This window comes from Streptomyces sp. NPDC006207 (genome assembly GCF_040613835.1).
GTDB lineage: Bacteria > Actinomycetota > Actinomycetes > Streptomycetales > Streptomycetaceae > Actinacidiphila.
Map to the genome: position 1 here is coordinate 1 of NZ_JBEXSX010000064.1, position 53,300 is coordinate 53,300.

At 70.9% G+C, this 53,300-nt stretch carries 60 protein-coding genes, 1 tRNA gene and 1 pseudogene (1 of these 62 running past the window's edge); 31 read left to right on the top strand and 31 right to left on the bottom strand.

All coding sequences use genetic code 11. The features are described 5' to 3' along the window. Positions 1–89: 89 nt before the first annotated feature. The 9 genes from ABZ312_RS35765 to ABZ312_RS35805 all read right to left on the bottom strand — a co-directional run bounded on the left by ABZ312_RS35765 (position 90) and on the right by ABZ312_RS35805 (position 6,863). Positions 90–797, bottom strand: a complete 708-nt coding sequence (locus tag ABZ312_RS35765) for a sigma-70 family RNA polymerase sigma factor (protein ID WP_500439514.1) — start codon at positions 795–797, stop codon at positions 90–92. 76 nt (positions 798–873) lie between these two features. Beyond that, entirely contained in the window at positions 874–2,091 is a 1,218-nt protein-coding gene (locus tag ABZ312_RS35770) for an ABC transporter permease (protein ID WP_500439516.1), read from the bottom strand. Between the two features lie 131 nt (positions 2,092–2,222). Beyond that, complete coding sequence (locus tag ABZ312_RS35775; protein ID WP_500329149.1) at positions 2,223–2,456, bottom strand: hypothetical protein; 234 nt, start codon at positions 2,454–2,456, stop codon at positions 2,223–2,225. Next, positions 2,453–2,770, bottom strand: coding sequence for a hypothetical protein (locus tag ABZ312_RS35780; protein ID WP_500439517.1), 318 nt, complete (start codon positions 2,768–2,770; stop codon positions 2,453–2,455). The genes ABZ312_RS35775 and ABZ312_RS35780 overlap by 4 nt, the downstream gene beginning before the upstream one ends. 282 nt (positions 2,771–3,052) lie before the next feature. Continuing rightward, on the bottom strand, positions 3,053–3,889 hold the full coding sequence (locus ABZ312_RS35785) for a phosphatase PAP2 family protein (protein WP_500329147.1): 837 nt from the start codon (positions 3,887–3,889) through the stop codon (positions 3,053–3,055). 9 nt (positions 3,890–3,898) lie between these two features. Further along, positions 3,899–4,840 carry a patatin-like phospholipase family protein gene (locus ABZ312_RS35790; protein ID WP_500329146.1) on the bottom strand — a complete coding sequence of 314 codons (942 nt, stop codon included), beginning with the start codon at positions 4,838–4,840 and terminating at the stop codon, positions 3,899–3,901. Positions 4,841–4,952: 112 nt separating this feature from the next. Beyond that, complete coding sequence (locus ABZ312_RS35795) at positions 4,953–5,150, bottom strand: winged helix DNA-binding protein (protein ID WP_500329145.1); 198 nt, start codon at positions 5,148–5,150, stop codon at positions 4,953–4,955. A gap of 114 nt (positions 5,151–5,264) precedes the next feature. Beyond that, positions 5,265–6,008, bottom strand: coding sequence for an isochorismatase family protein (locus ABZ312_RS35800; RefSeq protein ID WP_500329144.1), 744 nt, complete (start codon positions 6,006–6,008; stop codon positions 5,265–5,267). Between the two features lie 135 nt (positions 6,009–6,143). Beyond that, complete coding sequence (locus ABZ312_RS35805; RefSeq protein ID WP_500439518.1) at positions 6,144–6,863, bottom strand: alpha/beta fold hydrolase; 720 nt, start codon at positions 6,861–6,863, stop codon at positions 6,144–6,146. A 533-nt stretch (positions 6,864–7,396) separates the two neighbouring features. Between ABZ312_RS35805 and ABZ312_RS35810 the strand changes: the two genes are divergently transcribed. Together ABZ312_RS35810 and ABZ312_RS35815 are read left to right on the top strand one after the other, a co-directional pair. Next, a complete protein-coding gene (locus tag ABZ312_RS35810) occupies positions 7,397–7,690 on the top strand; it encodes an iron chaperone (protein WP_500439520.1) in 294 nt (97 codons plus the stop codon). 136 nt (positions 7,691–7,826) lie between these two features. Next, positions 7,827–8,420, top strand: a complete 594-nt coding sequence (locus ABZ312_RS35815) for a hypothetical protein (RefSeq protein WP_500329141.1) — start codon at positions 7,827–7,829, stop codon at positions 8,418–8,420. Positions 8,421–8,516: 96 nt separating this feature from the next. Here the strand turns inward: ABZ312_RS35815 and ABZ312_RS35820 are convergent, their stop codons facing one another. Both ABZ312_RS35820 and ABZ312_RS35825 read right to left on the bottom strand, forming a co-directional pair. After that, positions 8,517–9,026, bottom strand: coding sequence for an SMI1/KNR4 family protein (locus tag ABZ312_RS35820; protein ID WP_500329140.1), 510 nt, complete (start codon positions 9,024–9,026; stop codon positions 8,517–8,519). A gap of 75 nt (positions 9,027–9,101) precedes the next feature. Then, positions 9,102–10,133, bottom strand: coding sequence for a saccharopine dehydrogenase family protein (locus ABZ312_RS35825; RefSeq protein WP_500329139.1), 1,032 nt, complete (start codon positions 10,131–10,133; stop codon positions 9,102–9,104). A gap of 112 nt (positions 10,134–10,245) precedes the next feature. On the opposite strand from ABZ312_RS35825, the gene ABZ312_RS35830 reads away from it, so the two are divergent. Beyond that, the gene (locus ABZ312_RS35830) at positions 10,246–11,208 is read left to right on the top strand and encodes a helix-turn-helix domain-containing protein (RefSeq protein ID WP_500439522.1); all 963 of its coding nucleotides are present in this window, start codon (positions 10,246–10,248) and stop codon (positions 11,206–11,208) included. 57 nt (positions 11,209–11,265) lie between these two features. On the opposite strand, the gene ABZ312_RS35835 is transcribed toward ABZ312_RS35830, so the two are convergent. From ABZ312_RS35835 to ABZ312_RS35845, 3 genes are all read right to left on the bottom strand, one after another. Next, the gene (locus tag ABZ312_RS35835) at positions 11,266–11,916 is read right to left on the bottom strand and encodes a cysteine hydrolase family protein (RefSeq protein WP_500329137.1); all 651 of its coding nucleotides are present in this window, start codon (positions 11,914–11,916) and stop codon (positions 11,266–11,268) included. Positions 11,917–12,344: 428 nt separating this feature from the next. Then, positions 12,345–13,889, bottom strand: coding sequence for a SpoIIE family protein phosphatase (locus tag ABZ312_RS35840; protein ID WP_500356271.1), 1,545 nt, complete (start codon positions 13,887–13,889; stop codon positions 12,345–12,347). Between the two features lie 97 nt (positions 13,890–13,986). Then, on the bottom strand, positions 13,987–14,688 hold the full coding sequence (locus ABZ312_RS35845) for an SDR family oxidoreductase (protein ID WP_500329135.1): 702 nt from the start codon (positions 14,686–14,688) through the stop codon (positions 13,987–13,989). Between the two features lie 106 nt (positions 14,689–14,794). Here ABZ312_RS35845 and ABZ312_RS35850 point away from each other — a divergent pair, with 106 nt between their 5' ends. Next, positions 14,795–15,421, top strand: a complete 627-nt coding sequence (locus ABZ312_RS35850) for a TetR/AcrR family transcriptional regulator (protein WP_500329134.1) — start codon at positions 14,795–14,797, stop codon at positions 15,419–15,421. A gap of 53 nt (positions 15,422–15,474) precedes the next feature. Here ABZ312_RS35850 and ABZ312_RS35855 read toward each other — a convergent pair whose 3' ends face one another. Beyond that, positions 15,475–16,083, bottom strand: coding sequence for a type 1 glutamine amidotransferase family protein (locus ABZ312_RS35855; RefSeq protein WP_500329133.1), 609 nt, complete (start codon positions 16,081–16,083; stop codon positions 15,475–15,477). 400 nt (positions 16,084–16,483) lie between these two features. Here ABZ312_RS35855 and ABZ312_RS35860 point away from each other — a divergent pair, with 400 nt between their 5' ends. The 3 genes and pseudogenes from ABZ312_RS35860 (at position 16,484) to ABZ312_RS35870 (ending at position 18,198) form a co-directional block, all read left to right on the top strand. Then, a complete protein-coding gene (locus ABZ312_RS35860) occupies positions 16,484–16,879 on the top strand; it encodes a hypothetical protein (protein WP_500329219.1) in 396 nt (131 codons plus the stop codon). Positions 16,880–17,025: 146 nt separating this feature from the next. Then, positions 17,026–17,784: pseudogene (locus ABZ312_RS35865) on the top strand (acyl-CoA dehydrogenase C-terminal domain-containing protein); the annotation flags it as partial. 213 nt (positions 17,785–17,997) lie between these two features. Further along, positions 17,998–18,198: a cold-shock protein gene (locus tag ABZ312_RS35870; protein ID WP_499509724.1), complete on the top strand. Its 201-nt coding sequence runs from the start codon at positions 17,998–18,000 to the stop codon at positions 18,196–18,198. An 88-nt stretch (positions 18,199–18,286) separates the two neighbouring features. On the opposite strand, the gene ABZ312_RS35875 is transcribed toward ABZ312_RS35870, so the two are convergent. After that, positions 18,287–21,688, bottom strand: coding sequence for a S8 family serine peptidase (locus ABZ312_RS35875; protein ID WP_500329132.1), 3,402 nt, complete (start codon positions 21,686–21,688; stop codon positions 18,287–18,289). 689 nt (positions 21,689–22,377) lie between these two features. After that, positions 22,378–22,545 carry a DUF5670 family protein gene (locus ABZ312_RS35880; RefSeq protein ID WP_018561957.1) on the bottom strand — a complete coding sequence of 56 codons (168 nt, stop codon included), beginning with the start codon at positions 22,543–22,545 and terminating at the stop codon, positions 22,378–22,380. A gap of 165 nt (positions 22,546–22,710) precedes the next feature. Between ABZ312_RS35880 and ABZ312_RS35885 the strand changes: the two genes are divergently transcribed. The 3 genes from ABZ312_RS35885 to ABZ312_RS35895 all read left to right on the top strand — a co-directional run bounded on the left by ABZ312_RS35885 (position 22,711) and on the right by ABZ312_RS35895 (position 24,336). Then, positions 22,711–22,893: a hypothetical protein gene (locus tag ABZ312_RS35885; RefSeq protein WP_500329131.1), complete on the top strand. Its 183-nt coding sequence runs from the start codon at positions 22,711–22,713 to the stop codon at positions 22,891–22,893. Positions 22,894–23,045: 152 nt separating this feature from the next. Then, positions 23,046–23,744 (top strand): hypothetical protein, encoded by a 699-nt coding sequence (locus tag ABZ312_RS35890; protein ID WP_500329130.1) that lies wholly within the window; start codon positions 23,046–23,048, stop codon positions 23,742–23,744. After that, positions 23,731–24,336, top strand: a complete 606-nt coding sequence (locus ABZ312_RS35895; protein WP_500329129.1) for a Fic family protein — start codon at positions 23,731–23,733, stop codon at positions 24,334–24,336. Before ABZ312_RS35890 ends, ABZ312_RS35895 begins: the two co-directional genes overlap by 14 nt. 331 nt (positions 24,337–24,667) lie before the next feature. Here ABZ312_RS35895 and ABZ312_RS35900 read toward each other — a convergent pair whose 3' ends face one another. Next, entirely contained in the window at positions 24,668–25,627 is a 960-nt protein-coding gene (locus tag ABZ312_RS35900; protein ID WP_500329218.1) for an SDR family NAD(P)-dependent oxidoreductase, read from the bottom strand. Positions 25,628–25,789: 162 nt separating this feature from the next. Here ABZ312_RS35900 and ABZ312_RS35905 point away from each other — a divergent pair, with 162 nt between their 5' ends. Then, entirely contained in the window at positions 25,790–26,383 is a 594-nt protein-coding gene (locus ABZ312_RS35905; protein ID WP_500439523.1) for a TetR/AcrR family transcriptional regulator, read from the top strand. 104 nt (positions 26,384–26,487) lie between these two features. Here the strand turns inward: ABZ312_RS35905 and ABZ312_RS35910 are convergent, their stop codons facing one another. The 3 genes from ABZ312_RS35910 to ABZ312_RS35920 all read right to left on the bottom strand — a co-directional run bounded on the left by ABZ312_RS35910 (position 26,488) and on the right by ABZ312_RS35920 (position 29,950). After that, entirely contained in the window at positions 26,488–27,363 is an 876-nt protein-coding gene (locus ABZ312_RS35910; protein ID WP_500439524.1) for an NmrA family NAD(P)-binding protein, read from the bottom strand. 117 nt (positions 27,364–27,480) lie between these two features. Continuing rightward, positions 27,481–28,071: a hypothetical protein gene (locus tag ABZ312_RS35915; protein ID WP_500439525.1), complete on the bottom strand. Its 591-nt coding sequence runs from the start codon at positions 28,069–28,071 to the stop codon at positions 27,481–27,483. A 184-nt stretch (positions 28,072–28,255) separates the two neighbouring features. Beyond that, entirely contained in the window at positions 28,256–29,950 is a 1,695-nt protein-coding gene (locus tag ABZ312_RS35920; protein WP_500329124.1) for a SpoIIE family protein phosphatase, read from the bottom strand. 310 nt (positions 29,951–30,260) lie between these two features. On the opposite strand from ABZ312_RS35920, the gene ABZ312_RS35925 reads away from it, so the two are divergent. From ABZ312_RS35925 to ABZ312_RS35940, 4 genes are all read left to right on the top strand, one after another. Further along, a complete protein-coding gene (locus ABZ312_RS35925; protein ID WP_500439527.1) occupies positions 30,261–30,875 on the top strand; it encodes a hypothetical protein in 615 nt (204 codons plus the stop codon). A gap of 7 nt (positions 30,876–30,882) precedes the next feature. Further along, the gene (locus ABZ312_RS35930) at positions 30,883–31,440 is read left to right on the top strand and encodes a DUF1990 domain-containing protein (protein ID WP_500329122.1); all 558 of its coding nucleotides are present in this window, start codon (positions 30,883–30,885) and stop codon (positions 31,438–31,440) included. Between the two features lie 210 nt (positions 31,441–31,650). Then, positions 31,651–31,725 (top strand) — tRNA-Trp (locus tag ABZ312_RS35935). Between the two features lie 117 nt (positions 31,726–31,842). Beyond that, a complete protein-coding gene (locus ABZ312_RS35940; protein WP_500356266.1) occupies positions 31,843–32,274 on the top strand; it encodes a DUF7144 family membrane protein in 432 nt (143 codons plus the stop codon). A 91-nt stretch (positions 32,275–32,365) separates the two neighbouring features. Here ABZ312_RS35940 and ABZ312_RS35945 read toward each other — a convergent pair whose 3' ends face one another. Then, a complete protein-coding gene (locus ABZ312_RS35945) occupies positions 32,366–33,367 on the bottom strand; it encodes an alpha/beta fold hydrolase (protein WP_500329120.1) in 1,002 nt (333 codons plus the stop codon). Between the two features lie 132 nt (positions 33,368–33,499). On the opposite strand from ABZ312_RS35945, the gene ABZ312_RS35950 reads away from it, so the two are divergent. From ABZ312_RS35950 to ABZ312_RS35960, 3 genes are all read left to right on the top strand, one after another. Beyond that, positions 33,500–34,105, top strand: coding sequence for a helix-turn-helix domain-containing protein (locus ABZ312_RS35950; protein ID WP_500439528.1), 606 nt, complete (start codon positions 33,500–33,502; stop codon positions 34,103–34,105). A 207-nt stretch (positions 34,106–34,312) separates the two neighbouring features. Further along, positions 34,313–35,239 carry a right-handed parallel beta-helix repeat-containing protein gene (locus tag ABZ312_RS35955; RefSeq protein ID WP_500439530.1) on the top strand — a complete coding sequence of 309 codons (927 nt, stop codon included), beginning with the start codon at positions 34,313–34,315 and terminating at the stop codon, positions 35,237–35,239. Between the two features lie 137 nt (positions 35,240–35,376). Next, a complete protein-coding gene (locus tag ABZ312_RS35960) occupies positions 35,377–35,781 on the top strand; it encodes a hypothetical protein (protein ID WP_500329117.1) in 405 nt (134 codons plus the stop codon). A 69-nt stretch (positions 35,782–35,850) separates the two neighbouring features. On the opposite strand, the gene ABZ312_RS35965 is transcribed toward ABZ312_RS35960, so the two are convergent. Then, positions 35,851–36,390 carry a 2'-5' RNA ligase family protein gene (locus ABZ312_RS35965; protein WP_500329116.1) on the bottom strand — a complete coding sequence of 180 codons (540 nt, stop codon included), beginning with the start codon at positions 36,388–36,390 and terminating at the stop codon, positions 35,851–35,853. Positions 36,391–36,625: 235 nt separating this feature from the next. On the opposite strand from ABZ312_RS35965, the gene ABZ312_RS35970 reads away from it, so the two are divergent. Both ABZ312_RS35970 and ABZ312_RS35975 read left to right on the top strand, forming a co-directional pair. Then, on the top strand, positions 36,626–37,003 hold the full coding sequence (locus ABZ312_RS35970) for a winged helix-turn-helix transcriptional regulator (RefSeq protein ID WP_500439531.1): 378 nt from the start codon (positions 36,626–36,628) through the stop codon (positions 37,001–37,003). 129 nt (positions 37,004–37,132) lie between these two features. Next, positions 37,133–37,348, top strand: a complete 216-nt coding sequence (locus tag ABZ312_RS35975) for a hypothetical protein (RefSeq protein ID WP_500329114.1) — start codon at positions 37,133–37,135, stop codon at positions 37,346–37,348. Between the two features lie 39 nt (positions 37,349–37,387). On the opposite strand, the gene ABZ312_RS35980 is transcribed toward ABZ312_RS35975, so the two are convergent. Both ABZ312_RS35980 and ABZ312_RS35985 read right to left on the bottom strand, forming a co-directional pair. Continuing rightward, complete coding sequence (locus tag ABZ312_RS35980; protein ID WP_500329113.1) at positions 37,388–37,591, bottom strand: hypothetical protein; 204 nt, start codon at positions 37,589–37,591, stop codon at positions 37,388–37,390. Positions 37,592–37,718: 127 nt separating this feature from the next. Next, on the bottom strand, positions 37,719–38,219 hold the full coding sequence (locus ABZ312_RS35985; RefSeq protein ID WP_500439532.1) for a DUF2000 domain-containing protein: 501 nt from the start codon (positions 38,217–38,219) through the stop codon (positions 37,719–37,721). Positions 38,220–38,327: 108 nt separating this feature from the next. On the opposite strand from ABZ312_RS35985, the gene ABZ312_RS35990 reads away from it, so the two are divergent. Next, positions 38,328–38,801 carry an Lrp/AsnC family transcriptional regulator gene (locus tag ABZ312_RS35990; RefSeq protein ID WP_500329111.1) on the top strand — a complete coding sequence of 158 codons (474 nt, stop codon included), beginning with the start codon at positions 38,328–38,330 and terminating at the stop codon, positions 38,799–38,801. Between the two features lie 25 nt (positions 38,802–38,826). On the opposite strand, the gene ABZ312_RS35995 is transcribed toward ABZ312_RS35990, so the two are convergent. Next, positions 38,827–39,882, bottom strand: coding sequence for an NAD(P)-dependent alcohol dehydrogenase (locus ABZ312_RS35995; RefSeq protein WP_500329110.1), 1,056 nt, complete (start codon positions 39,880–39,882; stop codon positions 38,827–38,829). 162 nt (positions 39,883–40,044) lie between these two features. Between ABZ312_RS35995 and ABZ312_RS36000 the strand changes: the two genes are divergently transcribed. Next, positions 40,045–40,914, top strand: a complete 870-nt coding sequence (locus ABZ312_RS36000) for a helix-turn-helix domain-containing protein (protein WP_500329109.1) — start codon at positions 40,045–40,047, stop codon at positions 40,912–40,914. A gap of 81 nt (positions 40,915–40,995) precedes the next feature. Here ABZ312_RS36000 and ABZ312_RS36005 read toward each other — a convergent pair whose 3' ends face one another. The 3 genes from ABZ312_RS36005 to ABZ312_RS36015 form a co-directional block, all read right to left on the bottom strand. Beyond that, positions 40,996–41,892 carry a metal ABC transporter permease gene (locus ABZ312_RS36005; protein ID WP_500329108.1) on the bottom strand — a complete coding sequence of 299 codons (897 nt, stop codon included), beginning with the start codon at positions 41,890–41,892 and terminating at the stop codon, positions 40,996–40,998. Continuing rightward, complete coding sequence (locus ABZ312_RS36010; protein ID WP_500439533.1) at positions 41,889–42,701, bottom strand: metal ABC transporter ATP-binding protein; 813 nt, start codon at positions 42,699–42,701, stop codon at positions 41,889–41,891. The genes ABZ312_RS36005 and ABZ312_RS36010 overlap by 4 nt, the downstream gene beginning before the upstream one ends. Before the next feature lie 80 nt (positions 42,702–42,781). Next, the gene (locus ABZ312_RS36015; protein ID WP_500329106.1) at positions 42,782–43,711 is read right to left on the bottom strand and encodes a metal ABC transporter solute-binding protein, Zn/Mn family; all 930 of its coding nucleotides are present in this window, start codon (positions 43,709–43,711) and stop codon (positions 42,782–42,784) included. Positions 43,712–43,967: 256 nt separating this feature from the next. Here ABZ312_RS36015 and ABZ312_RS36020 point away from each other — a divergent pair, with 256 nt between their 5' ends. Next, complete coding sequence (locus ABZ312_RS36020) at positions 43,968–44,270, top strand: hypothetical protein (protein ID WP_500329105.1); 303 nt, start codon at positions 43,968–43,970, stop codon at positions 44,268–44,270. Positions 44,271–44,372: 102 nt separating this feature from the next. Here ABZ312_RS36020 and ABZ312_RS36025 read toward each other — a convergent pair whose 3' ends face one another. Then, entirely contained in the window at positions 44,373–45,368 is a 996-nt protein-coding gene (locus tag ABZ312_RS36025; RefSeq protein WP_500439534.1) for a phosphotransferase family protein, read from the bottom strand. A gap of 185 nt (positions 45,369–45,553) precedes the next feature. On the opposite strand from ABZ312_RS36025, the gene ABZ312_RS36030 reads away from it, so the two are divergent. The 3 genes from ABZ312_RS36030 to ABZ312_RS36040 all read left to right on the top strand — a co-directional run bounded on the left by ABZ312_RS36030 (position 45,554) and on the right by ABZ312_RS36040 (position 48,556). Continuing rightward, a complete protein-coding gene (locus tag ABZ312_RS36030; protein ID WP_500439535.1) occupies positions 45,554–46,129 on the top strand; it encodes an RNA polymerase sigma factor in 576 nt (191 codons plus the stop codon). Beyond that, positions 46,122–47,129, top strand: coding sequence for a CU044_5270 family protein (locus ABZ312_RS36035; RefSeq protein WP_500439537.1), 1,008 nt, complete (start codon positions 46,122–46,124; stop codon positions 47,127–47,129). The genes ABZ312_RS36030 and ABZ312_RS36035 overlap by 8 nt, the downstream gene beginning before the upstream one ends. Before the next feature lie 65 nt (positions 47,130–47,194). Continuing rightward, the gene (locus ABZ312_RS36040; protein ID WP_500439538.1) at positions 47,195–48,556 is read left to right on the top strand and encodes a hypothetical protein; all 1,362 of its coding nucleotides are present in this window, start codon (positions 47,195–47,197) and stop codon (positions 48,554–48,556) included. A 113-nt stretch (positions 48,557–48,669) separates the two neighbouring features. Here ABZ312_RS36040 and ABZ312_RS36045 read toward each other — a convergent pair whose 3' ends face one another. Next, the gene (locus ABZ312_RS36045) at positions 48,670–49,293 is read right to left on the bottom strand and encodes a TetR/AcrR family transcriptional regulator (protein ID WP_500329100.1); all 624 of its coding nucleotides are present in this window, start codon (positions 49,291–49,293) and stop codon (positions 48,670–48,672) included. Between the two features lie 72 nt (positions 49,294–49,365). Between ABZ312_RS36045 and ABZ312_RS36050 the strand changes: the two genes are divergently transcribed. The 5 genes from ABZ312_RS36050 to ABZ312_RS36070 all read left to right on the top strand — a co-directional run. Beyond that, positions 49,366–50,010: a hemerythrin domain-containing protein gene (locus tag ABZ312_RS36050; RefSeq protein ID WP_500329099.1), complete on the top strand. Its 645-nt coding sequence runs from the start codon at positions 49,366–49,368 to the stop codon at positions 50,008–50,010. A 299-nt stretch (positions 50,011–50,309) separates the two neighbouring features. Continuing rightward, a complete protein-coding gene (locus tag ABZ312_RS36055) occupies positions 50,310–50,576 on the top strand; it encodes a hypothetical protein (protein ID WP_500329098.1) in 267 nt (88 codons plus the stop codon). Positions 50,577–50,613: 37 nt separating this feature from the next. Then, a complete protein-coding gene (locus ABZ312_RS36060) occupies positions 50,614–51,528 on the top strand; it encodes an ABC transporter ATP-binding protein (RefSeq protein ID WP_500329097.1) in 915 nt (304 codons plus the stop codon). After that, entirely contained in the window at positions 51,525–52,532 is a 1,008-nt protein-coding gene (locus ABZ312_RS36065; protein ID WP_500439539.1) for an ABC-2 membrane transporter-related protein, read from the top strand. Before ABZ312_RS36060 ends, ABZ312_RS36065 begins: the two co-directional genes overlap by 4 nt. A 369-nt stretch (positions 52,533–52,901) precedes the next feature. Then, positions 52,902–53,300, top strand: partial view of an MmyB family transcriptional regulator gene (locus ABZ312_RS36070; protein WP_500439541.1) — the 5' portion only. It continues 72 nt past the right edge of the window; only the first 399 of its 471 coding nucleotides appear in the window; its start codon is at positions 52,902–52,904; its stop codon lies off the right edge, out of view.

Consider the following 53,300-nt stretch of genomic DNA (forward strand, 5'->3'; position numbering starts at 1 on the left):
CCACCTGGGGGGAGGCGGGGACCATGGTGACGACCACGTCGGCGTCCTTCACGTGTCATCGGAGCCAGGGGACTGCCCACCCCGTATGGTCACGCGGATGCGGGACGCCTCGTCAAAAGACCCATTCGCAGGCGTGGTTGCCCCTCCGCCCGCACCACCCCTCCGCCTGGGCAGGCGACGTCCTCCGCGAACAGCCTTTCGAGTGGGGCGACGTTCCCCGCCCGGGCCGCCACCAGGAAGGTGACGAGGAACCGTTGGTGGTCGGCGGCCGAGACGCTGGCCCGTTTCTGCGCGGCCAGTCGCTTGCGGGCGCGGCTCACCAGTTGGCGCACGTTGACCTGGGACTGCCCGATGACCTCTGCGATCTGCCCGTAGGGGTACTCGAACGCCTCGCGGAGCACGTACGCCGCCCGTTCCGCGGGCGTGAGCCTCTCCATGAGCATCAGCACCGCGACCTTCAGCGCTTCCGCCTTCTCGGTGCCCAGTGCGGGATCGCTCATGGGGTCGATCGACTCCGGCGGCCGGTGGCCGACGTAGTTCTCCCGGCGGACCCTCGCGGATTGCAGCACGTTGATCGTCAGCCTGGTCACCATCGTGGTGAGGAAGGCATCGGGGTTCTGCACCTTGGAGCGGTCGTAGGTCTGCCAGCGGATCCAGGCTTCCTGGAGGACGTCTTCGGCGTCGCCGATGTTGCCGAGCATCCGGTAGGCGATCCCGAACGTGATGTTGCGGACGTCGTGGAACGTCGTTTGTGCGTCCATCAGGTCCTCGGCGCGCTCCGCGGACTTCGACGACATGGTTCTTTTCCTTGCGTTCGGTGCGTTGGCCGGCTGTCGCCGTCTCCCGCGCGGAGGCGAGGACGAGCCGCCTTCCTCATCCGTGGGCGGCGTGCCGGGCGTGCGAGTGCGTGCGGAACACCGGTGCGGGCGTCACGGTCGTCGTGGTTCCGGCCGTGTCCGGGGCGACCGCACTCGTGTCGTCGGCACCGAGCCGGTCGTCCCCCAAGGTGCCGTTCGCGACCGCGGAGCGTCGTCGGCCCCCGAGGAGGGCTGCGGCCAGGCCCAGGGTGCTCCACAGGGCGAGGACGACGATGTGTCCCGCGGATGCGTTCCCGTCGAAGTACGCCGTGCTGCGCAGAAGGCCCGCGCCGGCACCCGGCGGGAGCCACTGGCCGATTTCGTCCACGGCCTTGGGCAGCAGTTCCGGTGCGGACGTGCTGCCGGAGAAGGGGTTCCCCACGAAGACCATGAGTGCGACGCTGAGTCCGAGCCCGGGGGGACCGATGAGGGTGACCAGGCCGAAGCTGGTCGCGCTGATGGCGAGCAGGGTGAGGGACAGGGCCGCCCAGGTGGCCACGGGCTGGTGCGGCAGGGCACCGAGAAGGCCTTGGGCGATGAGGTAGGCGGCGAGTCCCGTCACGGCGCACGCGGCGACCAGGTCGACCAGCCTGCGGCGTACCGAGACGTGACCGGGTGTCAGCGCGACGAGCGCCGCGATCATGATGCTGCACACGGTGAGCGGGAGAAGGGCCGAAACGAAGACGACGCCGCGCGGGTCGCTCGCGGAGATCGGGACGATGTCGACCGTCTTCACCTTCACCTTGGTGATCTTCTTCGCGGCGGCCTTCTTCGCGGCGGCCTTCTTCGGGGCGGTGGACCGGACGGACGCGCCGCCCGGTGGCGTCGGGTCCTTCGCCGCCGCCTTCGCCGCCTCGTCCGCCAGATGCTGACCGGACGTGGTCAGCAGCTGGGCGACGGGCATGCTCGCGGCGGTGGCCTCCAGCACGGTGACGTGGCCCGGAGTGACGACGAAGGCGCCGTAGATCTCCCGGTGCTTGATCGCTGAGCGCGCCGATGCCTGGTCCGCGTAGAGGTGGAAGTCGAATCCGCCCGGCTTGCCGTGCGTCAGTCCCTCGACCGCCTTCTGGCTGGCCGCGCTGGTGCCGACGACCCCTACGGGTAGATCGCGGGGCGCGATCCGCGACGCGGGCCACGCGAACGCCATCACGGCCAGAGAGATCACCAAGGGCAACGCCAAGGTCGCGATGACGGTCCGGTGCCATGACTGCAGCCCCGTCGATGGCTTTTTCACGCCATGCCTCCACAAAGACGAATGATCATTTTATTTACTGTCCCAGTGTGGGGTTGTCGCGGGAAAACGTCAAGCCGAACATTCGTTTTCTTTTTGTCGCAAAGGTGCCGCACCGGGCGGGACCTGCTCGGCTACGTCTTCCGGACCGTCGTGGTGTCTCCGGCGGGTATCCCGCCGTCGTGGAGGGTGAGGACCAGGTCCCCGTCCGCGCCCAGCAACACCGCGATGGCGCCCACGATCAGCGCGGCACGTCGCCGCAGGCGCGGTAGCGCGGTGAGCGTGCCGCACAGGTGGTGGGCGTGGCCCGCCCGGTCGCCCGGCCCCGTCGCCGGGTCGTCGGCCTCGGTCCCGTCCTCCTCGCTCATCGCCCCGGCCAGTCGGGCAGCAGCCGGGCCGAGCCCTCCAGGTGCACGCGGCACTTCGTGCGGGCCGGGATCGGCAGATCCCACAGACCCGCGAAGAAGTGCACGTCGACGCCGACGGCCACGGCACGGCCCGAGTCCGCGTCGGCGACGTGCGGGAGCGTGTGCGCGATGTCGAACCGTACGAGGGGGACGACGTCGGTGATGCCGTTGAGCGTGAGTACGGCTATGAGTGCCTGCGGGGCGGTGGTCCCGTCGTGGCCGTGGTTCCGGACCAGCCGGAGCTCCCCCGTGGACCCGGCGAGGTGGCGCCCCACGTCCGTCCGGGGCCACCACGAGCGTCGCGGCCGACCCTCCTCGACGGCGTCCGATATCCGAAACCGCACCAGGCCCCCGGTCGGTCCCTCGGCGTCTTCGCCGACGAGGAAGACTTCCCCCAAGTGCAACGTGAGGTGTGAGGCGGTCCGACCCGGGCGCCGGCTGCGCAGCCAGCCACCGGCCTTCCCGGTGCCATGTCCGCTGTCGGGCGTCGTGCGCGCGACGCCCGGGCGTTCTCCGTCGCCCGGAGGCGAGGGTAGGGGGGAGTGGGGCATGTCGGACTACCTTGGGGGGAGTTGCGAGTGGGGATCCGGGTGGCCCGCCCGGACACGGCGTGCGCCGCTCCGCGCGGAACGTTCGGCGGACACGAGAGCGGTCAACGAGCCGAAGAGCACGATGAGGAGTGCGCCCGCGACGGCGTCGGCGAGATAGTGGTTGCCCGTCGCGACGACCACGAGACTGGTCAGCACGGGGTAGGCGAGGCCGCAGCCCCGCAGCGTCTTCCGGCGGGAATGCCGGAAGAGGAGCCACCCCGACCACACCGCCCAGCCGACGTGGAGCGACGGCATGGCCGCGTACTCGTTCACGAGGCTGCCGAGCCCCTGCGGCGCGCTGGTCTCGCCGCCCCACCACCCCCAATGCTCGACGTCGGCCACGATGTCGTGGATGCCGCCGTCGCTCAGCAGGCGGGGCGGCGTGGTCGGGAACCGCCAGTACGCGACGAGTGCGGCCAGTGTCACCGTGGCGAGCCAGGTGCGTGCGCCGCGGTAGTGCGTGGGGTGCCTGCGGTGGAGCCATATGAGGACGGCAGGCGTGACGACGTAGTGCAGCGTGGCGTAGCAGTACGCGGCGGCGACGGCCAGGACCGGCAACTGGTGCAGCACCTGATTGAGGGACTGCTCCGGGGCCATGTGCACGGCGTTCTCCCAGCGCTGGATGGTCCGGCCGTTGTTGTCCGCGGTGGCGTCCCAGCCCCGCTGCCGCCCGCGGGTGGTTTCGTAGACCGCGTACAGCACCCCGACCAGCAGCAGTTCCGCCCACCACCGCGGTGCGCGGCTGTTCCGTGGACGCGAGGCGCGGGGAAGCAACCGCCTGACGAAGCGGGCCGTGTTGGCCATCGGACGTCCTCAGGCCATCGCCGCGGGCTGCCGGGCGAGCCAGTCCCGGGTGAGCGAGTAGCCCGCCTGGAGCAGCCGCGGGGTCTCGTGGAAGTCGATGAGGCTGACCACGGGCGTGGTGGCGGCCGGCAGCCGTAGAACCGACCCGCGCACCGCCGCCACGTCCCGGCGTTCCCGCTCCTCCAGCATCTTTCCCACCGCCTGGTAGGCGGCGAGCAGGGCCGTCCGTGCCCGGCGGCCGGTCTGTTCGGAAACGGCGGCGGGCAGGAGGTAGATGGTCGTCGCACCCAGTGCCTCTGCCTGGAGGACGGGGGTGTCCGCCGATACTGCGCCGTCGATGAGGTGACGCTGCCCGACGCGCACAGGGGGGTACAGGCCCGGGACGGCCGCTGAGGCCAGCAGGGCCGATACGGCGTCGCCCCGGGAGAGGACCACCGCAGCGCCGCTCTCCACGTCGGTCGCCACGACGTGCACCGGCACGGCGACGTCTTCGAGGCGGTCGACGCCGTCCCCGGACCTCAGTACCCGCCGCAGCGCGTTGCTCGACACCGCGGCCTCGGCGTGACCCAGCGCGGCCCGGATCACGGTCCATGGCGAAATCGGCGCCACATGCCGCCGCTTGATGGTGAGCCACAGCGTTTCCAGCCGGTCGACGCCCTCGGCGGTCGGGTCGGCCGCGAAAGCGGCGCCGTTGAGCGCGCCGGCCGAGGACCCGACTATGAGATCGGGCGTGATGCCCGCCTGTGTGAGCGCCCGCAAGGCACCGACCTGCGAAGCACAGGGGCTGCCACCGCCCTGGAGCACGAAGGCCACGGTGCCGGGCGGGGTGGGTCCGGTTGGCAAAGGTGAGGCGGGAGCCCCGCCATCCCGCGCAACCCGGCATGCGGTCAGTGCCGACCCCAAGGTGTGCACGGTTTCCACGGCACCTCCACCCTTTCCGAGAACAACCATTCCGTTTTGCGGTGCCCATCCTGTGGCACAAGTGGTCTCACGTCAAGCCGAACATTCGTTTTTTTTACTGAGGTGAGGGAAGTGCGCACACCTGCAAGGCGATCCGGCGTGCTTACGTCGCGCCGCTCGTGGGCCGGGCGACGCGCATGGGCAGATCGCCGAACGGCGCGCGCTCGCCCGGGCTCAGTTCGGTGACCATGCACCCGGCCGGTTGCTCGACGGCCGCATGCACCGCGTCGGCAACCCCGGCTCCTTGCGGCGTGACCTCCACGGCCCGCACCCGACGGTCACCACGGATGGGCCTGCGCACGGCCGGTCCTCTGCGTACCCGGCGCGTGCACGATGTACGCGCGCCGGTGCGTCCGGCGCAGCAGTAAGGCGACGGCCAAGGGCGGCCGCTCCGACCCGTGGCCGGCGGACCCGGTCAGTCGCCACGCTCCGCGGTGCCGACCGCCGCAGTGCGGCCGGTCGGCTCGGACCGGCCCGTCACGAACCACTCCGGAGGCGTCATCCGGCCGGTCCCGTAGGCCATGTCGGTGTCCAGGAGGTATCCCCAGCTGGGCAGGTGGTCGTGGACCGCACCCACGGCGAGCGGCCAGCCCTTCGCCTCGTCGCGGCGCCAGTCGGCGATGAGTTCGGCGACCACGCCGAACCACGACTTGATGTGCACTCCGGCCCGCGAGAGGTTCGCCACGACCGCGTCGCGGACGATCTCGCCGGGTGCCTCGGCGCCGGAGGCGTCGATGACGGCATGCACCTCGTAGCCGTCCAGGACCATGTCCAAAGCGGGGAACGACAGGCAGGTGGCGTCGGTGACCCCCGCGATGATGACCTTCTTCCGGCCGGTGGCCTCCAGTGCTTCGCGGAAGGCGGGCCACCGGTAGGCATTGATCACGCCGGGTCGGCGGATGACCTCCGCGTCGGGGAACAGCGAGGCCAGCTCGGGCAGCAGGGCCCCGTTCGGACCCCAGTCGCGGCTGGTGGTGAGGATGACGGGCAGGCCCAGGGTCTTCGCTGCCCGGGCGAGCCCGACGACGTTGTTCTTCGCCGTCTCCGGGGACATGTCGTCGATGAGCTGCATCAGGCCGATCTGGTGGTCGATCAGCAGGACGATCGCGTTGTCCGGGGTGAGACTGTCGTAGGGGCCGGCGTTGGGGGTGTACGGCACGGGAGTTCTTCCTCTTCGTCGATGACGGGTGGGGCCAGGATGGACGTGCGGTTGGCGATGGCGATGGCGATGGCGATGGCTCGTGCGGCGACGAGAGGGGAGTCACGTCAGCGCCCCGCCCGTGGAGCCGCTCGCTCAGCGGACCGAGCGCGCCGCCCGCTCGATGATGTCGGCGACGTCACCCGGGTGGGACACGCTCGGGGCGTGGGACGAGTGGATCACGACCATGTGGGACTCGGCGCGCCTGGCCATGAACATCTGGGCCTCACGCGGGATGTTGAGGTCCTCGCCGGCCACCAGCGTCCAGGAGGGGATCGTCTTCCACGCGGGTTCGCCCGAAGGCTCCTCGAGCGCGGCGACGGTCACGGGGCGCTGGGTGGCCGCCATGAGGTTCGTGGTGTACGGGTGGACGTCCGCGGCGAATTGATGGTGGAACTTGTCCTGGTCGATGTAGAGGTCGACACCCGGGGAGCCGTCGGGCAGGGTGCACGGGACGGGACGCAGCGCGTCGGCGAGCGAGCTGCCCGGGAACCTCCTCGCCAGGTCGTCGGCGCTCTCGTCCTCGTCCGGGATGAAGGCGGCGATGTACACCAGCGCCTTGACCTGGTCGCAGCCGTGGGCGGCATTGGTGATGACGGCACCGCCGTAGGAATGGCCGACGAGGACCACGGGACCGGCGATGCTCGCCAAGAGGCTCCTGGTGTGGGCGGCGTCACCGGCCAGTCCGCGCAGCGGATTGGCCGCGGCCACCACCGGGTAGCCGTGTCGCCTCAGCTGCTTGATCACGTCGTTCCAGCTCGAGGAGTCGGCGAATGCGCCGTGGACGAGGACGACCGTCGGCTTGCCGTCCTGCATCGAACCACCCTCCTTTTCCTTCACGGCTTCCGCGGGATCCACGGCCACCGAGAGGAGACCGGCGGTAGCGGACACCGCGGCCATGGGGGAGAGGGGGGTCCTGACGTTCCGGTACTGAGAGGGACGGTTCACAGAAGGCCTTTCATGGCGACGAGCAGATGATCACGGTGTCCTCGCGCGAGGACCGCTCGACGCCCGGGGGCAGGTGTGGGCGGTTTGGCCTCATGCGTTCCTCCAAGCGGGGACTGTCCACAAAGACGACAAGACCGCTTTCCCGCCTGTGACAGCGATTTTGCGCGAGGGCCGCTCAGCAGCCGCGCCGCGGCCGGGAGCCTCGAAAGCCTTCCGGCGACGGGATCCGGACCCTGCCGGAGAGAAGGAGCGGTGCGGCGCCCTCGTCCGTCCACCCGCAGTGGCGGGGACCAGCCGGGCGCGCCGCCTGCCAGACTGATGTCATGAGCAGGCCCCAGACGATCGACGAGTACATCGAGGGCTTCGGCGGCCAGGCCCGCGAGCTGCTGGAGTAGCTGCATGTGCTGGCGCGTGAGACGGTGCCGGAGGCGAACGAGGCGGTCAAATGGGGCCACCCTGCGTGGGTGCACCCGTCGGGAACGATCCTGTTCGTGATCAGCGGCCACGCGAAGCACGCGAACTTCGCGTTCACCCCCAGTACCCGCGAAGCCTTCGACGCCGAACTCACGGATTTCGGAACCGGCAAGGGCACTGTCAGGCTCCCGTACGGGAGCCCGGTGCCGACCGACCTCCTCCGCCGCATGATCGCTCACCGCGTCCGTGAGCACGAGGACGACGGCGTGCTGTGGATGTGACCCCAACGCCGTCTTCGGTGAGCCGACCCGGCAGTGCGTCGGCTCCGCCCTCACGTCCAGGAGGCCGCCACCGGCCGGGACCACTTGAGGCGGAGGTGCGTAGCCCGGGCTGCGAGCGGGCGGCCAGAATCTAGGCATGGACGTCCCCGAGATGCTGGAAGCCGCTTCACTGCTGGTACCTAAAGAGATCGCCACCGAAAACGACATCACGGTGGATGACGTCTGGGACTACCTCATCCACGATGAGTGGGAAATGGCCCTTCACCTACTGGAAGAGCTTGGTGACGTGGGCCCCCTTCCGCTCAGCTTCTGGGAGACCTTGGCGAGTGCTGCCGAACAGATGCACCTGGAGAGGAGCACTGCCTGGTGCCATTGGCGCTGCTATGAAACGAGCAACGGGATCATCCGCGCTGACCTCACCCTCCGACCGGCCAGTGAGGCACGCCGGCAGACGTCCTTCTCCGGAGCCGGGGTCCTGAAACCGATGTGGGACGTCGGCAATCGAAGCCCCTCCGGCCAACCAGCCCTCAATATCGCGGCCATATGGGTGGAGTTCGCCCCCTCGCTGGGGCCAGGGGGGCGAGCCACGATCCGGCTCGCCCCTCTCGACCCGTCGCAGTGGCAACGCGTTCAGCCCGGGCAAGTGCTCACCATGCACGAGGACCGAACAGTGGCCGGGACAGCGGTCCTACTGGAGGTTCAGCGCCCCACGGCAGGCCTCGCCCCCTAGGGCGCGTATCCAGGCATGGACGTCCCAGCTGCTGGAGGCCGCTTCAACGGCCGGCTCGTCCGACGCGGTGGCGCTCACGGCCAACGCGGCAGCGCATCAGTCCTCCTCGCCGAACTCGGCGGCGTCAGGAAAGACGTGGGTGCTGATGCGGCCCGACAGCCATCCGACCAGGAACTCGACCGCACCCACGGGGTGGGCGTCGTAATACCAGCCTCGCGGATTCCAGCAGACGACCGTCCACTCGTCCGGCTTCCCGTCGGTGAGCCAGCACACGCGGTCCCCGTTGTCGGTTCCTGCCCACGGCAGGAGTCCGCCCGGCTCGGGGTAGAAGGGGTAGGGGCAGTCTTCGGGGTGGCTGTCCCGGAAGTTGCGTTCCTGGTCCAGCAGCCGCTTCGCCGGGCCGACGAGCAGGTCCCGCCCGCCGAAGGGCGTCAGCGGCGTCAAGAAGTCGGCGAAGTGGTAGGCCCCGTAGGCTTCGACCAACTGCTGGAAGTCCGAGGGGAGCTCCCTGCCGAGTGCTGCCTCCACCTCATTCCAGTCTCCGTTCGCCCACAGCGGTTGCGACGGCGGAGGGACGAGGCGGGTGAGGTCGTCGAACGCGGTCATGGGGTCGAGCTTAGGGGTGCACGTCACGCCCCCCCCGAACGGGGGCGCAGCGCAGGGAGCCACCGGTTCAGACCGCTACGCGTCCAGGTCCACGGACATGTACCGGGACAGCGCGCGGAGGAAGTCGGGCGCGTCGAAGATCGCTCCGGCGGAGGCGACACCGACCGTCGTGGTCCGTCCCGAGAGGATGCGGTCGACCGCTTCCACGACCAGCGGCGCGGTGACGGCGTAGATGTCCTGGCCCTTGGCCGTGGCGCGCCGTTCGCCGTCCTTGGAGCGTACGACGACGTCGACGAGGAAGGTCTGCGCGGACCGCCCGCGCTCGTCGACGGGGGCCGGCGACGGTGTGTCCGGGGAGGCCAGGTCCGTGGCCGCCTCGGTCGTCATGTAGGTGCGCACTTCGGGGATGGACAGGTGGCTGGGAACGGTGACGACGTCAGCCATGGTGAACTCCCCGATGACGGTGCGGGGGCCCATCGGCTCGGGGAAGGGCCACGTCAGGGTCGGCGGGGCGTCGTCGCGGTACTCCAGCTGCCCGTTCGTGAAGCGGACGCGTCGCCCGCCCCGCCGCTGCCGGGAGACCGCGCCCGCGGCACGCGTGCCGGCGGTGGGGTGCCAGCTGTCCAGCCCGTAGGCGACGTGCGCCTCGTCCGCCGTCGTCCAGTCGCCCATGGCGGCGGTCGTCAGCAGGTCGCCGAGGCCGCCGTAGAAGGCCATGGCGGGGACGATCACAGTCCCCGCCGCGCGGGCGCGGTCGTTGAAGTGCGCGAACGTATCGGCGTTGGCCTCGATCTCGGCGGCCACGTCCACGTACGGGATTCCGGCGCGCAGTGCCGCCTCTATCACGGGGGCGGCCGTCGTCGCGAAGGGCCCGGCGCAGTTGACCACGGCAGCCGTACCGGCAAGTGCGCGGTCGAGGGAAGCCGGGTCGTCGACCGACGCCTGGTGGGAGTCCAGCCCGGGTCCGGATGTCGCGAGCTCCTTCAACTTGTCGGCGTCGCGCCCGGAAAGCACCGGGACGAACCCGCGATCCCGCAGATGCGCCACCACGAAGCGCCCGGTGTGTCCGTACGCGCCGAACACCGCCACCTCGAGCCCTGAACCCATGGGTTCCTCCCCCGTATTGGATGATCCGTTGCGATAGGCCGAGGAACATCCTGTCCGGGGCGGGCACCGGAACGTGAGTGTCCGGAACGCCATGCCTCGTACAATTCCGGACATGGGCACTGTGGCGCTGGCCGTTACCGACGGGATGCTGCACTTCGAACTCTCCCTCGCGTACGAGGTCTTCGGCTCCGCCCCGGACGGCCTGGCAGGTCCTTGGTACGACCTGGTCGTCTGCGGGCCGGGCGCCGTGCGGGCCGGCCGGTTCGCGCTGGAGCCGGATCACGGCCTCGACCGGCTCCCGGGCGCCGACACCGTGATCGTCCCGGGTTGGGCCGACGTCGACGAGGACCCGCCCGCCGACCTGGTCGACGCGGTGCGCGCGGCCCACGAGGCGGGCGCGCGTGTGGCCTCCCTGTGCACCGGCGCGTTCGTACTGGCGGCCGCGGGCCTGCTCGACGGGAGACGCGCGACCACTCACTGGGCGCACACCGAGGTCATGGCCGCCCGCTACCCGAAAGTGACGGTGGACCCGGACGTCCTCTACGTGGACAACGGCAGCGTGCTCACCTCCGCGGGCAAGGCCGCCGCCATGGACCTGTGCCTGCACATCGTCCGCCTGGACCACGGTTCGTCGGTCACCAACGCCGTCGCCCGCCGCCTGGTCGTGCCACCGCACCGGGACGGCGGACAGGCCCAGTTCGTCACGGCCCCGGCGCCCGCCCCGGACAACCACCCGCTCGCCGAACTGTTCCCCTGGGTGATCGAACGGCTCGACCAGCCCCTGACCGTGGAGGACCTGGCCCGCCGGGCACGGATGAGCCCACGGAACCTGGGACGCCATTTCCGGTCGGTGACCGGCACCACGCCACTGCAGTGGCTGCTCACCCAGCGGATCCGGCACGCCCAGGTGCTGCTGGAGACCACCGACGACAGCGTCGACTCCATCGCGGCGGCCACCGGCATGGGGACCGCCACGACGCTGCGCCGGCACTTCCACCGCACGGTCGGCGTACCTCCCGACACCTACCGCCGCACCTTCCGTCTGCGCAGCCGTCCTGCTCCGAACGGCAGTTGACCGCCGTTGTGCGCAGGCAGGCCCGTGGCGGTCGCCCGGTCTGTCTCCCCAGCGAGGTCACATGGCCATCGCCTGGGGCTGCTTGCCCACGATCGTCAGGAATTCGTCGGTCGTGAGGATGGCGTGCGCGTACGCGGGACCGTTGATGTCGAACGTCGCCTTCATCTCGTCCCAGTTGAAGGCTCCTATGGCGTCGCGGATGAGCGTGACGTGGTAGCCGAGTTCCTGGCCGAAGCGCGCGGTGGTGTCGACGCAGGTGTTGGCCTTCATGCCGATGAAGATGACCTTCTGGATGCGGTGTTGCTTGAGCAGCATGTCCAGGTCGGTGTTGGCGAAGCCGCTCGAGGCCCAGTGCTGGCGCATGACCAGCTCGTCCTCGCGCGGCACGAAGTCGGGGTGCCACTCCGCTCCCCAGCTGCCGGCGGCGAAGGTCTGCCCCTCCACGACGCGCTGCTGGGTGGGGGAGAGGTGGTCCCACGTGCGGTAGTCGTCGGGCGTCGTCTGGTGGTGAGGCACGATGAAGACGTGGAAGCCCAGGTCACGTGCCGCACCGAGCATGGCGCGCATGTTGTCGAGCAGGCCGATGCCTTCCGCCACCTCTTTGGCGGCCGGCCACAGCTTCCCGCCCTCGGACAGGAAGTCGTTGTACGGGTCGATGATCAGCAGGGCTGTCTCGTCCGGCGCGTAGGTGTTCGCTTGGACGTCCATCGTTTCCTCGCTCCTGTCTCGTCGCAGATGCCGGCACCTGCGCACCAATGTGACCGATGAGGTTGAAGTGCACTCCCTTGCCTGGGGACGGGGCTCTTCGCTTGGTGCGTCGCGATGGAATGGGCACAGCGCGAGCGTGGTGGCACGGCGCACCCGGCTTGCGACCCGAATACGCGACGTGGGAAACGCCGTGACGCCCGAGATCACAGTCTAAAACGGCGCCGATGAACCCGCTCTGCGCCGGTTGCACGGGTGATCATGCGCTCCTCGCTCCTAGCCCCTCGCCCCTCGCGGCTCGCCGCGAGATGGCGGGGATCGCAGCGCCGAACGCGCCTGACGACGGCCCGGAAGTGTCGGCGCGACCGTGCTGACGTCGGCGATCTCGGCGAACTCGACGAGGCCGCCCGGGAGCTCATCGCCGAACCGCTTCACGTCCGAGCCGCGCGGCCTGCGAGCGCCTGTTCGGCCCAGATGGTCTTGCCCTGGCCGGTGTACCGCACCCCCCAGCACCGCGAGCATTCGGCCACGAGGAACAGGCCGCGCCCTCCCTCGTCGCTGGTGTTCGCCCGGCGGATGTGCGGGGAGGTGCTGCTGCCGTCGGACACCTCGCAGATCAGGGTCCGGTCGTGGATCAGCCGCAGCCGGATCGGCTCACGGCCGTAGCGGATGGCGTTGGTGACCAGTTCGCTCGCGATCAGCTCCGTGGTGAAGCCGAGGTCACCGATGCCCCACTGGTCGAGTTGCCGCACCACCAGAGAGCGGGCGCCCGCGACACCGGCAGGGTCGCGCGGCAGCTCCCAGGTGACGACGTGGTCGACGCTGAGTCCGTGCGTGCGGACCACGAGGAGCGACAGGTCGTCCTCGGCCGCCAGGAGCGGCGCCGCGATGTCCGCGGTGGCCCGGCAGACGTCCTCGACCGACCGGCCGCTGCGCCGCATGGCGGTCCGCAGCAGCCGGGGGACAGCGTCGTCGCTGCCGCACGCGCGCACCAGGCTGCCCGTGTGGAAGAGCAGGGTGCTGCCTTCGGCGAGCTTCAGGTCCAGGGGTTCGAAGACCGGCTCGCCCATGCCCAAGGGCCGGTTGCCCGGCAGTTCGAGGACGTGGACGGATGCGCCCGGACCGGCCACGGCGGGCGGGGGATGGCCCGCGCTGGCCAGGACGCAGCGGCGCCCGACCGGGTCCCACACCGCGTAGAGGAACGTCGCGCCGACCAGTCGTTCCACGAACCACGTGGACCACCGGTCGGGCTCGCCCGTGGCATAGCGCGACACGATGTCGTCCAGCCGGGCGAGGACTTCCTCGGGTGCGAGATCGAGTTCCGACAGGGCCCGGGCCGCGGCGCCGATCAACCCGATGCAGACGGTGGCCTGTACCCCGGAGACCAGGACGTCACCGACGCTGAAGGCGACCCGCATGCCGGACAACGGGACGGCGTCGCTCCACGAGCCGCTCACCCCCGTGCCACTGCGGGCGGGCACGTACGAGCGGGTGATCTCGGCCGCGCTGTGGTCCGGCGCGTGAGCGGCCTCCATGCGCCTTCTCAGGCCGACCGCCGCAAGGTGTTCGTGCTGGTCGAGCAGGCTGCGCGCCGCATCGTCCTCCGAGATCTGGGGCAGCGGACCGGCGGTCGCCAGGATCACCGTTCGCTCGCTGCCCGGAAGGGCGGAGGTCACGGAACAGGCCATGAGCGCGACGGGCACAGCACGGCCGAGCCGGTGCATGAGGACGACCGGGAGCCAGGGGGTACTGCTGGCCTCCGCGGCCGGCACCAGCCGGCGGAGGGAGCCCCACGGAAGCACCGGGCACAGCTCGCCGACCGGTCTGCCCACGACCTCGGGAGTCTCGTACCCCAGAAGACGCTCGGCCGCCGGACTCCATCCGCACACCAGGCCCGCCGCGTCCACCACGAAGGCCGCCGGGCCTCCGTCGAGGGCCGGGGTGCGGGCGGGGAACGCCCCATCCAAGGTGTCCATCTCACCGACCTCGTTCGGTGAGGAAGCTCCTACACGTTGACGATACGACGCCGCCGGGGCCGACGCCTTTCCGCTGGTCGGCCGCCGGGGCGTTCGCTCAGGAAGCGAGTTGCGGGTACAGGGCGGCGGGGCCGGCCGCCAGGCCCGCCTTGACCTGGTGGGACAGCTCGTCGGCCAGCACTTCGTAGGCGTCGGATTCGATGCCGTCCAGCGCCTGCTCGGCGACGCTCTCCGGCGACGACTTCGGGGCGTCGATGTGCGCCGCCAGGTCGGTGTCGACGTAACCGACGTGCAGCCCGGTCACGTTGACACCGCGTGGCTTCAGCTCCAGACGCAGCGAGTCGGTCTGGGACCACAGCGCTGCCTTGGAGGCGCTGTAGGAACCGGCGAGAGCGACCCACGACAGGACGGAGTGCACGTTGAGCAGATGGCCGCCACCGTTGGCCTCGATGATCGGGACGAAGGCCCGGGTCATCTCCAGGGGGCCGTAGAAGTTCGTCTCGAACTCGCGGCGGACGTCGTCCACCGGGGAGGTCAGGAAGGACGCCGCGACGGCCGCCGCGGCGTTGTTGACCAGGATGGTGACGTCCTGTGCCTGTGCCGCCACGGCGGCGACCGACGCGGGATCGGTGACCTCCAGGGGCAGCGCGACCGCGCCGGGATGGGTGACGCTGCGGGGGTCGCGGGCGGTGGCGTAGACCTTCTTGGCGCCCCGGGCGTACAGGGACTCGACCAGGGCCTTGCCGATGCCCCGGCTGCCCCCGGTGACGAGGACGGTCGAACCTGCGATTGCGGTCATGAGCTGCTCCCAGTTGCGTTGCGGCCGATGGCGGAAACCGATCGGTTTTCTGTACCGTAAACCGATCGGTTTCCTCCTGGCAAGCAGCGGGCGTAGCCTGTGGCGTATGACTTCGACCGCATCGGCCTCGTCCGAGTCCGCGACGGCGGCTGCGACCGCAGGTACGACTGCGACTGCGACGAGCCCGAGCCGTGAGCGGCTCCTCGACGCCGCAGCCGCGCTCTTCTACCGGGAGGGCGTGAACATCGGTGTCGAGGCGCTATGCCGGGCGGCCGGAGTCTCCAAGCGGTCGATGTACCAGCTCTTCACGAGCAAGGACGACGTCCTCGCGGCCAGCCTGGAGCGGGCGGGGTCCGGCTACCTGGCCCAGCTGCTGCCCGCTCCCGGGGCCGAACTGCCACCGCGCGACCGCATCATGCACGTCTTCGAACGGCTCGAGTCGCTGTCCGCGTCCCCGGAGTACCTGGGCTGCCCCTTCCTGGCGACCGCGTTCGAACTCAAGGACCCCGTCCACCCCGCCAGGGTGGTGGCGCGACGCTACAAGGACGCGCTCACCGACTTCTTCCGTGAGGAGGCGAGCCGCGGTGACGCGCACGATCCGGATGTGCTGGCCCGCCAGCTCACCATCGCCTTCGACGGATCAAGCTCCCGCGCCGTAGCGCAGGCCCAAGGTCTGGGCGGGCTGGCCGTCGCCACCGCCGCGGCCATGCTGGACGCGGCGGGCATGGCCTGAGCGGCCGCGCGCCCTCGGGCCCTCAGGCGTGAAGCCCGCGGACCCGTGGGGTGTCAGTGCAGTGCGACCTCGCCTGCGCGGACCGCCCGCATGGCGCGCTCGACGGTCTCCTGGTTCTCACCGACCGGAGCCACGTAGTCGATGACGCCGCGCGCCGCGTCCTCCCCGAGCGTCCGGGTCATCACCCATGCGGCGAGGTACTGGGACGCCAGGCAGCCGCCTGCCGTGGCGATGTTCCCCTCGGCGTGGAACGGCGCGTCCAGCACGGTGACGCCGCAGGCCTCGACGAAAGGCCGGCTCTTGTTGTCGGTGCACGCCGGCATGTCACCCAGCAACCCGAGGCGCGCCAGCACCAGCGCGCCGGAGCACTGCGAACCGATCAGCTGTCGCGAAGGGTCGAGCGGCAGCATCGAGGGCAACCGGTCGTCGGCGACCACGTCGCGCGTCCTCACGCCGCTTCCGATGAGTACGACGTCGGCCTCGCGCACGAATTCCATCGGGCGCTGCCCGGTCACCTCGACGCCGTTCATCGAGGTGACCACCGGCGTCGGTGTCGTGATGAAGGCCTCCAGGCCGTCCTTGCGGCACCTGTTGATCAACGAGGCGGCGATGAAGCTGTCGAGCTCGTTGAACCCGTCGAACGTGACGACGGCCACCTGCATCGCAACTCCTCCGAAAATGGCGTCGGACCTCTTGTGCCGTCTGTGGAGTGTCCGCGGGCGTCCCGACGATCCGGGGCAGGGCTGGACAGCCGTTTCCCGTGCCGGATGCGGTCCCGCCGCAGTCGGCGCCCGCCAGGTGCCAGCGTGGTTTTGACCGGCTCCCAGTCTATGGGGTGGCGGTGGACCGTTGCGTACGGCGGTTGCCACACGGCCGAGCGGCCCCGCCAGGCTTCTGCGCGCCGCTGTCACGCGAACTGCATGGGGGGAGGGCATGGCGACACCGCCCTGCGGGTGAGGCGAGGGATACATCTGCCCTCTCGCGTGGCATACGGCAGGGGTGAGCAAACAACCAGAGGTGGAGCGGGAGCCGCAGGACGCGGCGCACCGGCGTCCGACGGGGATGAGCGACCTCACGGTCGAGGCCCTCGGGTCCTTGTCGAAGGCGTTGGAGACCACCGAGCGCGCCCGCGGTCACCTGTACGGCTTCCATCAATTGACCGGCACTGCGGACCTTGAACTGGACCGTGCTGTCCGTTTGCTGCGAGAGGCCGGTCATGAGGCGCAAGCCGACGCCGTCGAGCGCGAGCTCCTGGGACGCGATGTCCTCCCCGGGCATTGGACCTTCGAGATCATCGAGGCCTACAACCGCACCTACTACCGACCCTTCGCAGATCTGGAACGCCGCCTGGTCGACGACCTCGCCGAGGGGCGCGACCATCTCTACGAGGCCCAGATGAAAGAGGCCCGCCGTACATCCCGCCACCCCGACCGCACCACCAGTGGTCGCTCTCGCTGATCGGCACCGTCGTGGAAGGAGCGGGTGGTTCGGCACGGGGCCGAAGCGGGAAGCTCGCACCTCCCGGCCCCTCACCCGACTGGGCCTCCCGCCTGGCAGCCGTGGCCGGCAGGGACAAGGATCGTCTCGTGCATGAGGGTCCGTCGACCTCCCCCAGACGTCCCCTCGGCCGAGAGCCGGGCCCCCGCCGCTGTGAAGCGCCGGGGGCCTGTCTCTTGGGCCTCTACGTCAAGGGCATGCGCGCGCTGGTCCTCCACACCGCCACCGTGCAGGACGGGATCGAGGTCGAGGAAGCGGCCGGCGAGGACGCCTCGGCCCTGCACAGCGTCAACGACCTGCTGCTGCCGATCGTCAAGGGCTACGGCTCCGAGAAGGGCTACGAGCAGCCGCCAAGATCGACACCCTCTACGAGGGCACCACGGCGATCCAGGGCCAGCACTACTTCTTCCGGAAGATCGTCCGTAACCAGGGCGCCGCGCTGACCACCCTCACCGAGGAGATCAAGCGGTTCCTGGCGGCCGGGACCGGCGGTGACGAGCTGGCCGCCGCTCCGCGAGCAGCTCGCCCAGTCCGCGGCCGATCTGGAGGCCATCGTCGGCGTCATGCTGACCGACCTCGCCGCCACCGAGCAGGACGTGAAGTCCATCTACAAGGTGGGCCTGAACACCACCCGCCTGCTGATGGCGTCCGGTGACGTGCTCGTCGGCTACCTGCTGCTCCGTGGCGCGGCCGTGGCGCAGGCGAGACTGGCGCACGCGTCCGCCGAGGACAAGACGTTCTACACCGGCAAGATCGCGGCCGCGGAGTTCTTCGCGGCCGACATCATGCCCGGGGTCACCGCCGCGCGCCGCAGCGCCGAATCCGTCGACGCCTCGCTGATGGAACTGGCCGAAGCGGCTCTCTGACCCGCGCCCCGATCATCCCGATTGCGCACCACCCGGGACGGTACGTTCCCGGTGCGCGGTGGCAGGCCACTCGAGCGACCACTTGGTCCTGCATCGGCGTATTCGGTAGCGCTGTGGCAGGGACATGCGGTAATTAGTGCCCTGGTGGCCCGACTACGGGGGTCCGCCGGCGCACCAAGGGCGCGCCTCAGCAGCATGAAAAGGACGAACTCAGTGGCATCTGGCGTTGTGAAGTGGTTCAACTCGGAGAAGGGCTTCGGCTTCATCGCACAGGACGGTGGGCCGGACGTGTTCGCCCATTACTCCAACATCCAGAGCACCGGATACCGCGAGCTCGTGGAGGGTGAGCGTGTCACGTTCGACGTGACGCAGGGGCAGAAGGGCCCGCAGGCGGAGAACATCGTCCGCGGCTGACCTTGGTGCTGCCGAAGCAGCACGGACACGAAGCGGCCTCGCCCACGGTTTCCGGCCGTCGGCGAGGCCGCCTCGTGCGGGAGTCCCCCTACCGTCGGGGGGCTATCCGGAAGGAACGGATGACCGTCTGGTCGACGGCGTCGCCCGCCGCGTCCTTGGCGGTGAGGCGGATCGAGGCGTAACCGCCGGCCGAGGGCGTGGTCAGCTTCACGAAGCCGCGGTCGCCTGCGCGCCAGACCTTGAGGGCCTTCCAGCTCCTGCCGTCGTCGAAGGAGACCCGCAGGCCCAGCGAGGTGGTGACGGCCTTGCTGCCGCGCTCGGCGGCGACGGTGAAGAGGTACGTGTGGCCGCCCGTGACGGTGCCGGAGGTGTTCAGCGGGCCGCCCAGCCGGACGTTCATCAGCGGCAGCTCGGCCGGTTCCGGGCCCGTCGGGCGTCCGGAGGTGAAGGTCCAGGTGGCGGAGGCCTTGCTGCCCAGACTCGACCAGCCGACCTTGCGGGTGCCGGACGACGTCAGGGTGTAGGTCGCCTTCTCGTAGGGAACCGCCGCCTGCAGCCGGCCCAGGGAGTCCAGGGACGCGATCTTCACGCCGTCGCGGTACAAGGTCGACGAGCCCGTGGTGTCCCGGGCCTCGCCCGAGTGCGTCGCGGTGTTCTCGGCGGCCGTGGAGAACAGGCCGGGGGTGAGGTACAGCCCGTCCTCGAGCCGCAGGGCCTCCACCGACCGGGCGCGCAGCGGTCCCTGGTTCCACCCTCGGGTGTAGGCCTTGCCCGGGGTGAACCGTGTGGTGCCCGCGAACTGGATCTCGTCGTAGCCCGCGGTACCCTGGGCGCGCATGCCGAGGGTGCGGTCCCAGACGATCGCGGAGTCGTCGGTGTAGTAGCGGGTCTGCCTGCCGGGGACCGGGACCTGGTTGCCGTCCACGAACGTGATGGCGCCGTAGGTCGGGACCGGGGTGTCGATCCGGACCCCGAGCGGCTTGCCGCCCTGGTCGGCGTAGGTTTCCTCGACCCGGGCGAGGGACCTGTCGTGCATCGGGCGGGTGAGGGTGGCCGGGATGCCGCCCTTGGTGTTGACGGCCAGGTTGTAGGCGTAGCTCCAGGCCGGCTTGGTGGCGGTCCTGGGGACCGTGCCGCTCCACCGCTGGGTGGCGAGGAACCAGAACGGGTGGCTGGTGACCTTCGTCGTGGTCGGGGTGGCGTAGACGCGGCTGCCGGGGAAGCCCAGCACGAACTTCTGGGTGCCGTAACGGCCGTCCGCGCTGATCGACGTCGTACTGGCGAAGATGCCGTCGTTCTGCGCCGTGCCCTTGTCGACGGTGAGGTCGACCGGCTTCGCGGTGCGGCCGTCGAGGACGAGCGTGGTGTCGGCGGTGAGGTCGACGCCGGGCCGGGAGAAGAGGACCGAGGTCTGCGCGACGGGGTCGAACTTGCTCGCCGAGACGTCGTACTCGCTCTCGGGCAGCTGCATCGCGACCTTGCCGTCGGCGTCGGTGGAGGCGTTGTACTGCAGACCGGTCCGGCTGTCGAAGGCGGCGACGTTGATGTCCGGGCCCACGGGCTTGCCGTCGAGGCCGAGGACGGTCAGCGACAGGGCGCGGGTGAGCGGCTCGGCGTAGACACCGAAGGCGTCGCGGACCGTGGTGGTGCCGTCCTCCGTGGTGGCGACGATGGAACCGCCGTAGGCGCCCGCCATCGTGTCGTCGACGGAGGCGGTGAGGGTGGCGGAGGCGGTGCCGCCGGCCGGGACGGTCACCGTGTCGGCCGACAGGGCGAAGGCCCCCGCGGGGGCGGCTGTGCCTCTGGGCCCGTACGCGTCGACGGAGAGGTGGAGCGTGACGTCGGCCGCGCCGTCGTTGGTGTAGGTGACGGTGCCGGTCCGGGTGACGTCCTGGTGCGGGTAGTCGGCCTTGCCCAGGCTGATGCTGCCCGAGGTGGCGCGTACGTTCTGCGCGCTGGCGCGGGCGACGTCCAGCCGGCCGGTGCCCTGGTCGTACGCGGTCAGGCCGGGCAGGCCCTTGGCGGCACTGGTGAGGGCGGCCTTGAAGTCGGCGGCCTTCCAGGACGGGTGCTGCTGGGCGAGCAGCGCCACCGCTCCCGTGACATGCGGGGTCGCCATCGAGGTGCCGGAGGCGGTGACGTAGGAGGAGCCGACCGGGTCGCCCATGGTGGTGCCCGCCGCGCGGGCCGCGGTGATGTCCTGGCCGGGCGCGACGATGTCCGGCTTGACGGCGAAGTCCTCGATCCGCGGGCCGCGGCTGGAGAAGGCGCTGAGCGTGTCCTGCTTGGTGGTGCTGCCCACGGTGAGCGCGGAGTCGGCGATGCCGGGGGAGCCCACGGTGCCGCCGAAGTAGTCGGCCGCTGGGGCGCCTTCGTTGCCGGCCGCGATCACGAACAGGGTGCCGCGCTCGGCGGTCAGCGTGTCGACCGCCTCGGTGAGCGGGTCGGTCTTCGCGTACGGGGCCTGCCCCAGGCTGAGGTTGACGGCCTTGGCGCCCGCCTCGGACGCCCACGTCATGCCGTTGATGACGGCGTCGTCGGGGCAGAAGCCGTCGTCGGTGCAGACCTTGCCGATCAGCAGCTTGGCGTCGGGCGCGACGCCCTTGTACTTGCCGGCGGAGGCCGCGCCGGTGCCCGCGATGGTGGAAGCGGTGTGGGTGCCGTGGCCGTTGCCGTCCACCACCGTACCGGTGCCCGTGAAGTCCATGGTCCCGCCGGTGGAGGCCTTGTCCGAGAGGTCGGGGTGGGTGGGGTCGTAGCCGGTGTCGAGGTCGGCGACGGTGACGCCCTGCCCGGTGATGTGCGCACCGGTGGAGTCGACGCTGTCCCAGACCTTCGGGGCGCCGATGATGGCGGTGCTCTCGGCGAGGGCAACGCGGCTGCGGCCGTTGAGCCACAGCTTGTCCAGCGGGCCGCGGAGGCCCTGCGTCCCGCTGACGAACGTCCAGAACGCGGTGGCGTCGCGCTTGGCCGGGGCGAGGCTGCCTCCGTGGAGGACGTCCAGGGTCCGGGTGATCCTGGCGCCGTGCCGCTGGATCGCTCCGCGAGCGGCCGAGGAAGAGGCGCTGCGGCTGGAGTAGATGAGCCGCAGCGAAGCGCTCGAGGCGTCGTCGTAGCCGGCGTCGAGCTGCTCGGTGACGTCGAAGAGACGCGGGTCGAGCTTCCCATCGGTCAACAGCGGCTGTGCGTCGGACGGGACCACGAGGATGTGGTGGTCCGTGCCCTTCCACTGGTGGGACACGTCGAAGCCGATGCGGTCGCGGCCCGGGCCGCGTGTGACGCTGACCGCGGGGACGCCGCCGGCACCTCGGGTGACGGTGACCTTGTCACCGGTGATCAGGGTCAGGGTGCGGACCGCCTTCGCGCCGGGCGAGGCGGAGCCCAGGGCGGGTACGGGCGGTGCGGAGTTCGGGGATGCCTGCGCGGCGCCTGGTACGGCGCCGGCGACCAGCCCGGCCAACGCCAGGGCCCATCCGGCTCGTATACGCATGTATGAGTACCTTTTGGCCGCCCGGGGAGACCTGGGACGCGGGCGGCGGACAGAGAGTGCCCGGCGGTCGCCGGCCACCCGGGAGACGGCCTGGGCAGGCCTGTGCTGGGGCGAGTTGCCCCTCAGGTCGAACGCCCGACCGAGTCCTTGGTCACGAGCGACGAGAAAACCACACTTGATCAAGGATGCATAGGGGTGAGCGTGTGTTACCGCTGGTCAGGGCGCAGGCCGGCCCGGCGGTGAGCGACGGGTCCCGGAACGGGTCGCACGAGTTTCCCGAAGGATGGGGGGTCACGGCCGTTGGAACGGGAGGGCCTGGCTCGGCAGCCTCGCGCCCAACATGCGCAGGGCAAGGGGCCCTTCGGATGGCCGCCTGCGGCGGTGGGTGGCCGGCAGTTGCAACCCACCGCTCACAGGGCCGTGTGCATCGGTGGTCATCACCACCGATGCGGCATTCCGAGTCAACCTGATGAGAAGGTGTGAAACCGGGCGGCGTGGCGGGGCGTTGAGCGGTTGTCACTCCAACGGCGGTGTGGCCCGCCGGGGAGGTTCCCCGCTGATGGCGAACGGGGCGCCGGCGAGCCATCCGTGGTGCGCCCACCGTGATGCGTCCGGGCAGTGCAAAGGGTGAGGTTCGCGGCCCTTCCGGCAGCGCGAACCCCACCCTGGCACGGGGGAGAGGCGTCAGGTCACCATCGGTACCAACGGCGGCGCCCACCGCCCTCGGCGGCCCGGAACACGAAGCCGAGCAGCCACACCACCAGCACGATGATGGCGATCCACCACAGGGCCTTGAGGGCGAACCCGGCCCCGAAGAGGATCAGGGCCAGCAGCAGGACAAGAAGCAAAGGAACCATGTCGTCAACCTCCTGACCACGCGTCTGCCCCGAGGCGCGATCGCCATGCGTGAACCACAGGGCACCGGATGGCGTGCGAACGGGCCCGCCGTATTCCGCATGGAACCCGAAGGGCCGGAAAGGGGCAGGTCATGGCCGTCACCGGCCACGCACCGAGGAGGACTCATGGCCACGTCAGAACAAGACCGCCGAAAGAGCGCCGGGACCGACGACATCACCCGGCGACCCCGCCAGGAATCCCAGGACGAAGGGGGCCGCGACTCCTCGCACCGTGAGCAGGGCACCGTCGGGGACGCCCTCCGCAAGGCGATGGAGGAAGCGGCGGTCGACAGGGAAGACTTCGCCTGAGCCCGGCGAAAACCGCTGGTCAACCTGGTGACCGAGGGCCGAGACTGAGGGGCTCATCACACCGGACGGACAGAGCGGGGCCGGAACTGACGTACAACCGGGACACACTTCCCTTTCCCGAGAACCGCGTGCCTCCGGCCTCCTTCACGGGCATGCACGACTGGGCCGATCTCGACCCGGGTCGCCACCCGTTCGCCTGGGACGAGGACGAGGAGGCCCGTCTCCGCGCGCTGGTCCGTGAATGGGTGCCACCCGTGCTCTCCGGCATGGCGGGTTGGTGGCAGGGCGAGGAGTGGTGCGAACGCCAGGTGGACGCGATCATCCGGGAGCGGTACGGGACCTGGGCGCAGGGATGGAACTGGTGCTACCGGTACGGCGGGGTCATCGGCAGTTGGGTCACCGGAGCCGGCTCGGTGACGACCCCCGACGAGACCGCCGCCCGCGTCGTCGCCGCGCTGCTTGAGTGGCGGGAGTGGTTGGAGACGACGGCTCGGCGATTCGTCGAGCTGGCACCGCCGCCGGACGCCGCTCCGGAGGATCTCAGCTGGCATCTCGAGCGCGCCTGCGTCCGGCTCGTGACGTACGCGCTCGACTCCGACGCGGAGGGCGGCTGGCACAGGCAGGCAGGTCTGCTCCTGCGCTGGTACCTGACCACCAGCGGCATGAGCCAGGCGGACGCCGGACGGGCGGTCGAGGCCGCGATCGGCGGCCGGTTCCATAGCTGGGTCGCCCCTGCGCGGACACTGATCGAATCGGTCGGTGAGGACCTCGCCGTCGGCCTCACCGGCTACGCCCCGTACCAGGACCACCGTGAGCGAGAGGACCTGGAGGACCGCCATGACCGCTCCTGACAGCCTCGCGACCTGGCTGCGCGTACGCCGCGAGTCCGCCTGGCACCAGGCACCCGCCCTGCGACGGGTGCGGCCCGTGCGCGACGGGTTCCGCGCGTGGTGCGAAGGGCCGGTACGCCGGCGCGACCCCGTCCGTGCGGAGCGCCTGCTCGCCGCCCACACCCTGGCCCGCGCCGACGCCGCCCGCCGGGCCCCGCTGGACTTCGCCCTGCTGGCGGGCTGGCAGCGCGAGGTCTTCGGCGGGGGACAGGCACCGTTCCGCGAGACGGACGCCCACGCGAAGGCGGGCTGCGAACGCTACGGCCTGACGTCGACGACCCAGGCCGACTTCGCCGCCTGCCTGCGGGAGGCGACCGACCCGCTGATCCCGCCGGCGGCACGTGCGGCCCGCGCGTACCTCGACGTGGCGTTCTTCCACCCCTTCACCGACGGCAATGCCCGCGCGGCCCTGCTGACCCTGGTCCACGTCCTGGCCCGCGAGGACATCGTCCTCCCGGAGGTCGGCCCGCTCCAGACGACCCGGTATGCGGACGACCCGGTGGGTGCCGCCGACCTGGCGACACTCATCGGTGTGCTCAACCGGCGCCGGTAGCGCGAGGTTGACAGGCGAGGTCGGCGCGCCGCCGGGACCTCGAAGGGCTCCAAGGGGTCGCCGTCGACGCGCCGACCGGTGCGAGCCTATGCCCCGGCTCGCCTCTCCAGCGTGCCCGAGCGCCGATGGCGCCGCATCCTGGACGTGCGGCCTCGCCGCCTTCCGCCCTGGCCGGCGAGGCCGCTCATCGGTCAGGGCCGACGGCGAGCGCGAGACCGGACCGGCGACGGACGCGCGACCCTGCTGGGGCTCGACAACGCCATCGGGCGGTGCCGGCCCGTCGCGTCCGCGAGGTAGGCGGGCGGCCCGCCGCTCGCGTGCGGGGGTGGTGTCAGGCGCTGGTCACGGAGGACGCGATCATGTCGAGGGAGACCTGCCACAGCAGCGCCGCCCGGTCGGGGTCCATGGCGTGGGCGGCGACGCCGCGGCGTATCCCGGGGGTGTGCGGGGCGGCTTCGTTGCAGTCCTCGAAGTAGCGGCCGGAGACGCCTTCGACCAGCGGTGATGCGGCGAGCAGCACGGAGGTGGCGGCTCCCTGCTCGATGTCCTTCCAGGACACGTCGGTGCTGGTGGCGTCGAAGGTGGTGGGGCTGTTGGAGATGTCACCGATGTGGCGGCCGAGGCGGGTGGTGGTGATGCGGCCGGGGTTGAGGGCGTTGACGGCGATCAGGTCCGCTGCCCACCGGCGGGCCGCCTCGACGGTGAACAGGACGTTGGCGGTCTTGGACTGGCTGTAGGCCGCCCAGGGGTCGTAGGGGTGGTGCTCGAAGTGGACGTCGTCGAACAGCACGTCGCCGTTGACGTGGCCGACCGAGCTGACCGCGACCACGCGTGCCCCGCGCGCCGCGGCGAGGGCGTCGTGCAGGCCGGTGGCGAGGGTGAAGTGGCCGAGGTGGTTGGTGGCGAACTGCAGCTCCCAGCCTTCCTCGGTGCGCTCCAGTGGCGAGGCCATCACCCCGGCGTTGAGGACCAGGACGTGCAGCGGTCCCGACCAGGAGGCCACGAAGGCTCGCACGGATCCCTGGTCGGCGAGGTCGAGCAGGGCGGCGCGCACGCTTCCCGGGCCGCTCGCGGGGGTGATCTCCCGGGCGACCTGGGTGCCCGCGGCCAGGTCGCGGACGCCGATGGTGACCTCGGCGCCGGCGGCGGCGAGGGCGCGCGCGGTCTCGCGGCCGATGCCGGAGGCCGCCCCGGTGACGATGGCGCGCCGGCCCTCGAGGTCGACGCCGGCGAGTACGTCGGTGGCGGTGGTCTGCGCTCCGAAGGGCGTGGTGATGAGCTGGTCGGTCATGACGTTCTCCAGGAAGGCGGTGATGCGGGGCACGCGCGTGCGGCCGGTGGCGCACGGGCACGGTGCGGCCGTACTCTCGTATCCGGAACTGGTTCCGGTTCGCTTCAGGACTGTAAGCGGAACCGGTTCCGCTTGCAAGTGGCGGCGGGAAGGGAGACGGGATTGACCGGCGACGACGAGGCCCCGGCGCGGCGCGGCAGACCCCTGCGTGCCGACGCGCGGCGCAACGAGGACCGGGTGCTGGAGGCGGCGGCCGCGGCTTTCGCGCGGGACGGCATCGGCGCCTCCGTCAAGGACATCGCCCGCGACGCCGGCGTCGGCGTAGGAACGCTGTACCGCCGCTTCCCCTCCAAGGAACTGCTGGTCGAGGCGGCCTACCGGCACGAAGTGCAGCGCCTGTGCGAGGCGGCGCCCCACCTGGCGGCCACGCGCCCGCCCGAGGAGGCCCTGCGCACCTGGATGGAGTCCTTCATCGACTTCATGGCCGCCAAGCACGGCATGGCCGACGCGCTGCGCGTGGTGCTGACCGACGACAGCGAGAAGATGCACACCCGGGCCCTGCTCGCCGAGGCCATCACCCACCTGCTGGCTCCCAGGGACGGGGGGGACGGGCAGCGGATGGCCCGCCCGGACGTCGACCCCCAGGACGTCCTCATGGCCCTCGGCGGGATCAGCCTCATGGCCGCCAGCGAGGAACACCGCGGCCTGGCCACCCGGCTCATCGACCTGCTGCTCCACGGCATCGTGCGCAGCTGATGCGCCGCGCCGCGGCCCGCCGGGCCCGGCGGTGCGGGTCGGGCCGGATGCCGTACGGCCGCGCGCTGCCGCGCGTCCCCGGAGCGGCGGACGGCTCGACCGGCTCAGGCGGAGTGGTCGTCGAAGCGGGCCCGGTGCCGGAGGACGAAGCTCTCGACGTCCAGGGGGTCGTCGCCGCCGATCCGCTTCACCAGGTCGTTCATGCCGGAGAAGACGCCGTGACGGTAGTCGACGGCGACGGCGAGGAGGTGCTGGATGAGGTGGGGGGAGGCGCCGCGCTTCTCCAGGATGGCGGCGAATTCGTCGAGGTCGATCGGCACGTAGGTGACGTGACGGCCCAAGGCGCGTGACATGGCCTCGGCGATCTCGTAGTGGTCGAGTTCGACGGCTCCGTAGAGCGGGTAGATCTTGCCGGCGTGCGGGGCGGGGTCCTCGAGGATGGACGCGATCACCTTCGCCTGGTCGACGGCGGCGATCGGGGCGTGCCGCCCGTCGGCGAAGGGGAAGCGCAGTTCGCCGGTCCCGGTCCACATGTTGGTCAGCCATTCGGCGAAGAAGGTGGGACGCAGGTGGGTGACCGCGACAGGGGAGCGGTCCAACAGGCGTTCGGCGACCCAGTGCTGGCGCGCCGCGTTGCTGGCGGCCTCCCGGCGTGCGGAGATCTGCGACATGTTCACCATCGCTCCCACCTCGTTCTCCTCGGCCGCCTGGGCGAGGTTCGCCGTGGCGTCCATCAGGCCGGGGAGGATGGGGTACGTGAAGTAGGCGGCGTCGATGCCCTCGGTCGCGTGGGCCAGGGAGTCGAGGTCGTGGACGTCGCCGACCACGACCTCCGCGCCCAGCGTGGTGAGTGCCTCGGAACGTCCGTCGATGCGGCGGACCAGGGCACGGACGCGGTGGCCGCGCTGCAGCAGCGTTTCGGTGGTGTACCTGCCGGTCTGGCCGGTGGCTCCGATCACCAGAAGTTTGCGGTTCGTCATGGCATCCTCCTGGGAGATGCGGCTGCGCGACGCCTTCCGTAACGCCTGACCCCGCACCGGCCGGACACCGACGAGCCCGGCGCACCGAAGGGGTGCGCCGGGCTCGGTCGGCACATGTCAGGGCGTGGCCCTGAGCGCACAGGCGACGACCGCGGTCACGGTGTGCGGGCCCACTCCCGCGGGTACCGCGTTCACCGTCCACCCGGTGGAGGGGTTCGCGAACGGGACGCTGGTCACGATCGTGGCCGTGTCGAGCGCGAATCCGCCGCCGACCGCCAACTCGCCCGTGGGGCAGGACAACGTGTGGTCGAGCCCGTCCGCCGCGAACGTGGCGACGAGGGTGTGGGCCCCGGAGAGCCCGCCAGGGGGGCCCGGGACGCCGGGGATGCCCTGGGGCCCGGGAGCTCCGGGAGTTCCGGGAGGCCCGGCCTGGCCGGGGGGACCTGCGGGACCGGCCGGTCCCTGCGGCCCGGGAGGACCGGGGATGCCCGGACGGTTCAGGCAGTAGTTGGGGTACGACGGGTACGGGTAGCACGGGTGCACGGACCCCTGCTGGGCGGCGCCGTACTCCGTGCTGTCAGCCGCCGTGGAGCTGCCTTCCGTGGGCGCCGAGTACGCCGTACCCGTCACCACGCAGGACGCGAGTGCCGCGCTCGCGGCCACCGTCCACACGCGGACACGGCCGTAGCGTCGCTGTGCCGATGACATGGGCCTGGTTATTCGGTACAACACGTCACCTCCAGGTATGGGTTCTGCGGGCGGCCTGTGCCGTCCGCCCCGCCGTACGCAGCGGGGACCGTCACGCAGGACGTCGAACCCACAGCAAGGATCACTGTTCGTACTCACTTGCGCACGCCGTGTAGCCGAAGGGGTGACGTGACGCGGTCGTCTCTCACGACCGGGGCAGCCGTAGGGCGAGGAGGGCGATGTCGTCGACGTTGCCGGGGGGCATGCGGCTCAGGAGCTGGTCGCAGAAGTCGTCCAGCGGCTCGTCGGCCAGTGCGAGGGCGTTGCGGCGGAGCCGGCTGAGGCCGGTGTCGAGGTCGGCGCCGGGGAGTTCGATGAGGCCGTCGGTGTAGAGCAGGAGCGTGGACCCCGGCGGCAGGGGTGTGGTGGCGTCGGGCCGGGGCTCGCGGACGCCGATGTGCGCGCCCAGCAGCGGACTTCGCGCGTCGTCGAGGTAGCGGCCCGGGCCGTCCGGGGTGAGCAGCAGTGGCGGGGGATGTCCGGCGTTGGTCCAGCGCAGGGTCCAGGGGCCGTTCTGGGGGCCTTCGACGCGGGCGAGGATGAGCGTGGCCATGGGGACGGTCGTGATCACGGGCATGGCGTCGTCGAGGCGGTCGACGACGGCGCCGGGGGGTTCGGTGCGATCCCACGCCAAGGACCGTAGTATGCCCCGCAGTTGAGCCATCCCGGCGGCGGCGGTCAGGTCGTGGCCGACGACGTCGCCGATGACCAATGCGGTCGCGCCGTCTTTGAGCTGGAACGCGTCGTACCAGTCGCCACCGACCTGGGACGCGGCGGGTGCGGGCTCGTAGCGCGCGGACATGAGCAGGCGCCCGGGCTGGGGCAGGGGCGTGAGCAGGTTGCGTTGCATGGCTTCGGCGACGTCTCGTTGACGGCCGAACCGGCGCGTGTTCTCCAGGATCTGGCCGACCCGGCGGCCGATGTCCACGACGAGCTGCAGGTCGTCGTTGCCGAAGGGGGCGGCGGGGTCGGTGCGGACCAGGGTCAGGGCACCGGTGGAATTCCTCCCCGAGCCCAGCGGCACGGTGAGTGCCGATGCGGCGCCCACCGACTGGAGGAAGCCGTTGTGCAGGGCGGCCAGCGGCGAGTCCGGCCGCGCGGCCGCACCGGCCGGGTCCTGCAGGACAGGCACCGCCCCGCGCACGGCCTGGACCAGCGGGGAACGGGACTCGCCCGCCGAGGGGAGGCGGGCGCTCCAGCCTTCCTGCCCACGGTCCCGGCCCTCCGGTCCGGTGACCGCCACCCGGTGCGTCTCGCTGTCGTCGACGAGCAGGTCGACCGCCACCCAGTCGGCGAGTCCGGGGACCAGCAGGCGACCCAGGCGGGCGAGCGCCTCGTCGGTCTCGAGGGTCTGGCCGAGCACCGCGGTGATCTGCGCGACCAGCGTCAGGCGGCCGGTCAGGTCCTCCAAGGCGTGCATCTGCTCGGCACGTTCACTGCCGTGGTTGGTGAGGCCGGCGAACAGCATCGCGGTGCCCTTGAACGAGGTACCGTCCGTCACCGGCGCGGCGGACCAGGAGACCTCGACCAACTTGCCGTCACCGCACAGGTACCTGTCGCCGTCCGCACGCCCCGCACCCTTGAGGGTCAGCGCTTCGAGCAGCCTGCACCGGGCCCCGGTGCGCTCACGATCCGTGTGCCGGTGCACGAGGTCGTGGAAGTCCTCGCCGACCATCGCGTCGGAGGCGCGTGCCAGCAGCCGTTCGGCGGCCGGGTTGACCGCGACGACCCGGCCCGCAGGGTCGACCACGGCCAGCGATGCCCCCAGATGATCGACGACCTGCCGCCAGAAGCCCGGCTGCGACGCCCAACGCCGTCCCTCGTCAGCATCGTCCGACACCGCACCCTCCCTGATCGCCTCCGCGGCTCGCCACGAGCGTCTGCCCGGACAGGGGCACCGCGGACGACGACCGTCCCACCATGCTCCCGCCTGGGGGAACCCGACCGCGGCCGACACGACGACGTGCCGGCGCCCACGCCTGCGGCCCTCGGCCGGTGCGCGACCCGGCGACGAACCCGTCGTGGCACGGCCTCGGTCGAGGCCGCACCTGCCTGCGCGGCCCACCTGTTCCGCACTTCCGGGGACGCGTCGCTTCACTCGATTGGGTGGTGCACCAATCGCGGGGCCGCCTGGGTGGCGCATCACTTGCGTGAGGATCCACAGCAAGCAGCACCTGGCACGTGGCGGCCCCGCCGCGCTTTCCGGTCTGCTGGCCGCCGTCGCCGGGGTGGTGCGGCAGCAGGCCGGGCCGGTGGTGGCTGTGGGCGGAGCGGCGATCGACCGCACTCCCGCCGCGGTGAAGGACTGGGCGATCCGCTCGTTCGTCACCCACGACAAGCTCGTGCTGCAGCTCGGCACCCTCCTCGTGCTGGGCGCACTGACCGTCGCGCTCGGACTGCCGGGCATCCGTCACCGGCGCGCGGCAGCGGCCGGAGCGCTCCTGTTCGGTGTCAGCGGCGACAGACGCTTCCGCACCTGGCCGCCGCGGCCTGCCTGGTCACCGCCGTCGCCCTCGGCGGCTGGGCCGTCCACGCCCAGCGAGCGGTCGAAGGACAGCGCGCGCGAGCCACTCAGCTGGAGTGGCACAGCGCGACCCTGGCCGCCTCTCATGACAGACCCACGCGCCGCCTTCCATGCGATGGATCTCGCCGGCGGCGGCACGGCGACCGTGGTCGTCTCCTCCGGGCGGAACCAGGCCGCCCTCGTCTACACCGTTTTGCGGGCGGGCCACGTCTTGGAGTCATCACCGTCCACCGTTCGGTAGGTGTCTCATGCCTGAGCGCAGTACGAGCCGCCCTTCGAGTGGTGCGCTCAACTACGGCGCTGTCGGAGCGACGCGTCCCGCGGAGCAGCAGTGGTCGGGGGAGGGCACGGGCTTGCGGCCCTTCTCGCGCACCGTCGTCATCGGACGCGGGGACGCGGACTGGCGCGCCGCGGCGGACGCCGTTCTGCGCTGGGGTGTGAAGCGGCGAAGCGGCTTCACCGTCACGGGCCGTGACAACGCCGGGGAGAAGGTCGCCGAGGGAGCTGAGTACCGGATCACCGCAGGCTTCGGCCCGTTCGTGGTGCGGGAGCCCGTGCGGGTCGTGGCGGTGGTCGACATGCCGGACCGTTGCGGCTTCGCCTATGGGACTCTGCCCGGGCATCCTGTCCGTGGCGAGGAGTCCTTCGTCGTCCACCGCTCACCCGACGGTAGGGTCGCACTGACGATTCGCTCCCTGACCCGTGCCGCTCCCCACGGACCATGGCGGCCGCTGTTCCCGGCGTTGCTCTTGGCACAGCGATTCTTCCGGCGCCGTTACCTACGTGCCCTGATGCCGGCGTCTTGACCTTGTTCCCTGAGGCTCATCCGGCGGGCTCGAACGCCTCGTTCCATGTCGATGACGACGACCCCGTCCGTCGCGGTTCTCAGACGCGGACGCAGATGGCTACGGACAAGCCGCTGACACGCACCAACGGACCCGGAACGTGCGGGGTTCTGACGGGGAAGCGCCCGTACGCTGCGCGCATGGCCGGAGGGACTAGGATCCCAGCCGGGCGAAGCCGTAGCGCAGAGGTAGTCGCGCGCGGTCTCCAAAATCGCGAGGACATCGGTTCGAATCCGGTCGGCTTCGCCCGACCCATCCGGTCGCGGTGGCGAACGTTTGTGGTGATGCTGTCAGAGACAGCGTGGCCGCTCTCGTACAAGCAGTGTGCGTCGGTGACCGCGCCGTACTGGAAAGGCGGCGGTCATGACAGCGATGCCCACAGCGCGGCAAGGAAACGGGGGCCCCGGCGGCGGCGACATGCTCAGTGGCGCGTCCGTGGCCGCCGGGTCCCTGCTGATGCTGAGCGGGCCGCTCAGCATCCTCATGGGTGCGACCGCCATTGCGAAGGACACGCTGTTCGTCACGTCGTCCCACTACGCCTACGAGTTCGACCTGACCGCCTGGGGAGTCATCCACCTCGTCATCGGAGTGGCGCTCGTCGTCGCCGGTTTCGGTGTCCTGATGAACAAGAGCTGGGGTCGCGGGGCCGGCGCAGCGGTGGCGGGGATCAGTTTGATCACCCAGTTCATGTTCGTTCCGTATTACCCCGCATGGGCGATTCCTGTGATGGTTCTCGACCTCATCATCGTGTTCACCCTGACCAGGTTCCACGTCGGGTCCAGCGGCGGCCACTGAACGGGGCTTCGTATCCCGTCGGCGAGTAGCGGCAGCCAAGCTGGGTGCAGCATTTCCTCGCCCGCTTCGGCCTCGCCGGCGCGCTGATCCGCTATCGCAGGAGTGCCGGCTGAGGCAGTGCCGCGAGCCAGTTGGTCAGCAGGTGGTTGACCTCCTGGGGCCGTTCCTGCTGGAGCCAGTGGCCGCAGTCGTCCAGGAGGTGGGAGGAGACCAGGCCGGGCAAAGTGGTCGGGTAGGCGTCGATCGCGTCGGACATCCAGGTGGTGGAGGCGTCCAGGGTGCCGCCGATGAACAGGGACGGCTGGGTCAGGGGGACGCCGTTGAACTGGACGAGGTCCTCCCAGTCGCGGTCCATGTTGCGGTAGCGGTTGAGTGCTCCCGTGAAGCCGGTGCGCTCGAACTCCCCGGCGTAGTGGTCGAGGTCGGCCTCGGTGAGCCAGGAGGGGAGCCGGTCGGCGGGGAAGCGGTCGCGCAGGGTTCCGCCTGCGCTGACGAAGTGCGGGTCGGGCTGTCCCGGGGCCGGCATGGTGCCGGCGGACAGGGCGGCGTAGAAGCCCGCGAGCCAGCCCCGGACGTCGGGCTCGATCTCGGCCTCGGCCCGGCCCGGCTGCTGGAAGTAGGAGACGTAGAACTCCTGGTCTCCACCCATCCGCGCGAAGACGTCGCTGGGGCGCGGACCGCCGGGCGGGGCGTAGGGGACGCTGAGCAGGCCCACGGCGCGGAAGACGTCGGGGTGCAGCAGGGCGGAAGCGGCGGCGATGTTCGCGCCCCAGTCGTGGCCGATGACCACCGCTGTCTCCTCGCCCAGCGCGTGCACCAGGGCGACGTTGTCCTCCACCAGGGCGCGCATGCGGTACTCGCTCGTCTCGGTCGGCCTGGAGGAGCGGCCGTAGCCGCGCACGTCCATTGCCACCGCCCGGTATCCCGCCGTCGCCAGGGCCGGGAGCTGGTGGCGCCAGGAGTACCAGGACTCGGGGAAGCCGTGGACGAGCAGGACGAGCGGCCCGCTGCCTTGCTCGACCAGGTGCAGCCGTCCGGCAGGCGCGTCGACGGTGTGGTGGCGCAGGTCGCCGGACGGCGTGGGCTGGTGCATGGCTTCTCCTCGGGTTCCCCGGTGGCCGCGGTACCCGTCGATCATCCGCTGTCGACGGGCGGGGATGCGAGCCGCGTTGACAAACTGGCAAAATGGCAGGTCAGGACGGACACACGAGGGAGGCGAAGTGGAATGGCGGACGACGTCGCCGTGGTCCTGGCCGCCATGGGGCCGCGGCTGCGGGACGCGCGCGAGAAGCGCGGGGACACGCTCTCCGAGGTCAGCCGGGCAACCGGGATCGCCTCCAGCACGCTGTCACGGGTCGAGAACGGCCTGCGCAGACCGAATCTGGAACTGTTGCTGCGCCTGGCGAAGGCGTATGGCGTCTCCCTGGACGCTCTGGCCGGCACAGCCGAGGCCGCCGCGCAGCGGCCGTCCCGCCCGGTGCAGCGCGCGGTGGACGACAAGGCGGTACTGCCGCTGACCCGCTATGTCGGAGGGCTGCACGCGCACAAGCACGTCCTGCCGGCCACCGACGAACAGCCCCCACGGCCGCACCAGTCGTCACACGAAGGATACGAATGGCTCTGCGTGCTGTCCGGGCGGCTGTGGCTGGCACTCGGCGACCATGACCTCCTCCTGACCTCAGGAGAGGTCGCCGAGTTCGACACCCGCACCCCTCATGGATTCGCCAACGCGGGTCTCGGCGCGCCGGTCGAATACCTGATCATGTACGGGCCCCAAGGTGAGCGCCTACGCCCCCGCGTCCAGCCGACGGCCCACCACGACAGCTTCTGAGGTGCTCGAAACCAGCCCCGGCGCCGGACCGAAGTCGCCTGGGGCCGCCCTTCGGCCGCTCGGGTCATTGTCCCGGGCCGTTCGGGGGGTGTGAGGCCTGACGTCGGCGTGCCTCCCACACCACCGGGGCACCGGTGGTCTTCGGGTGTGGGTGCGATGGCCATGCAGGAGCCCGGGCGTGCCCCGCGCGGAGACAGGAGAAGCTGCATGCTCAAGGGATCAGTTCGTGCTGCGCTGTCGTCGACGGTGCTGGCGGCGACGTCGGGCGCGGGCGGCCTGGTCGGGGCGATCCCGGCCGCGGCCGGCCAACTCACCGTGGTCGACTGCCGCGGCAACCCCATAGCCCTGCAGCCGGCCATCAACAGCGCCGCCCCGGGCGCGGCGCTCCTGGTGAGCGGGACCTGCACCGGCCCCTTCACCATCACCAAGGACCTGACCCTGATCGGCCTCAAACCCGCCGTCCTCGACGGCAACAAAGCCGGCTCCACCGTGACCGTGACCGGAGCCGTCCGGGTGCGACTGGACACGCTGACCATCACCAACGGCACCGGCAGCGGCATCCGCAACAACGGGGGCACGCTGGACCTGACCGGCTCCACGGTGGAGCACAACACGGCAGGCCCGGGTGGCGGCATCTACAACGACGTCAACGGCACGGTGACGCTGACCGGCTCCACGGTGCGCGACAACACCTCACACTCCGGCGGCGGCATCATCAACTTCGGCACCGTGCGGCTGACCGGCTCCACCGTGGAGCACAACACGTCGACCATCGACGGCGGCGGCATCTACAACAACTTCAACGGCACGGCGACGCTGACCGGCTCCACGGTGCGCGACAACACGGCGGCAAGGGCCGGTGGCGGCATCTACAACATCTTCAACAGCAGGGTGACGCTGACCAGTTCCACGGTGGGCGGCAACACGACGGGAACCGTCGGCGGCGGCATCTGGAACGACATCAACAGCACGGTGACGCTGATCGGTTCCACGGTGGGCGACAACACCGCCGAAACCGAAGGCGGTGGCGTCTACAACAAGGACGGCACGGTGACACTGACCGGCTCCACGGTGCGCAACAACCGCCCGGACAACTGCGGCGGGCCCGTTCCCGTCCCCGGCTGCACCGGCTGAACCCCCACCTTCCCCCGCCGGCCCCCGGCCAAAGATCGCGCCAACGTCCGCTTGGTGTCGATCACTCCCAGCCAATCCCACGTTCAAGACCCGCGGAATGCCGGTGCGCCCCCTCGTGACCGGGTGAAAATCATGCGATGAAGCGAATCGCCCGCGTGGCCCTGGCCTGTGCTGGATCTGTCACCCTGCTGTCCGGCTGTACCGAGCACAGTGCTTCCGCCACCGATGGCTACACCCCTGGCCCGACGGTCACCTCCACGGTCGCGCCTGATCCCGCGGTCCAGTTGGCCGAGCACTACCGCCATTCCGGCGGAGTGACGGACGTGTACGGGCTTCTGCGCGGTTCCGGCCCTGGCGGGGTTCCCCTGGTGACGGTGTGGACGCACAACTCGGACGATGATCCCAAGCCCTTCGAGGAGCTCAAGGGATCGATCACCGATTTCCTGCGGCGTGAGGAAGGGGTCTCCTTGAATAAGGGGTACCTGATGGACGTCTTCGGCCCGGATGGTCGCTTGCAGCACCGCCTCGACGCGCGGACGTGACTCCAGGTCGGCGGCCGTACGCGTCTCTGGTCCGCCGCTCGTTGCGGGCCGGCCAAGCTCACGGCCCGTTCATTCAAGGAGCGCGAACGACGCCCGTTCTTGCCAATTCGCACCGTCATGCACGATGAGGTCGACTGATGAGACCCGGGACGTGAAGGGGAGCTTGCTGAGCAGTTCGGCCTCAATCTGATCCAGAACTTCATCGTCCTGACCGTCAGCGACGGTCAGGTGCGGCACGATCTCGCTGAACTGGCCTCCGTAGGGAGGGGCTTCGGGCCACCGCTCAGCGATCACCTCAGTGAGCACCCGCAACTGCGCGTCGGGCTCAGGAGCGAGATACAGCACTCCCGGAAACCGCCCACAGCTGTCAAACCGCAGGTCAAAGGCGTGACGGCTGCCGAGAACATCAGTGAGAGCCGAGTGGACACGCGCATCTATTCGGTTCTCGTCGAGGAACGGGAAGAGCACCGTGACATGTGCGGGTACTCCTGCTTGGGCTGACGGATCGAACCGTTCACGCCATGCGCGGACGGCCGGCTCGGCGTCCGGGATCCTGACGATGAGTCCTGTCCGGCCTGCCTGAAATCCACCGCTGCTGTCATCCGCCATGACACCGCATGCTGCCACCTCGGAAGCCGGCGACAGCACTCATCATGTGTCCGTGACCACTGCTCGCCGCGGTGCCTGCGACAGCTCCCGGAACCGGCGTGCGCGTCGTGTCTCGGGGGGCGTCCGCACGCCTGGTCCTCGGAGGGAGGCCGGCCGCCAGGGAAGACCCTTCCTGGTACCGGCCTTACCAGGCACGAGGCCCGCCCGGTCGGCAGACGGGGCTACGCTCCGAAGGATGACCACGGGATCCCACGAGACGATCAGCCCCCAGCCGCTGCACCTGGAGCGCGGCTCGGTCCACGACGAGGCGTGCCCGAGCTTCCAAGGCGCCGTCGAGCTCGTCGGACGCCGCTGGACGGGCGCGATCCTGGCCGCGGCGGCCCAGGGTGCGCGCCGGTTCGGCGAGTACCGCGCCGTCATCGCCGGGATCTCCGACCGGCTGCTCGCCCAGCGCCTGAAGGAACTCGAGGCCGAGGGCCTCATCGAGCGCTCCGTCATCCCGAGCACCCCGGTGCACGTCCGCTACGCCCTCGCCCCCGACGGCCAGGCGCTCATCGCGGCCCTGCAGCCCCTCGCGCAGTGGAGTGCACGTCGTTTGCGTCGAGCCCGGTAGCGGGGGCGGGGGCGGGGAGGAGGGGCCGCTGACTCGGAAATGCCCCGGAATGGGTGTATGTGCTGGCGAATGGGTAATAACCACGCAAAATCTCCGAGAGCAGAGCAGAGCAGAGCAGAGGGGTGTCTCATGACCCGAGGAGCAGAGGGATTGCCCTACCCCACTCCCCGCGCGAACGTCGACCTGGCCCGCGAATGCGGAGCCTGCTTCGGCTGGGGAACCGTCATCACCGACCAAGGCCGGCACGAACTCTGCGGGGACTGCCAGGACGACAGGCTCACCGAACAGCAGCGCGTCAGGGCGGTACGGCTACGGCCGGGCTCCCGCTACACCTCGCCCCGCTGACCCCGCTCCCGCCGGCCCCCACGGATGCGCCGGGCGGCATCACCACGCCTCCGCGCCGCCCCCACGCCACTCCACCTGACCGGGGTCGGTCAAGCTGACCGTCCCCGCGTCGTACCCGGCGAGCCACAGGTACCGCAACAGGTCCGCCAGGGAGTGCGCGGTGCCGAAGTACTCGCCCCGGATCACGACCCTTCGTCCGTCGACCGGCGGTTCCACGATCACCGGCGGCCCCTCGGTGCGCATAACCCCAGCCTGCAACAGCAACCGCGAAGGGCGCGCGGCGGCGCCCCTCACCCGGGCGTGCCGCATGCCGCCGGCGCCCAGCGCCCAGCGCCCCCGGGCCCAAGGGGTCGCTTCCGCGCGCGTGACCTCAGGACATCAACGGGAGCCTGCCGACGATCTTGTTGACGCGGTTGCGCGGGCCGACGATGCTCACCGCGCAGTACTCCATCGCCTCGGCCGACGTCCTGCCCACGGCGTCGCGGTAGTCGGTGTAGACCAGCGTGCGCTGCGCGGCGGCCGGCATGTCGGCGACGAACACGTCCGCGGAGGCGCCGGCCTTGGCGCGGATCGCGCGCAGTGCGGCGGCGTCGGCGGTCAGCACCGTGCAGCCCACCCAGGGCAGGGCCGGATGGACGTTGCCCTCGGCGTCGGTGACGTCCACGCCGAGCAGTCCGGGAACCCGGGCCGCCGTCGGGGCCGCCACGCAGACTGCGGCGTTCGACGCCCGGCCCGCCGGCAGTGCCTCGTCGACCACCACCACCCACTTCAGTCGCGCGTCGCGGGTCGACAGGTCCAGGTCCACCTCCTCCGGTGCGAAGCCGACCGCCATGCCGGGCATGTCCTGGCGGGCCTCGTGCAACTCACCCATCTGCGGACTCCTCGGGGTATCAAGTACGGGTGGACTGCTGGAATGCTAGGCACTCATACGAAGCTGATGCAAAGCATCCGTACATGTATCGGAGAAGGGCGGATTTCGGTGGCGCTGGACGAGATTGATACGGCGATCCTGCGGGAACTGCAGTCGGATGCACGGAAGACCAACAGGGAGGTGGCCGCGGCGGTCGGGGTCTCTCCCACCACCGCCCTCGACCGCACCCGGGCACTGCGCCGGCGCGGCATCATCCGGGGCGCGATCCTCGACGTCGACCTCGCGGCGATCGGCCGCCCGGTCCAGGCCCTCATCGCGGTGCGGGTCCGGCCCCCGTCCCGCACGGTCATCGAGAGCTTCCGCACCTGGGTCAGCGCGCTGCCCGACACGCTCGGCGTCTACGTGACCTCGGGCACGGAGGACTTCCTCATCCACGTCGCCGTCCCCGACAACAACGCGCTCTACGCGTTCGTCATCGACCGGCTCACCCAACGCCCCGAGATCGCGGACGTGCGTTCCTCGATCGTCTACGAGCACATCACCAACACCCGGATCACGCCGCACCCGGGCCCTGCCGAGTGATCCCGTCCCCCCACCCGCCCGTCACCTACTTCGACGCCCCGAGGGTGGAGACGTCGATGACGAAGCGGTAGCGCACGTCGCCGCGGTCCAGACGCTCCAGAGCGGTGTTGACCTGGTCCGCGGGCACGGTCTCGATGTCCGCGGCGATGCCGTGGCTCGCGCAGAAGTCGAGCATCTCCTGGTTCTCGCGGATGCTGCCGTTCTTCGTCGAGGTGATGATCCGGCGCGGGCTGCCGAGCAGCATGCCCTGGAAGGTGGCGGCCTCGGCGGTGACGCCCGCGTTGACCAGCACGCCGTCCAGGCGCAGCAGTGCGAGGTAGGCGTTGGTGTCGATGCCGCCCGACACCGTGTTGACGATCAGGTCGAAGCCCTGCCCGTGATCCCGGACGTAGGAACCGTCCTCGGTGGACACGTAGTCGTCCGCTCCGAACCGCAGACCGTCCTCGCGCTTGGACAGGCTCCGGCTGAGCACGGTGACCTCCGCGCCCATCGCGTGCGCCATCTTCACCCCGATGTGCCCGAGGCCGCCCATGCCGACGACGGCGACCTTCCTGCCCGCCGCCGCGCCCCAGCGGCGCAGCGGCGCGTACATCGTGACCCCCGCGCAGAGCAGCGGGGCGGCGACGTCCAGGGCGAGTCCGTCGGGGATGCGGAGGACGTAGTGCTCGTCCACGACGATCCTCCGGCTGTAGCCGCCGAAGGTGGGCCGCTCGTCGTAGTCGAGCGCGCCGTAGGTGAGGACCTCACCCTTGAGGCAGTGTTGCTCCTCGCCCGCGAGGCAGTTCACGCACGTGCGGCAGGAGTCGACGTAGCAGCCGACGCCCACCCGGTCCCCGACGGCGTACCGGGTGACGTCCGGGCCGGTCGCGACGACGGTCCCGGTGATCTCGTGGCCCGGGACCATGGGGAACAGGCCCTCCATCCAGTGGTTGCGCAGGAGGGCGATGTCGGTGTGGCAGATGCCGGTGTACGCGATGTCGATGACGACGTCGTGAGGGCCCGGGTCACGGCGCTCGATGGTCGTGAGCTCGACCGGCGCGTCGGGGCCGGCTGCGGCGAGGGCGGGAACGACGAAAGGCATGCCTGTCTCCTGGTGGGGCGACGTCGGACGGGGAGAACTTCCGTCTTCGACTGCACCAGGTGCGGGGCCCCCGGCGAAGAGGGAGCGTGACCGTGCTGAGGGTGCTACTCGCAGAGCCACCTTCGGGGCCCCACGGAGGCGGGGCTCGGCTATACCTGGGGTATGGACGCTGAGAGGGCCTTGCGGGACTTCCTCGTCTCCCGGCGGGCGGCGATCGACCCCGGGCGGACGGGACTGCCGGTCGGCTACGGCAGCCGACGGGTGCCGGGACTCCGGCGCGAGGAGGTCGCGGCCCTCGCCGGCGTGAGCGTGGCCTACTACACGAAGCTGGAACAGGGGCGGATCGGCCGCATCTCCGAGGAGGTCCTCGCAGCGGTGGAGAAGGCGCTCCAGCTCGACCAGCTGGAGTGCGCGCACTTCCGCACACTGGTACGGAACGCGGGAAGCCGGCCCACCCCCTCGGCGCCGCCCCCGGCGAAGGCCAGGCCGGGCGTCGTCGCCCTGGTGCACGCGCTCGACCTGCCCGCCATGGTGCACGGGCCGCGACTGGAGGTGCTGGCGGTCAACCACACCGCCAGGCTCCTCATCGACGACTTCGACGCCATGCCCGTCAAGGAGCGCAACCTCGCCCGCTGGACGTTCCTCAACCCCCGGGCCAGGACCGTCTACCCCGAGTGGAACAGGATCGCGCCCCAGGTCGCGGCGGCACTGCGCCAGGTCGCCGCGGACCGGGCTGCGGACCCTGTGCTGGAGCAGCTCGTGGGGGAGATCGCGGTGGCCTCGCCGGAGTTCGCACGGTACTGGGCGGAGTACCGGCTGTACGAGCACTCGTACGGCGTGAAGCGGTTCTTCAACGAGACCGTGGGCGAGATGAGCCTGCACTACGAGACGATGGCCCTGCCCGGCGGCAAGGGCCAGAGCGTCATCGTCTTCAGGGCCGACCGGGGCTCGCCGTCGGAGGAGAAGCTGCGCATCCTGGCCAGCTGGAACGTGCCCGCGGCCGAGGACGCCGACCGTCACGTCCGGCCGTAGGGCCAGGCCGGTGCCCGCGGATCGTCCGATCGCCGGTCGACCTGGCTCGACAGCAGGAAGCTTTCCGTCACCGGGTGGATTTCAGCTGCGTACGGGTCCGCCGGCAACCGCCGTCACCGTGCGGGTCGTCCGCCCGTGTCGAGCGCGCCGTGTTCCGACGGCCCGGCATGTGGCGTAGACGAGGAACGAGATGGTCGTGACGTAGGGGCTGATGGGGATGCTGCTGCCGAGGGCGAGGAGGATGCCGCTCTCGACGGCGAGGACGGCGAAGAGCACGCTCAGCAACGGCAGGAGCACGGGGGAGGCGGTGACCCGGCCGGCCGCAGCGGCAGGGGTGACGACCAGACTGAGGACCAGGAGGGCCCCGACGACCTGTACCGACAGGGCGATCGTGATTCCCAGGAGGAGCATGAAGGCCACGGACAGCCCGCGGACGGGCAGGCCGCGTGCTTCGGCGACGTGCGCGTCAGCGCTGGTGAAGGCCAGGGGGCGCCAGATGACGGCGAGGGCGATCAGCACCAGCGCGGACAGGGTGAGCATCCACCCGGTCTGCGGATCGTCGACGGCCACGATCTGGCCGGTCAGCAGGCCGAACTTGTTGGCCGAACGGCCCTTGTAGAGCGCGAGGAAGAGGACGCCGAGGCCGAGCCCGAACGGCATCAGGATGCCGATGATCGAGTTGCGGTCCCGGGCGCGGGAGCCCAGTACGCCGATCGCCACGGCGGCGATGAGCGATCCGACGATCGAGCCGGCCACCACGTTCATCCCGAGCAGCAGGGCCGCGGAGGCGCCCGCGAAGGACAGTTCGCTGATCCCGTGGACGGCGAAGGGCAGGTCGCGGAGGACCACGAAGACCCCGGTCAGTCCGCCGACCAGGCCCAGCGCGCCCCCCACGATGAGGGAGTTGCGCACCAGGCCGAGCAGGGCGCCGTAGTCCTGGAAGTTGGACATCTGCTGCCACATCTCGGCCGCCGTCATCGGTCTGCTCCGTCGGGTTCGTGTGCGTCCGCGGCGTCAAGTCCCGGGTGGTGCACGGCCTGCTGGTCATGGGTACCGACGACGACGATCCTGCCCCGCACCCGCAGGACGTCGACGTGCGCGCCGTACAGGGCCGACAGCGATCGCGACGTCAGCACGTCCTCCGGGGCGCCGGTGCGGTGTCCTTGCGGGGCGAGGTAGAGCACCCGGTCCACCAGGTCGAGCACAGGGTTGATCTCATGGGTCACGAACACCACGGCGGTCCCATGGTGCCGGCGCCTTCGGTCGATGAGCTCGGTCACCGCCCGCTGGTGGTGGAGGTCCAGGGAGAGCGTGGGCTCGTCGCACAGGAGCACGCGGGGGTCGGTGGCAAGTGCCTGCCCTATGCGGACGCGCTGCCGTTCGCCGCCCGAGAGGGTGCCAAGGGGCGCGTTCGCGTAGGCCGAAGCGCCGACGGCGTCCAGGACGGCGTCGATGCGCCGCCGGGTGGCGGCGTCGCGCCGGCGCAGCCCGAACCGGTGTCCGTCCAGGCCGTAACCCACCAGATCACGCGCCCGCACCATGTCGTGCGCCATGGCCGTCCCCTGCTGGGGCACGTACCCGATGTGGGGCGCGGCCTGACGGGGCTCGTCGCCGAGCACGTGCAGGGTGCCTGAGGAGAGCGGCCGGCGCCCCAGAAGGGCCTGGACGAGACTCGTCTTGCCGGAGCCGTTCGGTCCGAGCACCGCCCAGAACTCCCCGGGCGCCACGTCCAGATCGAGATCCTTCCAGAGGGTGCGGTCCCCGTACCGGAGACCGCCCTTCCTCATCCGGATCAGCGGCCCCGGCCTGCCGTCAACGTGCGAGTTGCCCGTGCGGGGCCCGGGGACCGACGGCGAGGGCTGCCGGGTCACTTGTTCAGGGCGTCGACGAGGGCGTCGACGTTGTCGTTCATCCACGTCAGGTAGTCCTTGCCCGCGGGCAGGGTCTCGGTGACGGGTACCACGGGCACACCGGCCGCCTCGGCCGCCGACTTCACCTTCTCCGTCTGGGCGCCGGAGGTCTGCTCGTTGTAGACCAGGGCCCTGACCTTCTTGCCGGGGAAGAGGTCCAGGGTGGCCTTGAGCACCTTGGCGGACACGTCGCCGCCCTCCTCGACGGCCTCACTGAACTCTTCGGGGGTTTGGTTGACCAGGCCGGACGCTGCGAGCAGGTAACCCGGCACGGGCTCGGTGATCGCCACGCCCTCGCCGTTGTGTGCGGACTTCAGGGAAGCCTCCTTGTTCTCCAGCGCGGTGAGGCTCTTCTTGAAGGCGGCGGCGTTCTTGGTGAAGGTGCCGGCGTGGTCCGGGTCCGCCTTGCCCAGGGCATCGGCAACGTGGTCGGCGATCTTGCTGACCGAGGGGAAGTCGTACCAGACGTGCTCGTTGAGCTCTCCGCCGGCCGGAGCGGTCCGGCCCGAGACCTCGACGGCGTTGATGACGTCCGCGGAGGCGTTGCCGCTCTTCAGCATCCGGTCGATGAAGTCGTCGTACCCTCCGCCGTTCTCCACGACGATCTTCGCCTCGGACAGGGCCAGTTGGTTGCGGGTGTCGGCCTCGTAGGAGTGCGGGTCCTGGTCGGGATCGCTGATGATCGACGTGACGTCGACCCGGTCGCCTCCTATCCGCTCGACGATGTCGCCGTAGACGTCGGTGGAGGCGACGACGGAGATCCTGGACGCGGAAGCGCTGCTCTTGGCGCTCGCAGCACCGTCGGAGGAACCGCCGCAGCCGGCCAGCAGACCGAGTGACGCGGCACCGGTCAGCAGGATGGCGAGACGGGGAGAGGACTGGGACATGACGGAAGCCTCCAAGGGCTGCGAAGGGGCGTTGCCGGGTGGGCGCAAGGCCACACGCACACCGGCAGGTTAGATGAAAATGAATACCACTATCGACAGGGGTCGGGCAAAGGGCATCCTGAAGGTCGTTGCGTCACCGTCAGGGTGTGTGAATGGCACATATCGGGCGCTACGATGCTTATCGGTTGTCGATGCTCTACCGGTGACGAACAACCGGCGACGCGTTCGCATGCGAGGCGTCATGGAAGGAGTCCTGATGGAGAGCACAGGCCAGCACCGTCCGCACGATCGGCACGAGCACGCTCATGGCGAAGGTTGCGGCCACGTCGCCGTGCCGCACGGGGACCACACCGACTACGCCCACGACGGTCACATCCACCGCACCCACGGCGACCACATCGACGAATGCAATGCTGCGGCCCACGTGGCCCACGAAGGGCACGGCCATCAGCACGCCGAGGGTTGCGGCCACGTCGCCGTGCCGCACGGGGACCACGTCGACTACGTCCACGACGGGCACCGTCACGCAGCCCACGACGGGCACTGGGACGACCACTGACGGATTCCGCCGGCTGCCGGGTGCAGCGCCCGGCACGTCATCTCGCCCGCCCTCGCCGGCACCGGAAAGGGCCGCTTGTACGCCCCCGGCCGGGCTCGAATGTCAGGCCAGTTCCGCCGCCACGGTCGCCAGGTCTTCGTAGGTGCCGTGGACGCCGTCGGTGTTGCCCAGGCGATGGTGTTCCAGCCGGATCGCACCGATGTGACGCGCCCGGTACACGTGGGAGCGCCACACCGCGGCGGGTGAGTCCGCCGGCGAGCCGTAGCCGTCGGCGTCCCAGAACGCGTCCCGCTCGCTGCCGGGCCTGGCCCGCGCCATGTGGATGGTCCAGTCCGCCGCCGGGTCGCCCCACAGGGTCCGGTCCAGGTCCAGGACCCCGGTGATCCGGGGCTCGGGAGAACCCTCGGCGATCAGGACGTTCACGGTCCACAGGTCGCCGGCGAGCATGCGTGGCTCGGCGACCTCGTCGAGCACCGCACGGCGCTCCATGGCGGGGGCCGCCACCTTGCGGAGATCCGCCGCGTCCAGGCCGACGCCGTCGAGGTCGGTGGCGATGTCCTCGATCGAGGCGACGACCGCCTCGCTCCACGTGGCGTACCCGGGACCGGTGACCGGCCCGAAGTGCGGGCCCCGCACCGAGTGCACCGTCCTGGCCACCGCGCCCAGTTGCCTGAAGAACCCCGGCCAGGCCGATCGGGGGTATGCGTCCAGATGGCCCGGCGCCGGCACGCCGTCGAGCAGGCTCTGCACCATCCAGTCCCGCCCGATCACCTCGTGCGACCAGTCGGCGGCGATCACGCGCGGCATCAACGGCGCGACCACCGACAGCCACGGCACACTCGCGTACTCGTTGCGCATCAGCTCCCGCTCGGAGAGGAACTGCCTGCGTGGCTCCGGTGCGACGCGCAGGATCACCGGCCGTTGCCGCCCGGCCAGTGTCAGGCGGTACGTGTTGTTGTACATGCCCAGGCCCAGCTCCACGGCCGAGACGACCCGGGCCGCGGCTCCGAAGGCGCGGCCGGCGACGGCCTGGATCTCCTGCGCGGACAGGCCCTGCTGAAAGGCGTGTTCGGCGCGCAGGATCGGCTCGAAGTCCACATCCGTCCTTCCCCGGCCCACCGGCCGCCGCCTGGGCCCTGCCACCCGGCTGCGCCCCGACAGCACAGAGACTAGCCGTAGGGGCCTGGAGCGCCCGAACCCGTGGTCGCCTATGACGTGCCGAAGATTTCGACCCCGGCCTGTAAGCGGGCGCCGCGACCGGACATAGACAGGATGGAGGCGATGTGGACACAACAACCGATGAGCAGCGCTTCACCAGCGTGTACAGGGCGACTTACCCTGCGGTCGAAGCGTACGTGCGTCGTCGCACCCACCCTGACCAGGCGAGGGACGTGGTCGCCGAGGTGTTCCTCGTCGCGTGGCGCAGGTTCGACGAGGCGGCGCCCGCCTTCGACGTGCTGCCGTGGCTGTACGGCGTGGCACGGCGGACCCTGGCCAACGCCCACCGTGCCGACCAGCGGCGCGCAGGTTTGCTGGAAGTGCTTGCCGTCCAGCCCAGGGAAGATGTCGGTGATCACGCGGACGTCGTCGCGGATCGTCTCCAGTTGGCGCAGGCGTTCGACGGCCTGAGCGAGTCCGACCAAGAGGTGCTGCGTCTGGCACTGTGGGAGGAGCTGACGCCGAAGGACGCGGCGCGCGTCCTCGGGTGCTCGTCCGCCACCTTCCAGGTCCGCCTGCACCGTGCGCGCAAGCGTCTGCGCCGACGGGTCGCCTCGCACCCCGCCGCGATCGAGCGACCGTCACAGGGCACTCAGAACAGCGCGTTGCCGAGGCTGACATGGGGTGGATCCGATGCATGACACCGACGAGCGATTCCGGGCCCTGGATCCGGCCATGGGTCGGGCGGAGCTCCTGACCGCAGCCGAGCGCGGGACCTTGCTGGAGAGGACCCTGCGGACCCCCCGCGAGAACGGAGCGGCGCGGCCCCGGCGCTCCGGGGCCCGCGCGTGGGGCCTGGCTGTCGCGGCGGCAGCAGCGGCGACGGCCATCGCGGTGGTGGTTCCCCAGGTGTCCGGCCCGGCAGCGCAGCCCGCGTACGCCGTGACGCCGGAACCACTGCCACTGCGCCACTCGGACAGGCCCGCCGCCGAAGTCCTCGAGGCCCTTGCCGGGCGGGTCGGGGTACTGCCGGACGACTCGCCGTCGTCCGGTACCGAGCGCTTCGTGCAGGACAGTTGGTCCCTGTCGACCCGCATCGACGGCATCCAGGTTACGTCCGCGATCGTCCCCGAGCGAAGGGTGACGTGGAAGAAGCCGGACGGGTCGCAGACGTGGCGCGTCCGCACCCTGGAACCGCAGTTCCAGACCGCGGAGCAGCGCGAAACGTGGGAGGACGCCGGCTCTTTGGGGAGCGCACCGGAGGAGTACACCGACTCGGCAGGTCCCGCCGACCCCGAGGACGTCCGCCATCAGGAGGCGCCCTCCGACGCGGAGGGAATGAAGCGCTGGCTGCGCGCGGGGTACGAGACGCATGGGGCGGGTGAGCTCTTCGACTCGGTCGCCGAGCGCTACCTCGACAACAGCTTCTCCCCGGCCCAGCGGGCCGCGCTGCTGAGGGTCCTGAGCACCGTCGAAGGCGTCGAGTACCGCGGCGTCGTGAGGGATCGCGCGGGCAGATCGGGGGACGCCTTCTCCGTGGCGACCACCTACGGCGGCCTTCCAAAGGTTCAGACCCTCGTGTTCGACCCTCGGCGTGGTCAACTGCTGTCGTACGACGAGCAGTTGACCAACGATGCCGGCGCCCTCAACGTCAAGGTTCCCGCCGTTGTCCTCTACATCAACTACCTCGACAGCATGTGAGGGGGGAAGCGGGGACGAGTACCTGCCGCTCACCGGCCGGTCCGCCGTGCGGATACGTTGGGCGCATGACGAGCCTCACGCATCCGCAACTCTCCGGGCTGGGGAGCAATCCCGCGGCTTCCGACGACGTCCTGGTGCGCCTGGCCGCGCACGCCGCCGGTCGGCACGGGGTGGAGCTGCGCGATGGCCGGCTGGCGGACGCCGTCGTCGAGGCCCTGCTGACCCACGGCGGCAGCGACAGCGGCGTGCTGATGCGCCGGTCCCTGATCTCCCCGGAGATGCGCCGCCGGATCGCCGCGCATCCCGACGCCGCGATCCGCGACGCGCACGCGGACTTCATCCGCTCCATGGTCGACCTCGGCGTGCCGACCCACATCGAGGCTCTTGAAGAGGCCTATGGCGAGCCGAGGAGGGCACTCGCCGGCGCGCCGGACCCGAAGCTGCGTGCCGCGGTGGCGCAGACCTGGTGGGAGCGGCCCATCGAGGTGCAGGTGGCCCTGCTCGCCGACCCCGATCCGCAGGTCCGGGCGGCCGCGACGACGCACGAGCGACCGGGAGTTCCGCCGGAGTGGTGGGACCGGTGCCTCGCCGACCCCGCCACCCGTGCCAACGTGGCGTGCCACGTCCCGCTCACGGGGGAGCAGTTCCTCGCGCTCATGCGAGACGGGGACGAGGACGTCCGGCAGGCCGTCGCCGGAAACCCGCACCTGACCGCCGACATGGTGGCCCGGCTCCTGGACGTGGACGATCCGATCGTGCGCGTCGCGATGGCCCAGAGCCGGCACGTCGACGCGAAGACCCGGGACAACTTGTACGCCCACGTCGAACGGCAGCGCGCGGACGGCAGCATCGAGGCTGAGGTCGCGCTGAACTGGCACCCCGTCAGGCCAGGCTGGCTGAGCGAAGCGCCCCTCGACGAACGCCTGACGTACCTGGACAGCCCGCATGTGGCATTCCGGCGCGTGCTGGCCTCCTGCCGCGACCTGCCCCAGGAGGCGTGGCAACGGCTCGACGACGACCCCGACCTCCAGGTCCGCCGCATCGCCGCCCGTCGGCCCGACACGCCCCCGGAGGTCCTGGAACGGCTCGTACGTGCCCACGGTGACGAGTTCCGCGTACGGCCTCCGCTCGTCGAGCACCCCCACTTCCCCCGCCACATGTTGCCTACGTTCGCCGACGAACCGGATGCCCGTGTGCGTCACGTCGCCCTGCAGGACCCCGAACTGCCCCCGCCGGTCCTGGAGCGACTTGCCGCCGCGGAGGAGCCCTTCCTGCGTCAAGCGGTCGCGCGGCACCCCAACATCACGGACGCACTGCTGGAACGACTGCTCTACGACCCGGATCCGGAGGTCGTCCACAGTGCCGCCGCCAACCCCGTGCTGCGCCCCGAGCGGATGCATGGCATCCTCGCCGACGCCGGCTTGTGAGGCCGGACGGGGCCCGGGGCCGCGGTGTTCACGCAGTGATGAGCACCTCCAGCGCATCGCGCCGGTCCATCGCCCGGTAGCCCTCGGGCACCTGGTCGAGGGAGACGGTCGCCTCAGGCCTGCTTGAGCAGTTCCCGGCAGGCGGCACGGGCGATCCAGGTCTGGGCGCGGTCGAAGGCCCAGCCCCGTTCGCCGACGAGCGTGATCCAGGCGTGCGGGCCGAGGTGGAACCACAGCACGTCGACGGCCTCGGCGCGACTCACCTCGGAGCGGAGCGCGTCGAGCGCCACGAGGCGGTCCGCGACCCGGTTCAGGGCCTGGACGTAGTCGTCCGCCCCCTTGTCCAGCACCGCCTTGACAGCCGGTTCCCCGGGCGGATCCCGGTAGAAGAGCCCGTACACCAGCTCCCAGTGGCGTTCGTGCGTGAGCCGGGTGCCCGCGGCGGTCAGCTCGACGACGGCGCGCGGGTCGTCGCTGGTGTCGACGGCGGCGAGGGAGTCGGCGATGGCGGGGTCGGTGAGGGCCGGCTCCAGCAAGGCCGTCAGGATCTTCGGCTTGTTCCCCACGCTGCTGTACACCGTGGGCACGGCGACCTTCCCCGCCTCCGCGATCTCCCCGATGGTCACCCCGGCGTATCCACGGGCGAGGAAGAGCGCCTGGGCGCTGTTCAGGATCGCTTCGCGCGTGCTCGCGGCCGAATGGGCGCGCAGCGGGGAGTGGTACTTCCGGCTCGTCACCGACGCATCGTACCCCTCCACCGTAAGTGACTATATTGACAATAATTACTTCTAATGAATATGTTCCGCCCCATGAACCACTCCTCCCAAGAGCCCATGGCCGTCATCGAGACCCGGCTCGCCCACGAGGTCCACCGCGTAGCCACGACACTGCTGGCGGAGGCGGCCGTTCGGCCTTCCGCACCCCTGAGCACGCTGGCCCAGCTGCGTGACTTCCTCGTGGTGAACCTCCGCCACCACCACGAGACCGAGGACGAGGACCTGTGGCCGCGGATCCTGACGACCGCACCGTCGGCCGCGGACGCGCTCAAGGAGCTGAGCGCGGAACACGAGCGCCTGGACGAGGGCCTCGACCGGCTCGCCGCCGTCGAGTTGGGCGACGTGGAGGGCGACGGAGCCCGGGCCGCGCTCCGCGAGGCGGCCGTCGCCGTACGCGACACGGTGCACAGCCACCTGGCCCACGAAGAGCCCGTCCTCTTCCCGGCACTGCGGGAGCACATCACGCCCGAGTACTGGGCGGACTTCTCGCAGCGGGTGATCGCCACCACGCCGCCCGTGGCCGGACACCTGATGATCGGATTCCTCGACGAGGTGGGGTCCGCCGAGGAGGTCGCACTCATGCTCGCCGCCCTCCCGGAGCCGGTGCGGCCGCTCGTGCCCGTGCTGCGCCAGCAGGCGGCGGACGACCTCCGGAGCCTGCGCGGCGTCGAGGCCTGACCTGGGCACGAGGGGCGGGGTGCCCAGGCCGGCGGACGGACGCCGGGCGGCCCCGCCCCGAGGGCGGATTCGGCAAGCGGGAGCGGGGCCGCATCTCCAGGGTGCGCCCCGGAGCGGCCCTGGACACCTCGGGGCGCACGGAGGCCGGCGAACCGGCCGGGAGCGACGCTCCGGGCCCGGGCGGCGCGAAGCAATAGACGAAGGTATGGGTGCCGCCGCCGGTGGCGACTTTCGTCACCCGTGGAACGCAGACTTTCTGCCGAAGTCCGGCGCCGGGCCCGCGCCATAGCGTCCTTTCCATGAACCGAACTTCGCGTACGGACACCGTCCCCCTGGCCCAGCGCCCCGCACCGCTCGCCGCCGGCCTGCTCGGTGTGGCGCTCCTCCTGCTAGGCGGTGTGCCGCTGGCCGGGCGGCTGCTCGCCCATCTGGCCCTCTGGGGCGCCGCCCTGACCGTCCCCGGACTGCCCCACCTGGCCCTCTTCGCCGTGGGTGCCGCGCTGCTGGCCCTGTTCTGGCGCCGCCGGTACGCCGCGGCCCCGGCCGCCCCTCCGGCCGGTGAATGACCGGGACGCACAGGAAGACCACACGGGCCACCACGTCATGACCGATTCCCCCATCGTCCCCGCCGTCGAGACCATCGGGCTGGGCAGGCGCTACCGCCGCGGGTGGGCGCTGCGCGACACCTCCTTCCGCCTGCCCGCGGGGCGCGTCTGCGCGCTCGTCGGCCCCAACGGCGCGGGCAAGACGACCCTGCTGTCCCTGGCCGCCGACCTGATCACGCCGACCACCGGCACGATCACGCTGTCCGGGCACCGTCCCGGCAGCGCGCGGGCCCGCCGGAGCACCGCGTTCCTCAGCCAGCAGAAGGCCCTCTACCCGCGGTTCCGCGTCAGCGAGGTCCTGCGCATGGGCCAGGAGCTGAACCCCACCTGGCACCAGGAGACCGCCGAGTCCGTCATCGACGCCGGCGGGGTCCCCCTGAACGCCCGGGTCGGCACCCTCTCGGGCGGACAGGCCACCCGCGTCGCCTTCGCCCTCGCCCTGGGCAAGCGCCCCCGCCTGATGCTCCTGGACGAGCCGATGGCCGACCTGGACCCCCTGGTCCGGCACCAGATGACCGACATCCTCCAGTCCGAGGCCCGGCGGCACGGTTCGACCGTCGTGATGTCCTCGCACCTGGTCTCCGAGCTGGAGAGCGCCTGCGACTACCTCGTGCTCGTCAACAACGGCACCGTCCGGCTGGCCGGCGAGGTGGAACTCCTCCTCGCCGGGCACCGGCAGCTCACCACGCGCCGACGGGAGGATCTGGACGGCCACCAGGTCATCGCGACCACCGGCAGCGACGGAGGGTTCACCTCGCTGGTGCGGACCCCCGACGCACCGCCCCACGACGCCGACCACCGCGCCGCCACCCTGGAGGAGCTCGTCCTCGGGTACCTCAGGACGCCCGACGCACCCGCGCTGCTCACCCCGAGCGCGCAGGTCACCAACGGCCGCGAGGTGGTGGCGGCATGAGCATCGGCACCCGCACCGGCACGCGCACCGTCGTCCGCCGCCGACCGCGACTGCACGGGCTGACCTGGCTGATCTGGCGGCAGAACCGCACCGCCTTCTGGATCGGACTGGCGGCCGCGGCAGCGATCGCCGTCTACGCCGTCGTACAGCACCAGCACATCGCCGCGGCCGTCGCCGCGCAGCACCTCGACGCCTGCCACGGCCACGAGTACTCCGACTCCTGCCTCGGCCGCCTCAACACGTTCGGGCAGCGGTACCAGTTCCCGATGCGGCGGCCGCTCCAGGCGATGCTGCTGCTGCCGTTCCTGTTCGGGCTGTTCCTCGGCGGGCCACAGCTCGCGCAGGAGCTGGAATCGGGCACGTACCGCACGGTGGCCACCCAGTCCGTGACCCGCATGCGCTGGTTCGCGGCGAAGCTGGGTGTGCCGCTCGCCATGACCGCGGTCGTCAGCGGCGTCATCGCCGCCGCCATGACCTGGTGGTGGCACCCCGTCGCCAAGGCCATGGGCCCCCTGTTCGACTGGCACATGTGGTACCCGTTCTACGGGGTCGGGCCGGTCGTCGTCGGCCTCAGCGTCCTGCTCTACCTCCTCGGGACGACCCTCGGCCTCGTCCTGCGCCGTACCGTCCTGGCCATGGGGGCGACCCTCGTCACCGGCGCCGGGCTGTTCGCCCTGCTGGAAGCGGTCCGGCCCGGCATCTGGCCGGTCAGCACCGCGTACGCGCAGCACACCTCGGAACCGCCGGCCCCCAGGACCGCGTGGCTGCTGGCGGACGGCCCGCTGTCCAAGGACGGGCGGCGCGTGGCCGAGGCCTGGGACTGCTACGCCGCCGGGAACGTGAAGCAGTGCCTCGCCTCCCGCGGCATCAGCGGCCGCTGGGCGGAGTACCACCCCGTGTCGGACTTCTGGCCGCTGCAATGGACGGCCACGGGCCTGTGCCTGGCACTGGGCGTCGCGCTGGCCGCCCTGTCCGTGTGGTGGATCCGCCGGAACCCCGCCTGATCGGATCCGCGTTCCTCGGGCGACCCCGCCAAAGGAGGACCGGCGCTCCCTGGATCGGTGATGCCTTCATCCGTGCGGCGCCCCCGCCGAACCTGGTGGTGAGCGGTTCGGGGCCCGGCCAGGGCCCCGACCGCGGACCGAGGATGCAGGAGAGCTGAACATGAGCGTGAACGGGATCGCGGTGATCACCGGCGGCAACCGGGGACTGGGCCGGGCCACGGCCCTCGCGCTGGGCGCCGCGGGGACGGACGTCGTCGACGAGGGGCTGCGCACGGCGATGGCCGAGCGGGCGGCGCTCGGCCGCGTCGGGGAGCCGGAGGACATCGGGCCGGTGGTCGCCGCGCTGGATCACCGCGCTGGATCACCGCGCTGGGGGAGACCCTGCTGCAGACGCGCCTGTCGGGCGCGCTGCTCGGGGACGAGACGCGCTTCACCGGACCGGCCCGCAGCTTCGTCTACCGCTGGTTCACCGACCCCGCCGCCAGGCATGCCTACCACGAGGACGACCGGCCCGGGCTGAGCCGCCGCTTCGTCGCCGACCTGCGCGCGGTCTACTCCCGGCTCGGCGCGGACTCGCGGGCCGGGGCCATCGTCGAGGCCTTGCTCGCCCAGAGCCCGGAGTTCCGCGACCTGTGGCAGGCACACGAGATCGGTGTGCGGTGCGGCGAGGTGAAGCGTCTGCTCCACCCGGAGCTGGGGCTGCTCGAACTGAACTGCCAGGTGCTGTACGACGCCGACCAAGGCCAGTCCCTGCTCGTCTACACCGCC

Bases quoted from the DNA above. Each gene is read 5' to 3' on its own strand.
- ABZ312_RS35765 (WP_500439514.1), bottom strand. From the start codon at position 797: ATGTCGTCGAAGTCCGCGGAGCGCGCCGAGGACCTGATGGACGCACAA.
- ABZ312_RS35775 (WP_500329149.1), bottom strand. From the start codon at position 2,456: ATGAGCGAGGAGGACGGGACCGAGGCCGACGACCCGGCGACGGGGCCG.
- ABZ312_RS35785 (WP_500329147.1), bottom strand. From the start codon at position 3,889: ATGGCCAACACGGCCCGCTTCGTCAGGCGGTTGCTTCCCCGCGCCTCG.
- ABZ312_RS35790 (WP_500329146.1), bottom strand. From the start codon at position 4,840: ATGGTTGTTCTCGGAAAGGGTGGAGGTGCCGTGGAAACCGTGCACACC.
- ABZ312_RS35805 (WP_500439518.1), bottom strand. From the start codon at position 6,863: ATGCAGGACGGCAAGCCGACGGTCGTCCTCGTCCACGGCGCATTCGCC.
- ABZ312_RS35815 (WP_500329141.1), top strand. From the start codon at position 7,827: ATGGACGTCCCCGAGATGCTGGAAGCCGCTTCACTGCTGGTACCTAAA.
- ABZ312_RS35820 (WP_500329140.1), bottom strand. From the start codon at position 9,026: ATGACCGCGTTCGACGACCTCACCCGCCTCGTCCCTCCGCCGTCGCAA.
- ABZ312_RS35825 (WP_500329139.1), bottom strand. From the start codon at position 10,133: ATGGGTTCAGGGCTCGAGGTGGCGGTGTTCGGCGCGTACGGACACACC.
- ABZ312_RS35830 (WP_500439522.1), top strand. From the start codon at position 10,246: ATGGGCACTGTGGCGCTGGCCGTTACCGACGGGATGCTGCACTTCGAA.
- ABZ312_RS35835 (WP_500329137.1), bottom strand. From the start codon at position 11,916: ATGGACGTCCAAGCGAACACCTACGCGCCGGACGAGACAGCCCTGCTG.
- ABZ312_RS35840 (WP_500356271.1), bottom strand. From the start codon at position 13,889: ATGGACACCTTGGATGGGGCGTTCCCCGCCCGCACCCCGGCCCTCGAC.
- ABZ312_RS35845 (WP_500329135.1), bottom strand. From the start codon at position 14,688: ATGACCGCAATCGCAGGTTCGACCGTCCTCGTCACCGGGGGCAGCCGG.
- ABZ312_RS35850 (WP_500329134.1), top strand. From the start codon at position 14,795: ATGACTTCGACCGCATCGGCCTCGTCCGAGTCCGCGACGGCGGCTGCG.
- ABZ312_RS35855 (WP_500329133.1), bottom strand. From the start codon at position 16,083: ATGCAGGTGGCCGTCGTCACGTTCGACGGGTTCAACGAGCTCGACAGC.
- ABZ312_RS35860 (WP_500329219.1), top strand. From the start codon at position 16,484: ATGAGCGACCTCACGGTCGAGGCCCTCGGGTCCTTGTCGAAGGCGTTG.
- ABZ312_RS35875 (WP_500329132.1), bottom strand. From the start codon at position 21,688: ATGCGTATACGAGCCGGATGGGCCCTGGCGTTGGCCGGGCTGGTCGCC.
- ABZ312_RS35880 (WP_018561957.1), bottom strand. From the start codon at position 22,545: ATGGTTCCTTTGCTTCTTGTCCTGCTGCTGGCCCTGATCCTCTTCGGG.
- ABZ312_RS35885 (WP_500329131.1), top strand. From the start codon at position 22,711: ATGGCCACGTCAGAACAAGACCGCCGAAAGAGCGCCGGGACCGACGAC.
- ABZ312_RS35890 (WP_500329130.1), top strand. From the start codon at position 23,046: ATGCACGACTGGGCCGATCTCGACCCGGGTCGCCACCCGTTCGCCTGG.
- ABZ312_RS35895 (WP_500329129.1), top strand. From the start codon at position 23,731: ATGACCGCTCCTGACAGCCTCGCGACCTGGCTGCGCGTACGCCGCGAG.
- ABZ312_RS35900 (WP_500329218.1), bottom strand. From the start codon at position 25,627: ATGACCGACCAGCTCATCACCACGCCCTTCGGAGCGCAGACCACCGCC.
- ABZ312_RS35910 (WP_500439524.1), bottom strand. From the start codon at position 27,363: ATGACGAACCGCAAACTTCTGGTGATCGGAGCCACCGGCCAGACCGGC.
- ABZ312_RS35915 (WP_500439525.1), bottom strand. From the start codon at position 28,071: ATGTCATCGGCACAGCGACGCTACGGCCGTGTCCGCGTGTGGACGGTG.
- ABZ312_RS35930 (WP_500329122.1), top strand. From the start codon at position 30,883: ATGCCTGAGCGCAGTACGAGCCGCCCTTCGAGTGGTGCGCTCAACTAC.
- ABZ312_RS35940 (WP_500356266.1), top strand. From the start codon at position 31,843: ATGACAGCGATGCCCACAGCGCGGCAAGGAAACGGGGGCCCCGGCGGC.
- ABZ312_RS35945 (WP_500329120.1), bottom strand. From the start codon at position 33,367: ATGCACCAGCCCACGCCGTCCGGCGACCTGCGCCACCACACCGTCGAC.
- ABZ312_RS35950 (WP_500439528.1), top strand. From the start codon at position 33,500: ATGGCGGACGACGTCGCCGTGGTCCTGGCCGCCATGGGGCCGCGGCTG.
- ABZ312_RS35955 (WP_500439530.1), top strand. From the start codon at position 34,313: ATGCTCAAGGGATCAGTTCGTGCTGCGCTGTCGTCGACGGTGCTGGCG.
- ABZ312_RS35960 (WP_500329117.1), top strand. From the start codon at position 35,377: ATGAAGCGAATCGCCCGCGTGGCCCTGGCCTGTGCTGGATCTGTCACC.
- ABZ312_RS35965 (WP_500329116.1), bottom strand. From the start codon at position 36,390: ATGGCGGATGACAGCAGCGGTGGATTTCAGGCAGGCCGGACAGGACTC.
- ABZ312_RS35970 (WP_500439531.1), top strand. From the start codon at position 36,626: ATGACCACGGGATCCCACGAGACGATCAGCCCCCAGCCGCTGCACCTG.
- ABZ312_RS35975 (WP_500329114.1), top strand. From the start codon at position 37,133: ATGACCCGAGGAGCAGAGGGATTGCCCTACCCCACTCCCCGCGCGAAC.
- ABZ312_RS35980 (WP_500329113.1), bottom strand. From the start codon at position 37,591: ATGCGCACCGAGGGGCCGCCGGTGATCGTGGAACCGCCGGTCGACGGA.
- ABZ312_RS35985 (WP_500439532.1), bottom strand. From the start codon at position 38,219: ATGGGTGAGTTGCACGAGGCCCGCCAGGACATGCCCGGCATGGCGGTC.
- ABZ312_RS35995 (WP_500329110.1), bottom strand. From the start codon at position 39,882: ATGCCTTTCGTCGTTCCCGCCCTCGCCGCAGCCGGCCCCGACGCGCCG.
- ABZ312_RS36000 (WP_500329109.1), top strand. From the start codon at position 40,045: ATGGACGCTGAGAGGGCCTTGCGGGACTTCCTCGTCTCCCGGCGGGCG.
- ABZ312_RS36005 (WP_500329108.1), bottom strand. From the start codon at position 41,892: ATGACGGCGGCCGAGATGTGGCAGCAGATGTCCAACTTCCAGGACTAC.
- ABZ312_RS36010 (WP_500439533.1), bottom strand. From the start codon at position 42,701: ATGAGGAAGGGCGGTCTCCGGTACGGGGACCGCACCCTCTGGAAGGAT.
- ABZ312_RS36015 (WP_500329106.1), bottom strand. From the start codon at position 43,711: ATGTCCCAGTCCTCTCCCCGTCTCGCCATCCTGCTGACCGGTGCCGCG.
- ABZ312_RS36020 (WP_500329105.1), top strand. From the start codon at position 43,968: ATGGAGAGCACAGGCCAGCACCGTCCGCACGATCGGCACGAGCACGCT.
- ABZ312_RS36035 (WP_500439537.1), top strand. From the start codon at position 46,122: ATGCATGACACCGACGAGCGATTCCGGGCCCTGGATCCGGCCATGGGT.
- ABZ312_RS36040 (WP_500439538.1), top strand. From the start codon at position 47,195: ATGACGAGCCTCACGCATCCGCAACTCTCCGGGCTGGGGAGCAATCCC.
- ABZ312_RS36050 (WP_500329099.1), top strand. From the start codon at position 49,366: ATGAACCACTCCTCCCAAGAGCCCATGGCCGTCATCGAGACCCGGCTC.
- ABZ312_RS36055 (WP_500329098.1), top strand. From the start codon at position 50,310: ATGAACCGAACTTCGCGTACGGACACCGTCCCCCTGGCCCAGCGCCCC.
- ABZ312_RS36060 (WP_500329097.1), top strand. From the start codon at position 50,614: ATGACCGATTCCCCCATCGTCCCCGCCGTCGAGACCATCGGGCTGGGC.
- ABZ312_RS36065 (WP_500439539.1), top strand. From the start codon at position 51,525: ATGAGCATCGGCACCCGCACCGGCACGCGCACCGTCGTCCGCCGCCGA.